51 protein-coding genes, 1 tRNA gene and 2 riboswitches (2 of these 54 running past the window's edge) are annotated in these 55952 nt (G+C 71.0%); of the genes, 20 read left to right on the top strand and 32 right to left on the bottom strand.

From position 1 onward, the window contains the following. From ACWGSR_RS14115 to ACWGSR_RS14125, 3 genes are all read right to left on the bottom strand, one after another. Positions 1 to 330, bottom strand: partial view of a hypothetical protein gene (locus ACWGSR_RS14115; protein ID WP_376231416.1) — the beginning only. It extends 666 nt beyond the left edge of the window; only the first 330 of its 996 coding nucleotides appear in the window; the start codon lies at positions 328 to 330; its stop codon lies off the left edge, out of view. A gap of 3 nt (positions 331 to 333) precedes the next feature. Beyond that, on the bottom strand, positions 334 to 2481 hold the full coding sequence (locus tag ACWGSR_RS14120; RefSeq protein ID WP_453566421.1) for a helix-turn-helix transcriptional regulator: 2148 nt from the start codon (positions 2479 to 2481) through the stop codon (positions 334 to 336). 284 nt (positions 2482 to 2765) lie between these two features. Further along, positions 2766 to 2909, bottom strand: a complete 144-nt coding sequence (locus ACWGSR_RS14125) for a hypothetical protein (protein ID WP_453566423.1) — start codon at positions 2907 to 2909, stop codon at positions 2766 to 2768. 62 nt (positions 2910 to 2971) lie between these two features. On the opposite strand from ACWGSR_RS14125, the gene ACWGSR_RS14130 reads away from it, so the two are divergent. From ACWGSR_RS14130 to ACWGSR_RS14155, 6 genes are all read left to right on the top strand, one after another. Continuing rightward, complete coding sequence (locus ACWGSR_RS14130; protein WP_453566426.1) at positions 2972 to 3193, top strand: hypothetical protein; 222 nt, start codon at positions 2972 to 2974, stop codon at positions 3191 to 3193. 124 nt (positions 3194 to 3317) lie between these two features. Further along, the gene (locus ACWGSR_RS14135; RefSeq protein WP_453566429.1) at positions 3318 to 8075 is read left to right on the top strand and encodes a DEAD/DEAH box helicase; all 4758 of its coding nucleotides are present in this window, start codon (positions 3318 to 3320) and stop codon (positions 8073 to 8075) included. Further along, on the top strand, positions 8072 to 9982 hold the full coding sequence (locus tag ACWGSR_RS14140; RefSeq protein ID WP_376231404.1) for a UvrD-helicase domain-containing protein: 1911 nt from the start codon (positions 8072 to 8074) through the stop codon (positions 9980 to 9982). Before ACWGSR_RS14135 ends, ACWGSR_RS14140 begins: the two co-directional genes overlap by 4 nt. Beyond that, positions 9979 to 13233 (top strand): helicase-related protein, encoded by a 3255-nt coding sequence (locus tag ACWGSR_RS14145; protein ID WP_453566432.1) that lies wholly within the window; start codon positions 9979 to 9981, stop codon positions 13231 to 13233. Before ACWGSR_RS14140 ends, ACWGSR_RS14145 begins: the two co-directional genes overlap by 4 nt. Then, positions 13230 to 15089: a DrmB family protein gene (drmB, locus tag ACWGSR_RS14150; protein ID WP_453566434.1), complete on the top strand. Its 1860-nt coding sequence runs from the start codon at positions 13230 to 13232 to the stop codon at positions 15087 to 15089. The genes ACWGSR_RS14145 and drmB overlap by 4 nt, the downstream gene beginning before the upstream one ends. Positions 15090 to 15233: 144 nt before the next feature. After that, the gene (locus ACWGSR_RS14155; RefSeq protein ID WP_030210142.1) at positions 15234 to 15536 is read left to right on the top strand and encodes a hypothetical protein; all 303 of its coding nucleotides are present in this window, start codon (positions 15234 to 15236) and stop codon (positions 15534 to 15536) included. Between the two features lie 180 nt (positions 15537 to 15716). On the opposite strand, the gene ACWGSR_RS14160 is transcribed toward ACWGSR_RS14155, so the two are convergent. From ACWGSR_RS14160 to ACWGSR_RS14175, 4 genes are read right to left on the bottom strand one after another with little or no spacing between them, the layout of a single operon-like run. Beyond that, positions 15717 to 16985, bottom strand: a complete 1269-nt coding sequence (locus ACWGSR_RS14160) for a DUF445 domain-containing protein (protein WP_453566437.1) — start codon at positions 16983 to 16985, stop codon at positions 15717 to 15719. Between the two features lie 11 nt (positions 16986 to 16996). Then, on the bottom strand, positions 16997 to 17986 hold the full coding sequence (locus tag ACWGSR_RS14165) for an ABC transporter ATP-binding protein (RefSeq protein WP_376231395.1): 990 nt from the start codon (positions 17984 to 17986) through the stop codon (positions 16997 to 16999). A gap of 10 nt (positions 17987 to 17996) precedes the next feature. Next, positions 17997 to 18899: an ABC transporter permease gene (locus ACWGSR_RS14170; RefSeq protein WP_453566439.1), complete on the bottom strand. Its 903-nt coding sequence runs from the start codon at positions 18897 to 18899 to the stop codon at positions 17997 to 17999. Continuing rightward, the gene (locus ACWGSR_RS14175; protein ID WP_453566530.1) at positions 18892 to 19692 is read right to left on the bottom strand and encodes an ABC transporter permease; all 801 of its coding nucleotides are present in this window, start codon (positions 19690 to 19692) and stop codon (positions 18892 to 18894) included. Before ACWGSR_RS14175 ends, ACWGSR_RS14170 begins: the two co-directional genes overlap by 8 nt. Before the next feature lie 172 nt (positions 19693 to 19864). Between ACWGSR_RS14175 and ACWGSR_RS14180 the strand changes: the two genes are divergently transcribed. Then, on the top strand, positions 19865 to 22288 hold the full coding sequence (locus tag ACWGSR_RS14180) for a transglycosylase domain-containing protein (RefSeq protein ID WP_453566442.1): 2424 nt from the start codon (positions 19865 to 19867) through the stop codon (positions 22286 to 22288). On the opposite strand, the gene ACWGSR_RS14185 is transcribed toward ACWGSR_RS14180, so the two are convergent. The 3 genes from ACWGSR_RS14185 to ACWGSR_RS14195 form a co-directional block, all read right to left on the bottom strand. Next, a complete protein-coding gene (locus ACWGSR_RS14185) occupies positions 22282 to 22602 on the bottom strand; it encodes a DMT family transporter (protein WP_376231391.1) in 321 nt (106 codons plus the stop codon). The genes ACWGSR_RS14180 and ACWGSR_RS14185 overlap by 7 nt on opposite strands. Before the next feature lie 33 nt (positions 22603 to 22635). Beyond that, a riboswitch (guanidine-III (ykkC-III) riboswitch) is annotated at positions 22636 to 22696 on the bottom strand. A 117-nt stretch (positions 22697 to 22813) separates the two neighbouring features. Next, positions 22814 to 23152, bottom strand: a complete 339-nt coding sequence (locus tag ACWGSR_RS14190) for a GroES family chaperonin (protein ID WP_030210124.1) — start codon at positions 23150 to 23152, stop codon at positions 22814 to 22816. A gap of 94 nt (positions 23153 to 23246) precedes the next feature. Beyond that, positions 23247 to 23567, bottom strand: a complete 321-nt coding sequence (locus ACWGSR_RS14195) for a DUF3618 domain-containing protein (RefSeq protein WP_376231390.1) — start codon at positions 23565 to 23567, stop codon at positions 23247 to 23249. A gap of 141 nt (positions 23568 to 23708) precedes the next feature. On the opposite strand from ACWGSR_RS14195, the gene bcp reads away from it, so the two are divergent. From bcp to ACWGSR_RS14210, 3 genes are all read left to right on the top strand, one after another. Next, positions 23709 to 24182: a thioredoxin-dependent thiol peroxidase gene (bcp, locus tag ACWGSR_RS14200; protein ID WP_376231388.1), complete on the top strand. Its 474-nt coding sequence runs from the start codon at positions 23709 to 23711 to the stop codon at positions 24180 to 24182. Between the two features lie 114 nt (positions 24183 to 24296). Then, positions 24297 to 25793, top strand: a complete 1497-nt coding sequence (proP, locus tag ACWGSR_RS14205) for a glycine betaine/L-proline transporter ProP (RefSeq protein WP_453566446.1) — start codon at positions 24297 to 24299, stop codon at positions 25791 to 25793. Positions 25794 to 25839: 46 nt separating this feature from the next. Further along, positions 25840 to 25923, top strand: a tRNA-Leu gene (locus ACWGSR_RS14210). 58 nt (positions 25924 to 25981) lie between these two features. On the opposite strand, the gene rdgB is transcribed toward ACWGSR_RS14210, so the two are convergent. The 5 genes from rdgB to ACWGSR_RS14235 all read right to left on the bottom strand — a co-directional run bounded on the left by rdgB (position 25982) and on the right by ACWGSR_RS14235 (position 29204). Beyond that, entirely contained in the window at positions 25982 to 26584 is a 603-nt protein-coding gene (rdgB, locus tag ACWGSR_RS14215) for an RdgB/HAM1 family non-canonical purine NTP pyrophosphatase (RefSeq protein WP_376231384.1), read from the bottom strand. Positions 26585 to 26664: 80 nt separating this feature from the next. Continuing rightward, positions 26665 to 27486: a DUF1963 domain-containing protein gene (locus ACWGSR_RS14220; protein ID WP_453566449.1), complete on the bottom strand. Its 822-nt coding sequence runs from the start codon at positions 27484 to 27486 to the stop codon at positions 26665 to 26667. Between the two features lie 77 nt (positions 27487 to 27563). Then, a complete protein-coding gene (locus ACWGSR_RS14225; RefSeq protein WP_376231383.1) occupies positions 27564 to 27944 on the bottom strand; it encodes a hypothetical protein in 381 nt (126 codons plus the stop codon). Positions 27945 to 28062: 118 nt separating this feature from the next. Further along, positions 28063 to 28794: a ribonuclease PH gene (gene rph, locus ACWGSR_RS14230; protein ID WP_062755292.1), complete on the bottom strand. Its 732-nt coding sequence runs from the start codon at positions 28792 to 28794 to the stop codon at positions 28063 to 28065. A gap of 176 nt (positions 28795 to 28970) precedes the next feature. Continuing rightward, positions 28971 to 29204, bottom strand: a complete 234-nt coding sequence (locus ACWGSR_RS14235) for a glucose PTS transporter subunit EIIB (RefSeq protein WP_030210103.1) — start codon at positions 29202 to 29204, stop codon at positions 28971 to 28973. Between the two features lie 235 nt (positions 29205 to 29439). Between ACWGSR_RS14235 and ACWGSR_RS14240 the strand changes: the two genes are divergently transcribed. Beyond that, complete coding sequence (locus tag ACWGSR_RS14240) at positions 29440 to 30738, top strand: PTS transporter subunit EIIC (protein WP_453566451.1); 1299 nt, start codon at positions 29440 to 29442, stop codon at positions 30736 to 30738. A gap of 265 nt (positions 30739 to 31003) precedes the next feature. After that, positions 31004 to 32281, top strand: a complete 1278-nt coding sequence (locus tag ACWGSR_RS14245; RefSeq protein ID WP_376231377.1) for a PTS transporter subunit EIIC — start codon at positions 31004 to 31006, stop codon at positions 32279 to 32281. A 64-nt stretch (positions 32282 to 32345) separates the two neighbouring features. Here ACWGSR_RS14245 and ACWGSR_RS14250 read toward each other — a convergent pair whose 3' ends face one another. Beyond that, positions 32346 to 33098: an MBL fold metallo-hydrolase gene (locus ACWGSR_RS14250; protein ID WP_376231375.1), complete on the bottom strand. Its 753-nt coding sequence runs from the start codon at positions 33096 to 33098 to the stop codon at positions 32346 to 32348. A 201-nt stretch (positions 33099 to 33299) separates the two neighbouring features. Between ACWGSR_RS14250 and ACWGSR_RS14255 the strand changes: the two genes are divergently transcribed. After that, positions 33300 to 33770 carry a type II toxin-antitoxin system PemK/MazF family toxin gene (locus tag ACWGSR_RS14255; protein WP_453566455.1) on the top strand — a complete coding sequence of 157 codons (471 nt, stop codon included), beginning with the start codon at positions 33300 to 33302 and terminating at the stop codon, positions 33768 to 33770. A 25-nt stretch (positions 33771 to 33795) separates the two neighbouring features. Here the strand turns inward: ACWGSR_RS14255 and ACWGSR_RS14260 are convergent, their stop codons facing one another. The 10 genes from ACWGSR_RS14260 to clpS form a co-directional block, all read right to left on the bottom strand. Continuing rightward, positions 33796 to 34746: a PLP-dependent cysteine synthase family protein gene (locus ACWGSR_RS14260; protein ID WP_376231372.1), complete on the bottom strand. Its 951-nt coding sequence runs from the start codon at positions 34744 to 34746 to the stop codon at positions 33796 to 33798. Position 34747: 1 nt separating this feature from the next. Next, positions 34748 to 35026, bottom strand: a complete 279-nt coding sequence (locus ACWGSR_RS14265) for a MoaD/ThiS family protein (protein ID WP_383314570.1) — start codon at positions 35024 to 35026, stop codon at positions 34748 to 34750. A gap of 104 nt (positions 35027 to 35130) precedes the next feature. Continuing rightward, on the bottom strand, positions 35131 to 35259 hold the full coding sequence (locus ACWGSR_RS14270; protein WP_376231368.1) for a putative leader peptide: 129 nt from the start codon (positions 35257 to 35259) through the stop codon (positions 35131 to 35133). 44 nt (positions 35260 to 35303) lie between these two features. Next, positions 35304 to 36089: an ABC transporter ATP-binding protein gene (locus ACWGSR_RS14275; RefSeq protein WP_376231367.1), complete on the bottom strand. Its 786-nt coding sequence runs from the start codon at positions 36087 to 36089 to the stop codon at positions 35304 to 35306. A gap of 91 nt (positions 36090 to 36180) precedes the next feature. Further along, positions 36181 to 37275, bottom strand: a complete 1095-nt coding sequence (locus ACWGSR_RS14280; protein WP_453566459.1) for a FecCD family ABC transporter permease — start codon at positions 37273 to 37275, stop codon at positions 36181 to 36183. Beyond that, positions 37272 to 38264, bottom strand: a complete 993-nt coding sequence (locus ACWGSR_RS14285; RefSeq protein WP_453566461.1) for an ABC transporter substrate-binding protein — start codon at positions 38262 to 38264, stop codon at positions 37272 to 37274. The genes ACWGSR_RS14280 and ACWGSR_RS14285 overlap by 4 nt, the downstream gene beginning before the upstream one ends. Positions 38265 to 38306: 42 nt before the next feature. Next, a riboswitch (cobalamin riboswitch) is annotated at positions 38307 to 38421 on the bottom strand. A 39-nt stretch (positions 38422 to 38460) separates the two neighbouring features. Further along, entirely contained in the window at positions 38461 to 38886 is a 426-nt protein-coding gene (locus tag ACWGSR_RS14290; RefSeq protein ID WP_376231362.1) for a Mov34/MPN/PAD-1 family protein, read from the bottom strand. Positions 38887 to 38975: 89 nt separating this feature from the next. After that, positions 38976 to 40403 (bottom strand): amino acid permease, encoded by a 1428-nt coding sequence (locus ACWGSR_RS14295; protein WP_376231361.1) that lies wholly within the window; start codon positions 40401 to 40403, stop codon positions 38976 to 38978. 329 nt (positions 40404 to 40732) lie between these two features. Then, the gene (locus ACWGSR_RS14300; protein WP_376231360.1) at positions 40733 to 41320 is read right to left on the bottom strand and encodes a DUF2017 domain-containing protein; all 588 of its coding nucleotides are present in this window, start codon (positions 41318 to 41320) and stop codon (positions 40733 to 40735) included. Beyond that, a complete protein-coding gene (gene clpS / locus ACWGSR_RS14305; RefSeq protein WP_079131186.1) occupies positions 41320 to 41625 on the bottom strand; it encodes an ATP-dependent Clp protease adapter ClpS in 306 nt (101 codons plus the stop codon). The genes ACWGSR_RS14300 and clpS overlap by 1 nt, the downstream gene beginning before the upstream one ends. Positions 41626 to 41748: 123 nt before the next feature. Between clpS and ACWGSR_RS14310 the strand changes: the two genes are divergently transcribed. Further along, the gene (locus tag ACWGSR_RS14310) at positions 41749 to 43077 is read left to right on the top strand and encodes a nicotinate phosphoribosyltransferase (protein WP_453566465.1); all 1329 of its coding nucleotides are present in this window, start codon (positions 41749 to 41751) and stop codon (positions 43075 to 43077) included. A 169-nt stretch (positions 43078 to 43246) separates the two neighbouring features. Next, positions 43247 to 43843 (top strand): isochorismatase family protein, encoded by a 597-nt coding sequence (locus ACWGSR_RS14315; RefSeq protein ID WP_366375080.1) that lies wholly within the window; start codon positions 43247 to 43249, stop codon positions 43841 to 43843. Positions 43844 to 43880: 37 nt separating this feature from the next. On the opposite strand, the gene ACWGSR_RS14320 is transcribed toward ACWGSR_RS14315, so the two are convergent. Together ACWGSR_RS14320 and ACWGSR_RS14325 are read right to left on the bottom strand one after the other, a co-directional pair. Beyond that, on the bottom strand, positions 43881 to 44234 hold the full coding sequence (locus ACWGSR_RS14320; protein WP_376231358.1) for a hypothetical protein: 354 nt from the start codon (positions 44232 to 44234) through the stop codon (positions 43881 to 43883). A gap of 120 nt (positions 44235 to 44354) precedes the next feature. Next, entirely contained in the window at positions 44355 to 46802 is a 2448-nt protein-coding gene (locus tag ACWGSR_RS14325; protein ID WP_453566468.1) for an immune inhibitor A domain-containing protein, read from the bottom strand. Between the two features lie 325 nt (positions 46803 to 47127). Between ACWGSR_RS14325 and ACWGSR_RS14330 the strand changes: the two genes are divergently transcribed. Continuing rightward, complete coding sequence (locus ACWGSR_RS14330; protein WP_453566471.1) at positions 47128 to 47415, top strand: hypothetical protein; 288 nt, start codon at positions 47128 to 47130, stop codon at positions 47413 to 47415. 18 nt (positions 47416 to 47433) lie between these two features. On the opposite strand, the gene ACWGSR_RS14335 is transcribed toward ACWGSR_RS14330, so the two are convergent. Together ACWGSR_RS14335 and ACWGSR_RS14340 are read right to left on the bottom strand one after the other, a co-directional pair. Continuing rightward, positions 47434 to 48189, bottom strand: a complete 756-nt coding sequence (locus tag ACWGSR_RS14335; RefSeq protein ID WP_376231353.1) for an RDD family protein — start codon at positions 48187 to 48189, stop codon at positions 47434 to 47436. An 82-nt stretch (positions 48190 to 48271) separates the two neighbouring features. Beyond that, positions 48272 to 49846 carry an RDD family protein gene (locus ACWGSR_RS14340; protein WP_453566473.1) on the bottom strand — a complete coding sequence of 525 codons (1575 nt, stop codon included), beginning with the start codon at positions 49844 to 49846 and terminating at the stop codon, positions 48272 to 48274. Between the two features lie 344 nt (positions 49847 to 50190). Between ACWGSR_RS14340 and ACWGSR_RS14345 the strand changes: the two genes are divergently transcribed. Continuing rightward, the gene (locus ACWGSR_RS14345) at positions 50191 to 50682 is read left to right on the top strand and encodes an SsgA family sporulation/cell division regulator (RefSeq protein ID WP_376231350.1); all 492 of its coding nucleotides are present in this window, start codon (positions 50191 to 50193) and stop codon (positions 50680 to 50682) included. A 28-nt stretch (positions 50683 to 50710) separates the two neighbouring features. On the opposite strand, the gene ACWGSR_RS14350 is transcribed toward ACWGSR_RS14345, so the two are convergent. After that, entirely contained in the window at positions 50711 to 52114 is a 1404-nt protein-coding gene (locus ACWGSR_RS14350; RefSeq protein WP_453566476.1) for an FAD-binding oxidoreductase, read from the bottom strand. Between the two features lie 98 nt (positions 52115 to 52212). Here ACWGSR_RS14350 and ACWGSR_RS14355 point away from each other — a divergent pair, with 98 nt between their 5' ends. Continuing rightward, complete coding sequence (locus tag ACWGSR_RS14355; protein WP_453566478.1) at positions 52213 to 53667, top strand: hypothetical protein; 1455 nt, start codon at positions 52213 to 52215, stop codon at positions 53665 to 53667. 282 nt (positions 53668 to 53949) lie between these two features. Here ACWGSR_RS14355 and hppD read toward each other — a convergent pair whose 3' ends face one another. Beyond that, entirely contained in the window at positions 53950 to 55095 is a 1146-nt protein-coding gene (gene hppD, locus ACWGSR_RS14360; RefSeq protein ID WP_453566481.1) for a 4-hydroxyphenylpyruvate dioxygenase, read from the bottom strand. Between the two features lie 121 nt (positions 55096 to 55216). Here hppD and ACWGSR_RS14365 point away from each other — a divergent pair, with 121 nt between their 5' ends. After that, positions 55217 to 55696 (top strand): Lrp/AsnC family transcriptional regulator, encoded by a 480-nt coding sequence (locus ACWGSR_RS14365; protein WP_366375096.1) that lies wholly within the window; start codon positions 55217 to 55219, stop codon positions 55694 to 55696. Between the two features lie 102 nt (positions 55697 to 55798). Then, on the top strand, positions 55799 to 55952 hold the beginning of the coding sequence (locus ACWGSR_RS14370) for an ArsR/SmtB family transcription factor (RefSeq protein ID WP_376231346.1). It continues 452 nt past the right edge of the window; 154 of the gene's 606 nt are visible here — the first part of the coding sequence; the start codon lies at positions 55799 to 55801; the stop codon falls past the right edge of the window.

Genomic DNA, 55952 nt, shown 5'->3' on the forward strand with positions numbered 1-55952 from the left:
CCCGGACCACTCCTTGCCCTCCGGGGTGTCCTGCTTGAGGTCGACGGCGGTGCGCACGTTGGTCTCGCCGTCGGTGAGCACCGCCAGGACCCGCAGCTCGCTCCACGGGGAGTCGGGAGCGTTGGCACCGGGAGGCAGCGTGGCGGAGAGACCGATCCTGGCCGACACCCAGTCCTCGTGCTGTGCGACCCCGAGGGCGACGGTCCGCTGCTGCGTGGAGTACGCCGACGTGTCCAGGTGGTCGCGGGTGCCGTCGGGCAGTCTGAGCGAGGCCGAGGTCACCCGAAGGGTGATCGGACGATTGAGCCGCTTGTACGGGTAGAACTTCATGTCTCATTCCCCCTTGCCGATGCGCAGTTCGAGAACGAGCCGGGTGAGCGCGGTACGGACCGGATGACTGGTGACATCGGTGGAGCCGCTGAAGACGGCTCGCCGGGCACCGGGCGAGAAGCGGAGCACGCCGTCCTCGACCTCACAGCCCTCCACCGCGACGAGTTCCGCCCAGTCGAGTCGGGGACGGCCGCCCGACCTCACGTCGAGCAGGACCACCGGCGTCATGGCCGGCAGCTCGTCCGCACGAGGCAGCTTCACCTCTGTGGTGATCCGCCATTCCCCCGCCTCTCCGATCGAGGCGTCCAGCCCGTCCAGCTCCGGCAGGGCCGCCCCGGGGGCGCGCCTGGGCGCGGTCTTGCGGGGGACGGTGAGCGCCTTCCGCAGCTTCGCACCCCCTTCACCGCCGGACCGCTTCGGCTTGGCAACCAGTTCCTTCACGGCCGAGTTGACCTCGGTGGTCAGACGGGCGATGCGGTGGTGCGCGGTGTGCGACCAGCGCAGGGTGAGTTCCTCCGTCTGACCCCAGCGGTCGTGCTCGGGCGGCTCGGCCGCCCGCAGGAACTCCTCGGCCTCCTCCGCGAAGGGAGCCGTCTCCCCGGCCGCGTGCCCCGCGAGGAGAACGGCCTGGAAGGAATTGACGCCCAGGGGAAGACCGGCGACACCGGACTTCTTGATGGTCATCCGGTTGCCGCGCAGCGAGTGGACCTGGTTCGGGGCACCGTCCTTGTCCTCGGCCTCCGTGACGAGGAGGACGGCGGGGTGCGTGCCGAGCGTGCCTCGGCGCCCGCCGGCGAGCGGAAGCCTGAACGGAACGTGACGAAGGGCGACCTGGCCGGCCTCGGTGAGCCGGTCCACGGTCGTTCCTTCGTAGAAGGAGCGCAGAGCCCTGGTGCGGGAGGGCTGGGACCGGGCGGGGTCGACCTTCTCCTCCTCCAGGACCACCTGTCCGTTGCGCAGCGTACGGACCGAGGTCTCCAGGAGCGGAAGCCGGCTTCCGCCTCCGGTCATGGCTGCCCAGAAGTCCCGTTCCAGCGCCTCGACCAGCCGCCGGTGCATGGACTGGATGTCGCGAGTCCCGTCGTCGTCGATTCCGTCTCCGTTCTCGTCGTCGACATCACGGTCGGGAACGCTCTGGTCGAGGCTCGCCACGTCGTGGGCGCCGACGATGAGGAAGGAAGTGCCCGGCTCGTCGCTGTCGCGGGTCAGGTGGAGGTGTTCGACCGTCTCCTCGTCCGCCCACCAGGAACGGGCCACCTGTGCTCCCGGGCTGTCCGGGTCGGGGCGCCCCAGCCAGGCAGGTCCCGCGTACGTCTCGTCACCGACGGAGCGCCACGGCAGCTCCAGTCGCCCGATGAGGCGGCGCTCGGTCCGCCCCTCGTGGGGGACGGAGAGCGTGGAGTTGATGAGGACCATGCCGAGTGCGCTGGTCGCCCAGAGCGTCGCCTTGCCGAGGCCGAAGGAACCGCCTGCTCCACGCCCCGACTTCAGGCTCTCCAACTGACGGCGGACGACGGCCGCGAACTTGCCGTCGCCGTAGTCGTCCCCGGTGAGTCCGGAGGCGTTGTAGTCGTCGATCCGGAGCAGGACCAGCCGGCCCTTCTCGAACATGTCGCGGACCCCCGCGTCCACGACCCGGCCGACCTTCTGGTGGGAGGCCGATCGGGAGACCGCGGCATAGTGGGGGTGAAGGTCGTCCCAGAGGACGGCCTTGCGGAAGGCGTCCAGCACCTCGCCGGTCAGTTCGTGAATGGTGTAGCGCACCCGGACCGGGCGGCCGTTGTCCGTGAGCCGTTCGTCGAGGCTGTTCTGGCAGGTCTCCCGGGCGAGGACCTGGACGTCGGCGTCGAAGGCGAAGGCGGCGGCGTTGCCCCCGTCGCGACCGCCGTCGGGATAGCCGGGCCGGTGGTACCAGGTGACGGGAAGACCCGCCTGTGTATCGGTGGTGCGTGTGTGCACCGTGCCGATGTCCGTGCCGAGCGCCCTGGCAATGTCCTCCATCACGGTCGGCCGCGGGACGGACCGCCTGGTGATCCAGGCCGAGACCGCGGCGCGGGTCAGTCCCAGCTCTTCCGCCAGCTCCGCCTGTGTCTTCCCCGCGAGCCTGAGCTGACGGGCCAGCCAGGGCCCGAACTCCTCACCGGTCTCCATGCGACGACCCCCCACTTTCCACTCTTCCTACAGACCTGGACAGATTAATTTGACACGCCCGACTCGGTCAACTCTTGCTTGACGGTACCCCGCCGGCCTTCCTCTCTGTCGCATCACCCACTTCGCGTTATCCCCCCGTTCGTCCCATTCCGGGGACACTTCGCGCTCTCTGCACATTTTGTCGGAAATCAAAAAGAGGCTTGCCCGCATCAGGAGTTTCCCCTAAAGTGCAGCAGGACGAGAACTCGCCACAAGGGGAGAGCTCTGTCATTGATCAACCCACATCACTCTCCGACCAGTTCTTCCGCGGGATTCAAAAAGGAATCCTTGATTCCGGTGGCGCCGCCGAGGTCGAATCCCCTAACGTTGATCACGGATCGCCCCGAGGCCTCGACCCCGGATAAATGGCGCCGATCGAACGCGCCCACGCACGCAAATTCTGCGTCGTAACGACCGATGCGGATCGAAAGAACAGGACGGTGATCGACCCGTGGAAGAAGACCCGGGGGACACGGAGTCGCACAAGCGTTCCACCTCGCATCCTATTTTTTCCGGACGCGAGCTGAGTGCTCTGTCCTTGGAGTTGGCGAGGGCGCACAACGAAAAAGAAAAGGCGCGGATCATCGAAGAGTGGGAGACGACGCGCGAAGACCTGAAGGAGCTTTACGAGTTCGACGACAACCTCCTTCCCGGAACCGACGAGCACGACTGAACCGTCCCCCTCAACGCAGTTGGGCCGGCTGTGCGGTACACCCCGGACCGATGGGGTGTACCGCACAGCCGGCCCACCACGACCCCGCCTTCTCGCCCGCCGCTTCCTCAGGAGACGCCGACAAATGCCGTCCGCCACCTCTTCCGTGGTTCGTACAGTACTCGAGCAGTCGACTCGTGTGCTGCAAACCTACGAGGTCGACCCCGGCCTCATTCCGGAACACGCCAACAGCGAACGACGCATTACCCAGGGCGGATATGGTGACCGTCAGCTCTTCGAACTCGTGCAGAACGCGGCGGACGAAATAGCCACCAATCCCGGTGGAACCGTTCATGTCGTCCTCACGTCCACGAACCTGTACTGCGCGAACGAAGGTTCCCCCGTTTCCCCCGAAGGGGCGGAAACAATTCTCCGAATGAGCATGTCACGCAAGCGAGGAGGTCAGATCGGTCGTTTCGGCGTGGGCGTCAAATCGGTTCTGGTCGTCACCGACACTCCTCAATTCTTCAGCAGCACCGGTTCCTTCGGGTTCGATCGCGAATGGGCGTACGAGCGCATTCGTACAGTGCCCGGTGTCGCGGAACATCTGGGAAGCAGTTTCGAGGCTCCGGTGCTTCGGATGGCTCGCCCCCTCGACATGGCCGCCGAACGCGCCCAGGATCCCGTCCTCGACGAGCTGCTCGGCTGGGCCACCACCGTCGTACGCCTGCCGTTGCTCGCCGGCGCCGCCGACAAGTTGGCCCAGGACATGCACGGCGGACGGACGAGTGCCGGCTCCTTCCGCGAGGAGTTCCCGGTCGGCTTCCAGCTCCTCTCGCCCCACGTGGCGAAGGTCGTCCTCGAGGACCGTCGGCCGCGCCCCGTAGCCCGTCGAGTGCTCACCACCGAGCTGCAGGGCGATCTGCACACGTTGGTCGAGGAACGAACGGGAAGGCCCACCGCCACCAGCCACTGGCGGGTCTTCTCCGTCACCCACGAGCCCGGACCGGCCGCCCGCGCCGACGCCGGTGAACTGCACGACCGCCTCGCCCTCGACCTCGCCTGGGCCGTACCGGCGCTGGAGAAGGACAGGACGAGCGGGCTGTACGTCTCCCCGAAGTCACGCGGACGAGGCCGCTTCTGGTCCTTCTTCCCGACGAAGTACGAGATGTCCCTGAGCGGCATTCTCAACGGGGCCTGGAAGACCAACGAGGACCGGCAGAACCTGCTCGACTCGTCGGCGTTCAACGAAGAGATGATCAAGGTTTCGGCTTCCCTGGTGGTGGATTCGCTCGCCCGGCTGGCCCCGACCGAGGACCCCGCCGCCTACCTCCCTCTGCTGCCCGGCCGCGTGAAGGAGTCCATCAGTTGGGCGGACGAGTTCCTGACCCAGGAGATCTGGGCGCGGGCCGCCGTACGGCCGTCGCTGCCCGACCAGGACGGCACCCTTCGCGTACCGACCGCGCTGCGTGTCCACCCGCGCCTCGACAAGGACCCGAAGCGCCTCACGGGCTGGTTGCGGATGTGGCACGAATGCCCCGGCCGCCCGGCGGACTGGCTGCACCCCAATGCCGAGACCGATCAACTGCGGTCCGGAAAGGTGGAGCACATCCTCGACGCCGCCGGACACCGGCGGACCGATGTCCGGGAGTGGTTGGAGGCACTCGTCCAGTGCGGCACCGCCGAGGCTTCGGCGGTGGCGATCCGCATCCTCGCGGACATGGTCGGGATCGGTTCTCCCCATGCCGAGGAAGCCCGGAAGGCACGAATCGTGCTCAGCGAGGAACACGGCCTCGTCGCCCCCGTGCACGGGCGGGTCTTCCGTCGTGCCGAAGTGGGCGGCTTGCGCGAGACCCTGGTGTACGTGGTCGACGAGATCGCCCAGGACTCCTCGCTGGTCCACGCTCTCGGTGTCCTCGGCATTCGGGAGGCGGACGCCGAGGGCCGGTTCATCAGCGTCCTCGACCAGGGTTTCGACGGATACGGGGACACCGAGTGGAAGCGCTTCTGGGAGCTGTTCCGGCAGGCCGGAGGCCGCAGCTTGACCCATAAGCTGCTGGAGCGCGTCCCGAATGCGCGCGAGGCGCTGTGCGTGCGAACCGCGGACGGGAGATTCCGCCCGGTGCGCGACTGCATGCTGCCCGGTGTGGTCGTCGACCCGCAGCGCGACCCGAGCATCGCCGTGGACAAGAAGTTCCACTCCGACGACCTCGCCTTCTTTCCCGAGATCGGCCTGCGGGAACGTCCTTCAGCGGCGGTGCGACCGGAGGGAGAGGCCTGGTTCGAGGAATATCGGGAGGCGGTCCACTCGGCCTACCTGCGCACTCTGGACGACCGCGCCCCTCGCCCCGGCCTTGCCCGGATGAAGGTGGAGGGCTCCGCCGTCGGCGGTCCCCTGCACCTGTTCCGCTCGCTGTCGGAGGAGTCCCGTGCCGCCTTCCTGAAGGTGCTGCCCGACGACGCCGTCGTGGACAACTGGACCCGTCAGATCGGTACGCAGACGAGCACGCGCCAGGCCGTCGCCTCGCCCATCCGCTGGTTGCTCAGGAAGTACGGAACCGTCGCCACTTCCCAAGGGGTCAAGCCCCTTCGGGAAGCCGTCGGACCCCAGTTGGCCGCCTACCGCGACGTGTTGCCGGTGGCCGACATCTCCCCGGAGAAGGCCCGCAAGCTTCGTCTGCCGACCACGGTCGACGAGGTCCCGGCCGATCGCTGGCAGAACCTTCTCGTCGAGGTGTCCCGCAGTGAGGACGACTCCTTCGTCGGCACCACCTACGTGATGCTGACCCGGTTCGGCGCGGAGTTCCCCGAGGACACGTTGACCCGATGCCGGATCGGCGACACCTGGGGCGCCCGCCCGGACGACGAGATCACCGTCGCGGTCGGTGCCGCCGAGTACCGGGCGCTGCGTGCAGAACAGCTCCCCGCGCTGCTCGTGACGAGGCCGGAGGACGCCGAACTGATGGTCGAGAAGTGGGGCATGCTCCGCTATGCCGACGTCATCAGCCGGGAGACCCGCGAGGTCCCGGACGGCGACCCGGTGCCCCTCGTCGAGTTGTATCCCGGCCTTCGTCAGCGGTTGAACAACACCAACCGGAACAGCCTGGTGCAGCGATGCGTCGAACTGGAGGAGGTGACCCGTACCCCCAACGGCACGAAGCCCCGTGCTCTGGACGCGGTGCGCCAGGGCGGCACGGTGAAGGTCCACGTTCCGCTCGATCCGGAACCGATGCTGCGGCTGATCGACCGCGAGCTGGAGCTCGGACTCGGGGCGGCCGGTTGCAGGGCCGCCCTGGAGCACCAGGAGCGCATGGCCCGGGACAGCGAGACGAGGGCCGCGATCAAGGCCGTACGCGACGCGGAGGACGTGGTCACGAAGATCGAGCTGCTGATCGGCGCGGAGGCCCTGCGATCCGGGCTGCCCGAGGGGTTGATGGACGCCGAACTCCAGGAGACCGGCGGCGTGGAGCCGACCGGGCACCGGATCGCGCAGATGGCCTTCAACGCACACGGTGACGGAGTGCTTCAGCAGCACGCCCGGGACATCCAGGCCAGGTTCCCGAACGCTCCGGTCGGCTACGCAGGCTCGTCCGCCGCCATCGCCTTCGTCTCCGACCTGAGGCTGCCGGTGGCGTTCGCGGGTTCCCGGACCCCGTCGCCGCCCGCCTTCGAGACGGTGGACGGCCCCCGGGACTTCCCCCGCCTCCACGACTACCAGGAGGACCTGGTCCGGAACATCAGTGTCCTCCTCGACCGGCTGGCCCCGCAGCGGGCCATGCTGTCGCTGCCCACGGGCGCCGGCAAGACCCGGGTCACCGCGGAGGCCGTGATCCGCTGGGTGAAGCAGGTGGGTGACCTGCAGGGGCCGCTGCTGTGGATCGCGCAGACCGAGGAGCTGTGCGAGCAGGCCGTGCAGAGCTGGAAGTTCGTCTGGAGCAAGGTGGGCGCGGAGCGCCCCCTCACGATCAGCCGGCTCTGGAGCACCAACGAGGTGGGGAACGTCGTCGACCACCCGCACCTCGTCGTGGCCACGGACGCCAAGCTGGAACGCTGCCTGGGCACCGAGGCGTACGACTGGCTGCGCCGTGCCTCCCTGGTGATCGTGGACGAGGCCCACACCGCCGTCTCCAAGCGCTACACGGAGATCCTGGGACACCTGGGTCTGACGCAGTTCGAGACCAAGAGGCACCTGCTGGGTCTGACGGCCACCCCGTTCCGGAACACCAACGAGGAGGAGACCCGTCGGTTGGTCAACCGCTTCGGCAACAAGCGCCTCGACGAGGGTGTCTTCCCCTCCGGGGACCCGTACCGGGACCTGCAGGAGTGGGGAATGCTCGCGCAGGTCGAACACCGCACGCTGGAGGGCGGCCGGATCGAGCTGACCCGGGAGGAGAAGGCACAGGCCGACAGAATGGCAACGCTCGCGAGGGCCGCCGAGCAGCGGCTCGCCGACGACCACGCACGCAGTCGCCGCATCGTCGACGAGGTGGTCGGTCTGCCGAAGGACTGGCCGACCCTCCTCTTCGCCACCTCCGTCGACCACGCCAAGTACCTGGCGGCCATGCTGAACGACCGGGGTGTGCCCTCCGCGGCCGTGGACTCGACGACGAATGCCCAGGACCGGCGTCGGCGCATCGAGGACTTCCGGTCGGGCCGCATCCGGGTCCTCACCAACTACGGCGTCCTCACCCAGGGGTTCGACGCGCCCGCGACCCGTGTCGTGGTGGTGGCCCGTCCGGTCTACAGCACCAACGTCTACCAGCAGATGATCGGCCGCGGACTGCGCGGTCCGAGGAACGGCGGCAAGGACACCTGCCTGATCCTCAACGTCAGCGACAACATCGCGAACTTCGACACCCGGCTCGCGTTCACCCAGTTCGAGCACCTCTGGAGCCCCAAGTGACCGACCCCTACCTCGACAGTCCCCCGCTCACCGACGAGCAACGGGCTGTGGTCGAACAGCCCTGGGGGGCGCGAGTCCTGGTCACCGCGGGCGCCGGAGCGGGCAAGACGCACACCTTGGTGCGCCGGCTCGACGCCCTGTGCGGACACGAGGATCCTGAGGAGGCCCTGGAGGCCGCCGAAATCCTGGTGCTCACCTTCTCCCGGGCCGCGGCGCGCGAGCTGCGCGAGCGAATCGCCCGACACGGCGACCGGGCCCGCCGTGTCCGGGCACAGACCTTCGACGCGTGGGCGTACGGGGTGCTCCTGCAGGCGTACCCGGACGGCGAATGGGGTGCGACCGGCTTCGACGAGCGGATCACGGCCGCGGCGCAGGCCGTCGAGAAGGGAGCCCTGGAGGCGGGGGACTCCGTTCCGCCGGCCCATGTCGTGATCGACGAGGTGCAGGACCTGTTGGGCGCACGGCGCGAACTGGTGGAGACGCTTCTCGACCGGTACCAGGACAGCTGCGGCTTCACCGTCGTCGGTGATGCCGCCCAGACCGTCTACGGCTTCCAGATCGAGGACGTGGCCGAACGCTCCGACGAGACCGGCCGCTTCTTCGACTGGCTGCGTTCCTCGTACGCGGACGACCTGGTGGAACTACACCTCACGCGGAACTTCCGGGCCGCCACTCCCGAGGCCCGGGTGGCACTGCCGTACGGTACTGAGCTGCAGCGAATCGCCGACGCGGACCGGGCGGCGACGCTGTACGAGGAGCTGCGCGATCTCCTCCTGGAGCCGATGAACGGATTGGGCGACCTCACCGATCCGCTCGTCCTGGACGGCTTGCGGGACCTCTCCGACACCTGCGCGATCCTCACGCGGGACAACCGTCAGGCCTTGGTGGTCTCCGGTCTCCTCCACGAACACGGGATCGCGCACCGACTGCGGCGCCCTCTCGAAGAACGGCCGGTCCCGTACTGGGTGGCAGAACTGCTGCGCCGCACCGGGGCGAGCGGTCTCACCGAGGAACGGTTCCGCGCACTGCTCGCGGAGATCCCCCTGCCGTACGAGCCGAACGCGACCGTCCTGTGGACGGTGCTGCGCCGCGCCGCACGCGGGGCCGGACGCAACGTTCTGGACCTGGAGCGGCTGCGCCGCTCGGTCGCCGAGGGTGGGTTCCCCGACGAGGCGGCCGATCCGGAGACGTCCCGGCTCGTCGTCTCGACCGTGCACCGCTCCAAGGGGCTCGAGTTCGATCGAGTGATCGTCCTGGCGCCACCGAGCGTCTCCGAGCTCCGCAGGCAGTACAAGAAGAAGGAGGAGCTGGACCTGCCCGCCGAGGCCCGAGCACTCTACGTGGCGATGACACGCACCCGTCAGGATCTCTACTACGTGCCCTGCCCCGAGCTGCCGATCCTGCGACGGGCCGGCAGCAGGAGGAGCGGCCGCAGGTACGTGGGGGGATGGCGGTCGTACGACAGGTACGGAATCGTCTCCGAGGCGGGCGACATCGGCCGGGAGCACCCGCCCGGCCACGAGAGCGACGCCGTGACGACCCAGGCGTACCTTCTGGAACGGGTCGCTCAGGGGCACGAGGTGATGCTGCGCAAGCGCCACGACCTGCCGATGGGGGAGGTTCAGAGCCCGCCGTACGCCCTCGTGCACGACGGGCGGGAGATCGGTGAGGCCTCGGAGCACTTCCGCGAGGAACTCTTCCGGGTGCAGAAGGTCAATCCGGCCTGGGACCCCTGGTGGCCCGACGAGATCCGCGGCCTGAGGATCGACACCCTGGAGACCGTGACGGGCAGCACCGCTGCCGGCGCCAACGCCGGCCTCGGGGAGCGGGGCGTGTGGATCGCGCCCCGGATCACCGGCATCGGTCGGTACCGACGGGCCGACGACAACGAGGAGACGAGCGCATGACACACGTGGAAGGCCGGCACTCCGAGCACTACCGGGTCCGGGACGAGGAGATCCTGGTGGGGCTGCGCCGCGAACTCCTCGGTCCTTCTCCCGACGCCGCACCGGACGACCGGGACGAGGTGCTCACCCAGGACGCTCCGATCGACCGCTACCTCGCGGGCATCCTCTACCCGAGGCCCGCGAACGCGGCCGCGCAGGAGCGCAGAAACGAGGACGAGCAGGAGCAGGAGGGCTTGGACCGGGCTGCGGTGGGTTCCCGTGACACCGGCGAGGAGGCGGCTGCGGCGGACGAGACCGGTGCGGGATCCCGTCGACCCTCGTCGATGGGGCTCACCTTCGCGGTGGACCCGGCCATGGGCGACACGATCGTGATCCGGGCCCGGGCCGCCGTCTACGAAGCGACCGACGCGGACGGCAACCCCGTCCCGGCCCGGCGCGCCGAGGCCCGCACCACCTCCGACCAGCAGGAGCGGTGGCGGCGCAAGGTGCTCGAACTGCGGGAGGCCCCGGTCGACGTGACCGTGCCCGCCCCCAACAAGGTCGAAAAGCTCGGCCACGACGTGGAACTGCGCGTCAACGTCCGACGCCCGGACCCGGTGACCGGCACCGTCACGGTCACCGTCACCCTGGTCAACGCCCGGCGGGTCGGCGAGCACGACCTCCAGGACGCCGCCTCGCTCTTCCAGTGCGGGATCGCCGTTCGCGCGGTCAACGGCTCCAGCGCCTTCGTCGAACGTTCGGCCCCGACCGCTGCCCACGACCCCGAGGTCGCTGTCGGCCGACTGCTCCACCGCCATGCCCCGACCTTCGCCGTCGGCCACGGCTGCGCCGCGGAATGGGACTGGACGCCGCCGCCGATCGGCATGACCGAATCCGTACCGGCTGCGGTGACCGAGGTGCGCAGCGAGTTCGTGCCCACCGTGGAGGTATTGCTCACCGACTCCAATCCGGAGATCGACAGCTCCGCCCTGTCCATGTCGGGCCTCGCCGAGGGGTCGGACACCGAAGTCCTGGACGCTCTGGGGGCACTGGTCGCGGGCTACGCGCACTGGATCGACCGGAAGGAGGCGGAAGCCACGGCTTTGATCGACACGGTGCACGAGAAGCCGGCCCGCGAGCAGGTCGAAGCCTGTCGCGAAGCCCTCGGAAGGATCCGCGAGGGCATCGGGCTCCTCGGCGACAGGCCCGACCTGATGCGGGCGTTCCGACTCGCGAACCGGGCCATGGCCGATCAGCGTGCCCGCAGTGCCTGGGTCAAGGACGGACGGGTCGGCGCCCCGGATCCGAAGGCCGGCCGCTGGCGTCCCTTCCAGATCGCGTTCCTGCTGCTCTGCCTGGCCGGTATCGACGACCCCCGGCACGACGACCGCGACATCGTTGACCTGCTCTGGTTCCCGACCGGTGGTGGCAAGACCGAGGCCTATCTCGGTCTGATCGCGTTCACCTCGTTCCTGCGCCGCATCCGGCGCGGCGCCGAGGGCGGCGGTGTCACCGTGCTCATGCGGTACACGCTGCGGCTTCTCACGCTCCAGCAGTTCGAACGTGCCGCGATCCTGCTCTGCGCCATGGAGCTGATGCGACGCGACCTGCCTGCGGAGCTGGGTACCGAGGAGTTCTCCATCGGCATGTGGGTCGGCCGGTCGGCCACCCCGAACACCCTTCAGGAGGCCGAGGAGAGGCTCGCGGAGCTCCACAGGGATCTGGACAGGCGCCTGGCCACCATGAACCCCGCACAGCTGCACGCCTGCCCGTGGTGCGGCACGCGTCTGGACGCCCGCGACTACGAGGTCGACCAAGACGAGAAGCGGATGCACGTCCGCTGCCCCGGTGAGAGCTGCGAATTCACCGGTGGTCTGCCGGTCCACCTGATCGACGAGGCCGTCTACGACGCCCGCCCGACCCTGGTGATCGCCACCGTCGACAAGTTCGCCTCGATGCCGTGGCGACCGGCCACCTCGGCCCTTTTCAATCTGAACGATCCGAACGACCCCACACCACCCCCCGAGCTGATCGTCCAGGACGAGCTCCACCTCATCTCGGGCCCGCTGGGAACGCTCACCGGCCTCTACGAGACCGCTGTGGACGCACTCGCCGACCACCCCAAGGTGATCGCCTCCACGGCAACCATCCGTCGCGCCGCCCATCAGGGAAACAACCTGTTCGCCCGTGGCGTGCGCCAGTTCCCGCCGGCCGGGCTGGACTCCCGCGACTCGTGGTTCGCGGTGGAGACACCGCGGGAGGAGAAGGCGAGCAGACGCTACGTCGGGCTGTTCGCTCCCGGAACCAGCCAGTCCACGCTCCTCATCCGCACCTACGCCACCCTGATGCACCGTGCCAAGCAGGCCCGGACGAAGGACGAGGTGCGTGACGCGTACTGGAGCCTCGTGGGCTACTTCAACAGTCTCCGGCTGTTGTCGGCCGCCGAACTCCAGGTGCACGACGACGTCGTGGCCTACCTGGAACTGCTCGCCGAGCGGGAGGGAGTGGAAGTCCGGACCGCCGCGAACTACTCGGAGCTGACGAGCCGGGTCGATGCCAGCGAGATTCCCGCCCGCCTCAAGGGCATCGAGAAGAAGCTCCCCGACGAGGGCGCCGTGGACGTCCTCCTCGCCACCAACATGATCGCGGTCGGCGTCGACGTGGACCGACTCGGTCTGATGGCCGTGATGGGGCAGCCCCAGACCACCGCCGAGTACATCCAGGCCACCAGCCGCGTCGGTCGTGCCCACCCCGGCCTGGTCGCCGTCATGCTCAACGCGACCCGCTCCCGAGACCGCTCGCACTACGAGAACTTCCTGCACTTCCACTCCGCCCTGTACCGCGAGGTGGAGTCCACGTCCGTCACCCCCTTCTCCTCCCGCGCCCGCGAGCGCGGCCTGCACGCCGTAATCGTCGCCCTCGCCCGCATCCGGATTACCGAAGCCCGCGCCAACGAAGCAGCCGGACGGGTCGAGTCCTACGAGTCCCGGCTCCGCAAGGAGATCAAGGACGTTCTCGTCAACCGCGTGTGCAAGGTCACCCCGGAGGAGACCGAGGCCGTCTCCCGCGCCTTCGACGAGTTCGTCGACTGGTGGTGCGAGGAGGCGGACATCCACAGCGGTCTCCTGTTCGAACCGAAGAAGGGTGACCGCAGGCCGTCGCTCCTGAAGCCGTACGGCGACGAGTCCGAGAACGACGAAGCATGGGGCACCCTGTGGAGCCTGCGCGACGTCGACGCCGAGTCCGCCCTGTTCATGGAGGCATCCCGATGACCCCGCCCCCCGCGCGACGCCGCCGCACCGAAACGGGCGGTCGTGCGCCTGCCCACAATCTGCCCCGGCGGGGCGCGGTACGCCGCTCCCAGGCAATCACCACATACGGTGTCGGTTCGCTGATCGCCGTCGACCACGAGTCCTTCGTCGTCTCCGGCCTCGACGGAGCCGACACCCACTGGAGACTCGACGAATCGCCCAGGATTCACGAACGTCGGCTCGCCCGCCTTCTGGGCGTCCAGTACTTCCGGCTGCCTCCCGCCTCCGACGAGACCAGCAAGGACGGGGTCCGGGTCCGTCGCTTCCCCGTCATGCACTCCTGCCCCGAATGCGACGAACTGCGTCGGCACCGCGACTTCAACCCACCCCCCGGCAAGAGCGTCTGCGGCACCTGCGAGGTCGATCTGGTCCCCTCCCGCTTCGTGATCGCCTGCGAAGCGGGACATCTCGACGAGTTTCCCTACTGGCACTGGGTCCACCGGGCGGCCGGTGCCGGAACGACCACCGCGGGCCAATGCGGGGGGACTCTCAAGCTGCGTTCCTCCGGGCGCAGTTCGTCCCTCCGTTCCATCGTCGTCTCGTGCACCTGCGGGGTGCCGGAGGTCTCGATGGAGGGCTCCTTCCGCAAGAAGGCCCTGAAGGACCTCGGGCTCCGCTGCCGCGGCACCCGCCCGTGGCTGGGTACGTCCGTCCCCGCCGACTCCTGCGGATTCGCCCCCCGTACTCTCCAGCGCGGTTCCTCCGCGGTGTGGCAGCCGGTGCTGAAGTCGGCGCTCTCCATCCCGCCGTGGAGCGACGGGCGTGCGGACCCGCTTGCCGAGTACTGGGATCGGCTTCGCGAACTGAACGGGCGCGAGCAGATCGAGATGTGCCTCGAGTTCGTCTTCAAGGGCGAATGCCCGGTGTCCGTCGACGAGATCATGGCGCTCCTGGAAGCCGAACACGAGGAGGACCCCGAGGGGGAGGAGGCCCCGAGCTTCGACCACCGGTACCGCGCCCTGCGCCACAAGGAGTACGAGCGCCTCCGTGCCGGCAACGACGAACGCGCCCGTTCCCGCGACGAGCAGTTCGTCTGCGAGTCCCCGCTCGGAGACCCGGCGGAGCTGCGTCCGCTGGGAATCACCGGCCCCATGCTGGTGAAGAAGCTCCGGGAGGTCCGTGCCCTCAAGGCGTTCACCCGGCTCGCAGAGCCCGACATGTCGACCGAGGGCAGGGAAGCCGCGCTCTCCACGTCGGGACTGCCCTGGTTGCCCGCCATGGAGGTCCGCGGCGAGGGCGTCTTCCTCCGCCTCGACGACGCACGACTCGACGAGTGGTCGCACTCGGCCACCGTGGTGGCACGTGCCGAACGAATGCGCACCGCGCACGAGAGGCTCATAAGGCAGCGTGCCGCCGATCCGACCCTGGTGCCGCCGTCCCCGGCTTCCCCTCGCATGGTGCTGCTCCACACCCTGGCCCATGTCCTCATCAACGAATGGAGCCTCGACGCCGGGTATCCCGCCGCCGCACTGCGCGAGCGTCTGTACGCCGACACCGACATGGCGGGAATCCTCGTCTACACGGCGACGAGCGACTCCGCGGGAAGTCTCGGTGGCCTCGTGGCCCAGGGCGAGCCGGACAGCCTCGCCCGCACGGTTCGCGCCGCCGTGCGGCGTGCGGAATGGTGCTCCTCCGACCCGCTCTGCGTCGAGTCAGAGACCTCCGGCACCGGTGGTACCAACCTCGCCGCCTGCCATGCCTGCGTGATGCTCCCGGAGACGAGCTGCGAGCACAACAACATCCTCCTCGACCGTGCGCTGCTCGTGGGCACACCGGAGGATCCGGAGATCGGTTTCTTCGCACACCTGCTGTCCTGACGTGCGGCGACGGGCGGGTGCGCGTCGGGGCCCGGCATCCGTCCACGGCATCGGCCTGCAAGAGGTCCGGGGGGCGACCTCGTCTCTGCGGGGCCCTGGTTAGGCTCGTGCGGAGAGACGTCGATTCGAACAAGAGGTGGCCTCATGCCCCGCATCCCCTCCCCCCTCACCGCCGCCGCCGGACTCGTCGGCGGGTACGCCGTCGCCCGGTGGACCAAGAAGCGGCCGCTCGGTGGGGCCGTGCTCGCCGTGGCCGGTGGGGTGGCCGCCCGGGAGTGGCAGCGGGTGGGCGGGGCGAAGGCCTCCGTGGGGCTGACGTCCGCCTACGTCGCCGCGTTCGCCGGGTCGCACCCGCTCGCGAAGAAGATCGGGGCCTGGCCCGCCGTCTTCTCCGTCGCCGGGGCCGTCGCCGCCGCCTCCTGGGCCGTCACCCGCGACAAGGGCTGAAGAAGCCGCCCGCGACGAGGACTGAAGCCGTCCGCCCTGGCCGTCACCCGCGACAAGGACTGAGCCCGAGGAGACAGGGCCCGAGGAGGCAGGACCCGAGGAGACAGGGCCCGAGGGAACGGGGCCCGAGGCCCCGGTCCACCGGGACCCGAGCCCCGCACCGGTAGGCCCCCGCAGGGGCTAGCCCCCCAGCCCGTGGCTCACCGTATAGATCAGCAGCCCCGCAAGCGCCCCCACCACCGTCCCGTTGATGCGGATGAACTGCAGGTCGCGGCCGATGTTCGCCTCGATCTTCTTCGAGGTCTGGGTGGCGTCCCAGCCCGCGACCGTGTCCGTGATCAGGGACGTGATCTCGTCGCGGTAGGTGGTGACGAGGTACGCCGCCGCGTCCTCCGCCCAGCCGTCGACCTTCGCCTGGAGGCGGGTGTCCGAGGAGAGGCGCCGGCCCAGGGAGATCAGGGAGGCGCGGGCGCGCAGGCGGAGCTGGCTGTGGTCGTCCTCCGCCGCCGCGATGATCAGGGAGCGGACCGACGACCACGCCGAGGCGATGATGTCCTGGACCTCCGGGCGGGCCAGCAGGTCCGACTTCAGGCGCTCGACGCGGACCCGGGTGTCCGTGTCCGACTGGAGCTCGACCGCGAAGTCCGCCAGGAAGCGGTCGATCGCCCCGCGCGCCGGGTGCCCCGGCATGTCCCGCATCTCCGTGACGAAGCGGAGCAGCTCCTTGTAGACGCGCTCGCCGATCCGCTTGTCCACGAAGCGCGGCGTCCAGCCCGGCGCCCCGCCCTGGACCGCGTCCATCACCGAGTCCCCGTGGGTGACCAGCCAGTCGTGGGCCCGGGTGCAGATCAGGTCCACCGCCCGGCGGTGCGCCCCGTCGTCGACCACCTTCTCCAGCGTCTTGCCCAGGGGCGGCGCGATCTCCACCGCCTCCGCCCGCCGGGTGATCGCCTCCCCCACCACCGCCTGCACGTCCGCGTCCCGCAGGACCGTCAGCGCGCCCCGCAGGGCCGTGGACAGCTCCGCGACCACCCGGTCGGCGTGCGTCGGTTCCGCCAGCCAGGCGCCCAGGCGGCGGCCGATGCCCAGGGCGGTCAGCCTGCCCCGTACGACGTCGGCGGAGAGGAAGTTCTCGCCGACGAAGGCGCCGAGGGACGTGCCCAGCTGGTCCTTCTTCTTCGGGATGATCGCCGTGTGCGGGATCGGCAGGCCCAGCGGGTGCCGGAAGAGGGCCGTCACCGCGAACCAGTCCGCGAGCGCGCCCACCATCCCCGCCTCCGCCGCCGCCGCGACGTACCCCGCCCAGGCTCCCGCCCCGGAGTTCCGCGCCCACGTCGCCAGCGCGTAGATCACCGCCACGAGGAGCAGCAGGGACGTCGCCAGCGCCTTCATGCGCCGGACGCCCCTGCTCTTCTCCTCGTCCGCGGCCGTGTACGAGAAACTCACCATGCGTCGACCTCCTACCTCAGGGACTCCCGGCGCTCCTCCCGAGTTCCCCCGTACATCTTCGCGATCACCGCCTCGATGTCCGGTTCCCGCACCGACAGGTCGACGAGCGGATGCGCGGCGGCCACCGCGGCGACCAGCGGGGCCGCCGATTCCGCCGCCGGGAAGGCGAGCCACTGCCGGGGGCCCTCCGCCCGTACGAAGCGGGCCCCGGGCACCTCGATCGGGGGCAGCTCGCGCTCCAGGTCCACCACCAGGAGCCGTTCGCTCTCCCCCACCTCGTGCAGGCCGGACAGTTCGCCGTCGTACATCAGGCGTCCGTGGTCGATGACCATCACCCGGGAGCAGAGCTGCTCGATGTCGGTCAGGTCGTGGGTGGTCAGGAGGACCGTCGTGCCCCGCTCCTCGTTCAGGTCCCTCAGGAACTCCCGCACCTTCGCCTTCGACACCACGTCCAGGCCGATCGTCGGCTCGTCCAGGTACAGCACCTCCGGGTCGTGCAGCAGCGCCGCCGCGATGTCGCCGCGCATCCGCTGCCCGAGCGAGAGCTGCCGCACCGGCACGTCGAGGAGTTCCCCCAGGTCCAGGAGGTCCACGCAGCGGTCCAGGTTCTCGCGGTAGCGGGCGTCCGGAATGCGGTACATGCGGTGCATCAGCGTGTACGAGTCCCTCAGCGGCAGGTCCCACCAGAGCGTGGTCCGCTGCCCGAAGACCACCCCTATCCGCCGGGCGAGGCGGGTGCGCTCGCGGGACGGGTCGATGCCCGCGACCCGCAGCCGGCCGCCGCTGGGGGTGAGGATGCCGGTCAGCATCTTGATGGTGGTGGACTTCCCGGCCCCGTTGGGGCCGATGTAGCCGACCATCTCGCCGCGCTCCACCCCGAACGAGATCCCGTCGACCGCCCGGACCTCCCGCTTCTCGCGGCGGACCAGGCCCGCCCTGCGGCGGACCGTGAAGGTCTTCTCCAGCCCGTCCAGATGGATGAAGGGTTCGGTGGACGACATCCCGGAGTCCTCAGCTTCCTGTCGATCGGTATGAGCGGATCCCCGCCCGCCAGGCGAGGCCCGCAACCCCGCAGCAGACGAGCGCCACCGGGGGCGACGCGAACGCCGCCCAGTCCGGCACCCCCGCCGGGGCCGGCCGGCCGAGCACGTACAGGGCGGGCAGCCAGCTCACGAACGCCAGCGGCACCACGTACACCACGCCCCGGACCAGCTCCTGCGCGAAGATCGACGGCGGGTACTGGAGGAGGGTGTTCCCGCCGTACGTGAAGGCGTTCGTGACCTCGGCCGCGTCCTGGAGCCAGAAGAGCGCGGACGCGCCGATCACCATCACCGCGCCGAAGATCACCGCCCCGCAGACCACCGTCACCGGCAGCAGCACGACCTTCACCGGCGTCCAGTCCACGTCGAGCAGGACCAGGCTCCAGACCAGGACGAGCAGCGCCTGCGCGACCCGGCCGAAGCGGCGCAGCGCGAACTTGTCCGCCGCGACCTGCGCGAGCAGCGGCGCCGGGCGCATCAGGAAGGTGTCGAGCGAGCCGTCCCTGACCCGCCTGCCCATCCGCTGGAGCGAACCCACCGTCAGGTCCGCGGTCCCGAAGGCGGTGCCGGCCGTCCCGTACAGGAAGGCGACCTCCGCGAAGGAGAAGCCGCCGAGCCCCTTCACCTGGCCGAACATCAGGAGGATGACGACGAAGTCGAAGAAGGTGACGCAGAAGCTGTTGAAGAGGGTCAGGGCGAAGGAGAGGCGGTACGCCATCGTGGAGCGGATCCACATGGCCGCCACCATCCGGTAGGTGCGGAGGGCGTCGCCGAGGCCGTCGTAGGTGCGGGACGGGTCGTCCGGTTCGCCCTGCGTACGGGACGGGTCGTCCCCCGTGCCCGTGACGGGGATCGTGGTCGTCGTCTCAGCCACCCTGCACCACCACCTTCCGCGTCGCCATCGCCTGCACCGCCCGGCCCGTGCCGAGCAGCGCCAGGGCCCAGCAGCCCTGGAAGGCGTACGCCCCCGCCAGCTCCCAGCCCTCGTACCTCGCCAGGTAGACGTCGGCCGGGACCTGGAGGAGGGAGGCCCAGGGCAGCATCCGGGCGATCTCGCCCAGGGCGCCCGGGAAGACGTTCAGCGGGAGCAGCATCCCGGAGAAGAACAGGCCGCCCAGCCAGGCCACCTGCATCACGCCCTGGCCGTCGAGCAGCCAGAACGCGCTCATCGCCACCAGGTACCAGAGCGCGAAGCCGACCACCGAGCCCAGGACCACCGCGAGCAGGAACGCCGCCCAGCCGCCGGGCCCGGACGGCAGGGTGAAGCCGAAGACGAGCGCGCCGAGCGTCATCGGGGCGACGCCCCGGCCGAGGAGCTGGAAGGCGGCCCGGCCGGCGTTGGCCGAGAACCACCAGGCCTGGAGGTCGGCGGGGCGGTAGAGGTCGACGGCGATGTCCCCGGTCCTGATCCGCTCGATCAGCTCCTCCTCGAAGCCGCCGCCCATCAGGCCGCAGACGGTGAGCAGGGCCTGCCCGATCCACACGTAGGCGAGGGCGTCGTCCATGGAGTAGCCGCCGAGGTGGGGCCGTTCGTCCCAGAGGGCGATGTACGTGTAGGAGAGGACGAGGCCGAAGACGCTGTTGGTGAAGACGCCCGCCGCCGTCGCCACCCGGTAGGTGGCGTAGCGCCGGAACCCTCCCGCGGCCACCGTCGCGTACAGCCGCAGCATGGGGATCCCTTTCCGAGGGGTGGACTCCGAGGGGGTGGACGGAGGCGAAGCGCACGACCCTAGTGGGCGTGCCATGTCCGACGCGACCCGTTTTCTCGTCACATTCGCGGCGCGTTATCTTCGAGTCGCTTTCATGACTTTTGGTGCATTACGGGCAATATGGGATGCCATGTCCCCTTCCTCGTCCCCTCCCTCCGGTACGAACCCGGGCGCGGGCCCCGGTACGAGCCCCGGCACGGACTCCGGCACAAGTCCCGGCACCGGCTCCGGTACGAGCGACCCGAGCGGCACCCCCCGGACCTCCCCCCCGGGCTGGGAGCCGAGGGATCCCACCCTGCGCCCGCCCGTGCGGGTGGCCGTCTCCGCGCCCGCGCCCCGCCGCCGGCACCGCCGCCGCGGCCCCTTCCGGCGCTTCCTCCGCCGCCTCCTCGGCGCGCTGCTCCTCGGCACCCTGCTCCTCGCCGGCGCCCTCGCCGCCGGATACCTCCTGGTGGAGATCCCGCCCGCCAACGCCGCAGCCGTCGCCCAGTCCAACGTCTACCTCTACCGGGACGGCACCCCGCTCGCCCGCGACGGCGAGGTCAACCGCGAGAGCGTCCGGCTCGACCGGGTCCCGCTCACCCTCCAGCGGGCCGTCCTCGCCGCCGAGGAGCGCGACTTCGCCACCTCCCGGGCCGTCGACCCCAAGGCGATGGTCCGCGCCGCCTGGAACACCGTCACCGGCAAGGGCCGCCAGTCCGGCTCCACCATCACCCAGCAGTACGTCAAGAACTACTACCTGGGCCAGGAGCAGACCCTCAGCCGCAAGGCCAAGGAGTTCTTCATCGCGATCAGGCTCGGCCGCGAGAAGAGCAAGCAGGACATCCTCCAGGGCTACCTGAACACCAGCTACTTCGGACGCAACGCGTACGGCGTGCAGGCCGCCGCCCGCGCCTACTACGGCAAGGACGTCGAGCGGCTCGACACCGCCGAGGGCGCGTACCTCGCCTCCCTGCTCAAGGCCCCCAGCGCCTACGACGTCATCACCCACCCCGAGAACCGCGCCAAGGCCGTCGCCCGCTGGCACTACGTCCTCGACGGCATGGTCACCGAGGGCTGGCTCGACCGGGCCGGCCGCGCCGCCCTCCGCTTCCCCGACCCGCAGACCGCACGCCCCGTCAGCGCCCTGTCCGGACAGCGCGGTTACGTCGTCCAGGCCGTCGAGGAGTACCTGACCGGCCGCGGGATCGTCGACGAGAAGACCCTCGCCGGCGGCGGCTTCCGGATCACCACCACCCTGGAGCCCGACAAGCAGGAGGCCCTCGCCGAGGCCGTCGAGGACCGGGTCGTCTCCCGGCTCGACCCGGACCGCAACCCCGCCGACCGCTTCGTGCGCGTCGGGGCGGCGGCCGTCGACCCGGCGAACGGCCGGGTCCTCGCGATGTACGGCGGGATCGACTACACCCGCCAGTACGTCAACAACGCCACCCGCCGCGACTACCAGGTCGGCTCCACCTTCAAGCCCTTCGTCTTCACCGCCGCCGTCCAGAGCGGCGCCCAGACCCAGCAGGGCCGGCCGATCACCCCGTCCACGCTGTACGACGGGACCAACCGGCGCCCGGTGGAGGGCTGGAGCGGCGGCCCGTACGACCCGGCCAACGAGGACGACGCGAGCTACGGCGTGATCCCCGTCGGCACCGCCACCGACCTGTCGGTGAACGCCGTGTACGCCCAGATGGCCGTCGACGTCGGCCCCGCACACGTGCGCGGGACCGCGATCTCCCTCGGCCTGCCCGGCTCCACCCCCGACCTCACCGCCTCCCCCTCCATCGCACTCGGCGCGGCCACCGCCAGCGTCCTCGACATGGCCACGGCGTACGCGACGCTCGCCGCCCACGGCAGGCTCGGCGCGTACACCCTGGTGGAGGACGTCTCCCGGGGCGGCGAGAGGCTGGCGCTGGCGGCGCCCCGGGCCCGGCAGGCGGTGACCCGCGAGGCCGCCGACACCACCACGTCGATCCTCAGGAGCGTCGTCGAGACGGGCACGGGAACGGCCGCGCAGACCGCCGGACGCCCGGCGGCGGGCAAGACGGGCACGGCGGAGGACGACAAGGCCGCCTGGTTCGCGGGCTACACCCCGGAACTCGCGACGGTCGTCGCGCTGATGGGCCAGGACCCCGAGACGGGCCACCAGAAACCGCTCTACGGGGCGCTCGGCGTGGACCGGGTCGCCGGGGGCGGGGCGCCCGCCGAGATCTGGGGCCGCTTCACCCGCGCGGCCCTGGCCGGAACGCCCCCTCGGGAGTTCGAACTCCGGCTGATGCCGGGGGTGGAGGCCGGAGGACCGGCGTCCGCGTCACCGACGCCGACGCCGAGCGCGGACGGCCTGGAGGAGTACGTGACCGGGGAGGCGGGCCCGGAGGCGGCGCCGGTCCCGGTCCCGGCCCGGGGCCCCGGCCAGGACGGCCGAAACGCCGACCCGGGCGCGCGGGGCGTCGGACCGGGCGCGTGGAGCATCCGCCCGGGGCCCGGCGCGCGTCCCGGCCACGGCACCCCCGCCCTCCCCCGTACCGCCGAACGGGGCACGCCCGGCGACCGGCGGGACGGTCAGTGACCCGAGGTCGCCTTCAGACCCACCACGGCCACGAGCAGCAGACAGACGAAGAAGATCCGGGCGGCGGTCGCCGGCTCCCCCAGGACCACCATGCCGAACACCGCCGCACCGGCCGCGCCGATGCCGACCCACACGCCGTACGCCGTACCGATCGGCAGGGTCTTGGCGGCCTGCGACAGCAGCACCATGGAGACGACGATCCCGGCGCCGGTGAACACGCTCGGCCAGAGACGGGTGAAGCCCTCGGTGTACTTCATCCCGATCGACCAGGCGACTTCCAGCAGACCCGCGACGACGAGCAGGATCCAGGCCATGACGACAGCACCTCCGTGAGACGGAACAACAGGGGTGCGTCGTCTTGTCGTGTGCCCGGTACGGCGCGTCTCGTCGGGGTCCTTCCAGGCTAGCAAAGAAAGGGCGGAGGCCCCGGTGACCATGGTCACCGGGGCCTCGTGGAGGTTCGCCCGCATATGGATAGAGGCCGGTCCTACGAATAGAGCCCGGTCCTACAGATAGAGGCCGGTCCTACAGATAGAGCCCGGTCGAGTCGGACGTCCCCTGGAACCGGTCCGCCGCCACCGCGTGCAGGTCGCGCTCCCGCATCAGGACGTACGCGACGCCCCGCACCTCGACCTCGGCGCGGTCCTCGGGGTCGTACAGGACCCGGTCGCCGGTCTCGACGGTACGGACGTTCTGACCGATCGCGACCACCTCGGCCCAGGCGAGGCGACGGCCGACGGCGGCGGTCGCCGGGATCAGGATGCCGCCGCCCGAACGCCGCTCTCCCTCCGGGGAGTCGGTACGGACCAGGACCCGGTCGTGGAGCATCCGGATGGGCAGCTTGTCGTGGGTGTTCTCGCTCACGGGGTGAACCTACCCGCCCGGGCGTGTCGCCCGCGCCCGGGAGCCGTGATCACCGGCCGCACCGGTGGCGTCCGCACCGCTGACGCCGGGACCGTCACCCCTTGCCCTTGCGGCCGGCCACGGCGATCAGCCCGACGACGGCGACGACCGCGAGCGCCGCCGGGACCACGCGGTCCAGACGGGGCGCGCCGTCCGCGTGGGTCAGGTGGGCCTTCACGTCCGAGACGACCCGGTTGACGGCGACGAAGGCGCGGCCGGCGGTCTGGTCGACCGTCGAGGCCACCTTCGCCCTGGCGTCCCCGATGATCGTCTTCGGGTGCACCCGAATGCCGATCTCGTCGAGAGTGACGGCGAGCTGCTCGCGTCGGCGGACGATGTCCGCCTCGATCTGCGCAGGGGTCCTGGCGTCCGACACCGCACTGCCTCCGTAGTCGTGATCGCCGTGATCGTCGTGATCCGGTCGTTGATGGACAGTCTGTCAGTTCCGCCGCCGAAGGGTCGCCCCAGACCCCCATTAGGCTCTGGACGCGTACGCGAACGTTTCCCGAGGAGAGCCATGAGCGAGCGACTGCAGCCCGGCGACACCGCCCCCGCCTTCACCCTGCCCGACGCGGACGGCAACGAGGTCTCCCTCGCGGACCACCGGGGCCGCAAGGTCATCGTCTACTTCTACCCCGCCGCCCTCACCCCCGGCTGCACCAAGCAGGCCTGCGACTTCACCGACAACCTGGAGCTGCTCGCGGGCGCGGGGTACGACGTCATCGGCGTGTCCCCGGACAAGCCGGAGAAGCTGGCGAAGTTCCGCGAGAAGGAGGACCTGAAGGTCACCCTGGTCGGCGACCCGGAGAAGAAGGTCCTGGAGGCGTACGGCGCCTTCGGCGAGAAGAAGCTGTACGGCAAGACGGTGACGGGCGTGATCCGCTCCACCGTGGTCGTCGACGAGGAGGGCAGGGTCGAGCGCGCCCTCTACAACGTGAAGGCCACCGGCCACGTCGCCAAGATCATCCGGGACCTGGGCGTCGAGGCCTGACACCCGCCCCGGGATGTGACGGGGATCGCACTTGCGGCCGATCCCCGTTTGCGAAAGCCACGACCGCGCAGAAGAGCCTCTTGTGTGTGTTTCCCGCAGAGAGGACTGACGGTCATGCCGGCCACCGACAACGACCCCGCGGCCGACCCCGAGGCCCTGAGACGCCACCCACGGCTCTTCAGGGCCGTCAGCCGGCGCAAGCAGCCCAGGCTGCGGCGGACCGACATCACGGTGACGGACGAGGCGGCGGTCAAGCGGGCCGTGAAGGCGGCCTCGCTCGGCAACGCCATGGAGTGGTTCGACTTCGGCGTCTACGCCTATCTCGCCGTCACCCTCGGGCACGTCTTCTTCCCGTCCGGGAACGACACGGTCCAGCTCCTGTCGTCGTTCGCGACCTTCGCCGTCGCCTTCCTGGTCCGCCCGCTCGGCGGCATGTTCTTCGGCCCGATGGGCGACCGGCTCGGCCGCAAGAAGGTCCTCGCGCTGACCATGATCCTGATGGCGGCCGGCACCTTTGCGATCGGCCTGATCCCGTCGTACGCCTCGATCGGCTTCTGGGCCCCGGCGCTCCTGATCGCCTTCCGGATGCTCCAGGGCTTCTCGACGGGCGGTGAGTACGGCGGGGCCTCGACCTTCATCGCCGAGTACGCGCCCGACCGGCGCCGGGGCTACTTCGGCAGCTTCCTGGAGGTCGGCACCCTGGCGGGGTACGTCGGCGCGGCCGGCCTGGTGACGGCGCTCACCGCGTGGCTCGGCTCCGACACGATGGAGGCGTGGGGCTGGCGCGTGCCGTTCCTGGTGGCGGGGCCGCTGGGCCTGGTCGGCCTCTACCTGCGGATGCGGCTCGACGAGACGCCGGCCTTCCAGCGCCTGGAGTCCGACGCGGCGCACCCGTCGGAGGCGGCGGACGCGGTGGAGACCACGACCAAGGGCGACCTGGCGAAGATCTTCCGGCAGCAGTGGCCGATGCTGCTGCTGTGCGTGGCGCTGGTGGGCGCGTACAACATCACCGACTACATGGTCCTGTCGTACATGCCGACGTACCTCTCGGACGAGCTCGGCTACAGCGAGACGCACGGTCTGCTGATCCTGCTCCTGGTGATGGTGATCCTGATCCTGGTCATCACCCGGGTGGGCAAGCTGAACGACCGCTTCGGCCGCAAGCCGGTCCTGATGGCGGGCATGCTGGGCTTCCTCTTCCTCTCCCTGCCGGCGTTCCTGCTGATCGGCCGGGGCGGGATCCCGGCGATCACGGCGGGCATGCTGATGCTCGGCCTGTCGCTCGTCTGCATGCTCGGCACGATGTCGGCGGCGCTCCCGGCCCTCTTCCCGACGGACGTCCGCTACGGCTCCCTCTCGGTGGGCTACAACCTCTCCACGTCCCTCTTCGGCGGCACGACCCCCCTCGTGATCACGGCCCTGATCGGCGCGACCGGCGACAACCTGATGCCGGCGTACTACGCGATGGGCGCGGCCCTCGTCGGCGTCATCGCCGTGGCCTGCATGAAGGAGACGGCCCGACAGCCCCTGGAGGGCTCGCCCCCGTCGGTGGAGACCCCGGAGGAGGCGGCGGAGATGGTGATGGCCCGGGCGCCGGAACCGAAGTTCTGACGCCCCTGCCACGGGCGCCCCGGCGGCCACTACGATGGTCGCGCGAGCGGCCGTGGTGGAATTGGCAGTCACGCTGGGTTTAGGTCCCAGTGGGGTAACACCCGTGAGGGTTCGAGTCCCTCCGGCCGCACGGTTCCGAAAAAGGACCGCCCTTCGGGGCGGTCCTTTTCCGTGCCTGCGGGGATGCTTCAGCCCAGCAGCTCCTTCACCACCGGCACCAGCGCGCGGAACGCCTTGCCGCGGTGGCTGATCGCGTTCTTCTCGGCCGGGGTCAGTTCCGCGCAGGTGACGGTGTGGCCCTCGGGCTGGAGGATCGGGTCGTAGCCGAAGCCGTTGGTGCCGGCGGGGGTGTGGCGGAGGGTGCCCGGCATGGTGCCCTCGACGACGCGTTCCGTGCCGTCCGGGAGGGCCAGGGCGGCGGCGCAGGCGAAGTGGGCGCCGCGGTGTTCGTCCGCGATGTCGGAGAGCTGGGCCAGGAGCAGGTCCAGGTTGGCGCGGTCGTCTCCGTGGGTGCCGGACCAGCGGGCGGAGAAGATGCCCGGGGCGCCGTTGAGGACGTCGACGCAGAGGCCCGAGTCGTCGGCGACGGCGGGCAGGCCGGTGGCCCGCGCGAGGGCGTGGGCCTTGAGGAGCGCGTTCTCCGCGAAGGTGACGCCGGTCTCCTTGACGTCGGGCACCTCCGGGTACGCGTCCGCGCCGACGAGTTCGAGGTCGAGGCCCGCGTCGGCGAGGATCGCGTGGAGTTCGGTGATCTTGCCCGCGTTGCGGGTGGCGAGGATCAGACGGGTCATGCCCTTGATTATCCCGGGGCAGGTGTCGTGGACCGCATCCGGTGCCCAGGCCCTCACGTCCCCGCGCAGGCCCTCATGCGCTACGGGCAGTCGTAGCGGTACGTGAAGGGGCGTCCGGGGCAGTCATGGCATTCGAACAGGTAGACACCGCCCAGGTCGCCCAGGACCAGGCCGGGCCCTTCGTAGGCCGTGTGCCCGTCTTCGATCGGGGTCCAGGCGCGGCGGGACACGGCGTCGGCTTCCGTGCTCTCCAGTGTCAGCAGGTGTTCCATCCTCCTGCCGCATTCGGAGCACTCCGGCCAGTCCGACTCCTGGCACCAGCCGGGATATCCGACCAGTTTCGTGCCCGGCGCGACGGAGAGGTGGCTCTGGTAGTCCCAGCCCGTCTCCAGGTCCAGGTCCAGGAACCGGAACTCCAACTCGTCCCACATGTCGCCGTGGAGGTCCCAGTAGGGGTACTCCGTCACCAGCTCGGGATGGACCACGCACGGGCGCGGGACGTGGTTCTCCCACCGCTCCGCCGGGCTCGGCGGAGTCTCCAGCACCTTCCCGACCGAGGCCGCCGCCCGCCATCGGACATGCGGAACGACCCAGCGGTGGCCGCTGTGCTTCCGCGGGCACCACAGGACCTGGAGCAGATCGCATCCATCGGGAAACGGGACTACGTCCGGAACGTCGGTGCGGTGGATCTGCACGACCGGCACCATCGGCGAACCCTCGTGCTCGGGGCACAGTGGCCAGTCCTCGTCGGCCGGCCACAGCAGCGGGCCTCCCACCGAACTGTCTCCGCGCGTCGGCTCGCCCACGCGCGGATGGAGCCGGACGGTCTCCTTCCGGAGGGGCGCCACCTCGGGAAACAGCTGCTCGACGTCGACTGGTCGCGGCGGTGTACGGCGGGTCACGCCGACAGGCTACGAGACGACGGTCGTGCCGGAACCGGCCGGTCTCCCCTCGTGGGCCGTCGCCGTCACCAGCACGGTCAGCCCGGCGTGCAGACCTTCGTGACCTCGCCCGCCGCGTTGGTGATGGGGGTGATGTCCGGGGTGGTGTCGCCGTTCTTCACCGCCGTGCGGACGGAGTCGACGCCCTTGGTGAGGTCGTCGACGGCCTTGGAGAGGTCCGCGTTGTCGGTGGTGTTCTTGAGGTTGCCCAGCTCGGTGGAGATCGAGGTCAGGGACTCCTCGATCTGCGTCGGGTCGTTCGAGGCGTTGGACACGGCCTGCTGGAGCTTGTTGACCGAGGTGGCTATCGCGTCGGCGGTCTTGACGCAGTCCATGGCGGTGTCGAGGGCCGCGCAGCCGCTCAGGACGGTGGTGAGCGTGGCGGCCGTGGCCACGGCGAGTGCGATGCGGCGCTTCAAGGTGGGTCCTCCCCCTGGGTGGGACGGGTGGGCGCACGGATCGTATCCGCGCGCCCGTTGTCCGTCAGGACGCCGTGGCGTCCGGGAGGGTTCCTCGGGGGATTCCTCGGCGGGTTCCTCAGAGGGTTCCGTCGAGGGCCTTGCGCTGGATCTCGGCCAGGTCGGCGCAGCCGCCGGAGGCCAGGTCGAGGAGGGCGTTGAGCTCCTTGCGGTCGAAGGGCTCGGCCTCGGCGGTGCCCTGGACCTCGACGAAGCGGCCGTCGCCGGTGCAGACGACGTTCATGTCGGTGTCGGCGCGGACGTCCTCCTCGTAGCAGAGGTCGAGGAGCGGGACGCCGTCGACGATGCCGACGGAGACGGCGGCGACGGTGCCGGTGAGGGGCTTGCGGCCGGCCTTCACCAGCTTCTTGGACTGGGCCCAGGCGACGGCGTCGGCGAGGGCGACGTACGCGCCGGTGATGGCGGCGGTGCGGGTGCCGCCGTCGGCCTGGAGGACGTCGCAGTCGAGGACGATCGTGTTCTCGCCGAGCGCCTTGTAGTCGATGACGGCGCGCAGGGAGCGGCCGATGAGGCGGGAGATCTCGTGGGTGCGGCCGCCGATCTTGCCGCGGACGGACTCGCGGTCGCCGCGGGTGTTGGTGGAGCGGGGCAGCATGGAGTACTCCCCGGTGACCCAGCCCTCACCGCTGCCCTTGCGCCAGCGCGGGACGCCCTCGGTGACGGAGGCGGTGCAGAAGACCTTGGTGTCGCCGAAGGAGATGAGGACGGAGCCCTCGGCGTGCTTGCTCCATCCGCGTTCGATGGTGACGGGGCGGAGCTGTTCGGGGGTACGGCCGTCGATGCGAGACATGGGTCGAGCCTAGCGGGGTGCGGGGAGGGGTCCGTTCCGCGTCGGCGTCCGGGTGGCCGGATACGGCGGGGGCGGGTCCGGCGGACCCGGCCCCGGTCCGCCGGACACGGCGAGGGGCCCGTTCCCCTGCCGGAACGGGCCCCTGCCGATGCGAGTCGGTCGCTCGCATCAGGTCCTCACATCATGTCTTCGATGTCCGCGGCGATCGGGTCCGCGTCGGTGCCGATGACGACCTGGATGGCGGTGCCCATCTTCACGACGCCGTGGGCGCCGGCGGCCTTCAGGGCGGCCTCGTCGACGAGGGCGGGGTCCACGACCTCGGTGCGCAGGCGGGTGATGCAGCCTTCGACCTCTTCGATGTTCTCGATGCCGCCGAGCCCGGCGACGATCTTCTCAGCCTTGGTGGCCATGTGTCTCTCCCTGTCCGTTCCGTTCGCGAGGACGCGAATCTCGGCGCACCTGCGGTCCGCTTTGACACGGTAACCCACGGTTGGCCCAACTTCGCGAGCGAGTGCAGCCGTTCTGCCGAATGATGACGATCACCGGCGGCCTGTCCTCAGCGGGCTCCCGGAGCCTATCGCAACTGGTCTACACCAGTGCGCAACGAGACGCGCACCCGGCTTGTTCCGGGCAGGGAGGACGCCCATGAGTAGCGACAGCGCAGCGGCCGCGCGGAAGAAGTCCTGGGGCAGCGGTCTCTTCCAGGGCCTCCAGAAGATGGGGCGCAGCCTCCAGCTCCCCATCGCCGTCCTGCCGGCCGCCGGCATCATCAACCGGCTCGGGCAGCCGGACGTCTTCGGCGCGGACGGCCTCGGCTGGGACAACGTCGCCAAGGTGATGGCGGGCGCGGGCGGCGCGCTGCTCGACGGCGGCCTCGGTCTGCCGCTGCTGTTCTGCATCGGCGTCGCGATCGGCATGGCGAAGAAGGCGGACGGTTCGACGGCGCTCGCGGCGGTGGTCGGCTTCCTCGTCTACTACACGGTGCTCCAGCAGTTCCCGAAGGACTGCCCGGAGGGGACGCGGGACATCGGCGGCGGCTGCCTGGGCGCGGACGACGCCTTCGCCGAGTACACGTACCAGAACCCCGGCGTCTTCGGCGGCATCGTCATGGGTCTGCTCACCGCGTACCTGTGGCAGCGGTTCCACCGGACGAAGCTGGTCGACTGGCTGGGCTTCTTCAACGGCCGCCGTCTCGTCCCGATCATCATGACGTTCGTGGCGATCGTGTTCGCCGCGCTCTGCCTGTGGGTCTGGCCGCCGATCGGCGACGCCCTGGAGAGCTTCAGCGACTGGCTGGTCGGGCTCGGCGCGTGGGGTTCGGGCATCTTCGGCGTGGCGAACCGGGCGCTGCTCGTCATCGGCCTCCACCAGTTCCTCAACGTGCCGATCTGGTTCCAGTTCGGCACGTACACGAAGCCGGACGGCACGGTGGTGCACGGCGACATCCCCATGTTCCTGGCGGGCGACCCGGAGGCGGGCCAGTTCCTGACGGGCTTCTTCCCGATCATGATGTTCGCGCTTCCGGCCGCCGCGCTGGCGATCACCCACTGCGCCAAGCCGCACCGGCGCAAGGAGGTCGGCGGTCTGATGCTGTCGGTGGCGCTGACCTCGTTCGTCACCGGCATCACGGAGCCGCTGGAGTACTCGTTCCTCTTCATCGCCCCGGTCCTGTACGCGATCCACGCGGTGCTCACCGGCGTCTCGATGGCGCTGACCTGGGCGCTCGGCGTGAAGGACGGCTTCAGCTTCTCGGCCGGCCTGATCGACTACGTGATCAACTGGAACCTCGCGACGAAGCCGTGGCTGATCATTCCGATCGGTCTGGGCTTCGCGGTCGTGTACTACGTGGTCTTCCGGTTCGCGATCACGAAGTTCGACCTGCCGACCCCCGGCCGCGAGCCGGAGGAGGTGGAGGCGGAGATGGAGCGGGACAACGTGAAGTGAGCCCGCGGCAGCCCCGCCGCGCCCGCGCGGCGAGCCCCGCCCAAGGCCCCCGGACCCCGTGGTCCGGGGGCCTTTCCGTGCCCGCTACGGAGCGTGTCCGAGCGGGTGAGAATTCACAGGTTCCTTATCTAAGTCGCGCGTGCTAAAACTGGTCTACACCACTCATTGGTGTAGACCACGCGGTCCAGACCACCGCGTTCCACGAGACGCCGCCGTCACCCCCTTTCACTGTCCTCTGGCGGCGCCTTGCCCACTGGAGGAAGTTGTGTCCACGGCTAGCGCCGCTCCCGCGGCCGAGAAGAAGAAGGGCGCCGGCGCGATGGCTGTCATGCAGCGCATCGGCCGCAGCCTCATGCTGCCGGTCGCCGTGCTGCCCGCCGCCGCGCTCCTGGTCCGGTTCGGCCAGGGAGACATGCTCGGCAGGGAGTCCCTCCCGGACTTCATCAACAAGCTCGCCGGTTACATGGCCGCCGGTGGCGGCGCCCTGCTGGACAACATGGCGCTGCTCTTCTGCGTCGGCATCGCCATCGGCTTCGCGAAGAAGTCGGACGGCTCGACCGCCCTGGCCGCGGTCACCGGCTACCTGGTCTTCCAGAAGGTCCTGGCGACCTTCACCGACAAGAACCTGCCGAAGGTCGCCGCCGTCGTCGACGGCAAGATCGTCATGAACGAGGCCCCCGTCAACGCCGGTGTCCTCGGCGGCGTGGTCATGGGCATAGTCGTCGCCCTGCTGTACCAGAAGTTCTACCGGACCAAGCTGCCCGACTGGGCCGGCTTCTTCGGCGGCCGCCGCCTGGTCCCGATCCTGTCGGCCTTCGCCGGCCTGGTCGTCGGCATCGTCTTCGGTCTGATCTGGCCGGTCCTCGGCACGGGTCTGCACAACCTCAGCGAGTGGCTCGTCGGCTCGGGCGCCGTCGGCGCGGGCATCTTCGGCGTCGCCAACCGCGCGCTGATCCCGATCGGCATGCACCACCTGCTCAACTCCTTCCCCTGGTTCCAGGCCGGCACGTACAACGACGGCGGCGTGGACTACCACGGCGACATCGCCCGCTTCCTGCACGGCGACCCGACCGCGGGCCAGTTCATGACCGGCTTCTTCCCGATCATGATGTTCGCCCTCCCGGCGGCCTGCCTCGCGATCACCCACTGCGCCCGTCCCGAGCGCCGCAAGGTCGTCGGCGGCATGATGTTCTCCCTCGCGGCCACCGCCTTCGTGACCGGTGTGACCGAGCCGATCGAGTTCACCTTCATGTTCATCGCGCCGATCCTGTACGCGATCCACGCGGTCCTCACCGGCGTCTCGATGGCGCTGACCTGGTCCCTCGGCATGAAGGACGGCTTCGGCTTCTCCGCCGGCGCGGTGGACTTCTTCCTGAACCTGGGCATCGCGTCCAACCCGTGGGGCCTGGCCCTGGTCGGCCTCTGCTTCGCGGCGGTCTACTACGTGGTCTTCCGCTTCGCGATCATCAAGTTCAACCTTCCGACGCCGGGCCGCGAGTCCGACGAGGAGCTCGCCGAGCTGCAGAAGGCCGAGGCGAAGTAAGCCGTACGGCACAGCGCAAGGCCCCGGAACCGTCCAGGTTCCGGGGCCTTCCCCGTGTCCGTGCTCAGACCTCGTACACCGCGCCCGATCTCGCCAGCTCCGACGGCCCCGCGTACACCTCGCGCGCGTCCGCCAGGTTCCGTTCGCCGTCCGTCCACGGCGGGATGTGGGTGAGGACGAGGCGGCCCACCCCGGCGCGGGCCGCCTGGGCGCCGGCCTCGCGGCCGTTGAGGTGGAGGTCCGGGATGTCCTCCTTGCCGTGGGTGAAGGAGGCCTCGCAGAGGAAGAGGTCGACGCCCTCGGCCAGCTCGTCCAGCGCCTCGCAGGTGCCGGTGTCCCCGGAGTACGCGAGCGAGCGGCCGCCGTGCTCGACCCGGATGCCGTACGCCTCGACCGGATGGCACACCTTCTCCGTGCGGACGGAGAACGGGCCGAGCTCGAAACCGCCCGACTTCAGCGTGTGGAAGTCGAAGACCTCGCCCATCGCGGTGGGCGACGGCGTGTCCGCGTACGCCGTGGTCAGCCGCTGCTCGGCGCCCTCCGGCGCGAAGACGGGGATCGCGTCGCAGCGCCCGCCCTCGTGCCGGTAGTACCGGGCGACGAAGTACCCGCACATGTCGATGCAGTGATCGGCGTGCAGATGGCTGAGGAAGATCGCGTCGAGGTCGTACAGACCGATGTGGCGCTGCAACTCGCCCAGGGCGCCGTTGCCCATGTCGAGGAGCAGCCGGAAGCCGTCGGCCTCGACGAGGTAGCTCGAACAGGCCGAGTCCGCGGACGGGAACGACCCGGAGCAACCGACGACGGTGAGCTTCATGGAGCGTGAACCTCCGTGGACGGGTGCGGGAATGCGCAGGGGAGGGGGAGGCTGTGCGGTCTGTCGAGCGTAAGGCGCACCGGGGCCCGTCGCTCCTTCGCGGTGGCCGGTTGTGGGCGAACTCACGGGCTCTGTCACCGGTTCGGATGGATGCCGCCCCGCCACGGCGGAGGGAGCCGCGCGCCGGTACCGTCGTGCGGTATGGACACGTCGTGGTGGCCCGTGATGGTCGGGGTCGTGGTGCTCGCGCTCGTGGTGGCGCTCGTCGACGGGTGGAAGCGGTCGCCGCGCCGCCCCTCCTCCCGCCGTCCCCCGGGGCGGACCCGGCCGCCGGCCCGGCCCGCGGAGCCGCGCGGGGGGCGGGGGCCGAAGGCCGGGGAGATCTGGTGGGCCGACGTGCCCTTCGAGGACGGGCCCGGCTCCAAGGACCGGCCCTGTCTGGTGCTCGCGGTGCGCGGGAGCGGCGCGCTCGTCGCCAAGATCACCAGTAGGCACCACGAGGAGCGGCCCGGGGTGATCGCGCTGCCGGCGGGGACGGTGGGCGACGCGCGGGGGCGGTCGAGCTTCCTGGAGACGGACGAGCTGCGGAACGTGCCGGTGACGGATTTCCGGCGGAGGGTGGGAGAGGTGGACCCGGCCCTGTGGGACCGGGTCCGTCATCTCGCGCGCTAGGGGGTGTCTCGCCGAAGGGCGAGGCTCAGGCCCAGAGCTGGCCCTGGACCGTCTCGATGGCCTCTTCCGTCGTCGCGGCCGTGTAGAGGCCGGTCGACAGGTACTTCCAGCCGCCGTCGGCGACGACGAAGGCGATGTCGGCGCTCTCCCCCGCCTTGACGGCCTTGTTGCCGACGCCGATGGCCGCGTGCAGGGCCGCGCCGGTGGAGACGCCTGCGAAGATGCCCTCCTGCTGGAGGAGTTCGCGGGTACGGGTGACCGCGTCGGCGGAGCCGACGGAGAAGCGGGTGGTGAGGACCGAGGCGTCGTACAGCTCCGGTACGAAGCCCTCGTCGAGGTTGCGCAGGCCGTAGACGAGGTCGTCGTAGCGCGGCTCGGCGGCCACGATCTTGACGTCGGGCTTGTGCTCGCGCAGGTAGCGGCCGACGCCCATCAGGGTGCCGGTGGTGCCGAGCCCGGCCACGAAGTGGGTGATCGAGGGCAGGTCGGCGAGGATCTCGGGGCCCGTACCGGCGTAGTGCGCACCGGCGTTGTCGGGGTTCCCGTACTGGTAGAGCATCACCCAGGACGGGTTCTCGGCGGCGAGCTCCTTGGCGACGCGCACCGCCGTGTTGGATCCGCCCGCCGCCGGGGAGGAGACGATCTCGGCTCCCCACATGGCGAGCAGCTGGCGCCGCTCCTCGCTGGTGTTCTCGGGCATGACGCAGACGATGCGGTAGCCCTTGAGCCTGGCGGCCATGGCGAGGGAGATGCCGGTGTTGCCGCTGGTCGGCTCCAGGATGGTGCAGCCGGGGGTGAGCCGGCCGTCCTTCTCCGCCTGCTCGATCATGTGGAGCGCGGGGCGGTCCTTGACCGAGCCGGTGGGGTTGCGGTCCTCCAGCTTCGCCCAGATCCGGACGGAGTCCGAGGGCGAGAGCCGGGGGAGGCGGACCAGCGGCGTGTTGCCGACCGCCGCCAGCGGGGAGTCGTAGCGCATGTCAGACCATGCCGCCGGCCACGGCCGGGAGGATCGTGACGCTGTCGCCGTCGGAGAGCTTGGTCTCGATGCCGTCGAGGAAGCGCACGTCCTCGTCGTTCAGGTAGACGTTGACGAAGCGGCGGAGCTTGTCGCCGTCGACGATGCGGGCCTCGATCCCGGTGTGGCGGGTCTCCAGGTCGGCGAACAGCTCGGCGAGGGTCCCACCGTTGCCCTCGACGGCCTTGGCGCCGTCGGTGTAGGTGCGGAGGATGGTCGGGATGCGGACCTCGATGGCCATGGCGTGGGCTCCTGTCGGAAGTGGCGTGATGGGCGCGCGCTGCGGGGGCCCCGCGCGGAGGGGATCGTACGGTGAGGGAGGCTCGGCCGGTCGCCGCCGGGCGCTCAGAGCGCGGCGCGGGCCGCTGTTCCGCTCGTACAGATCGCGCTGGCGAGGCGGCCCAGGTCGACGTGCAGGCGGGCCACGAGCATGACGGTGCTCGGAGTCTCTTCGCTCACGTCGTGGGAAACCATGGGCTCATCGTATCGATTCCCGGTCCGGGTTCCGGAATGTGATCTCACATGGTGGATGCTTCCTGACCGCCTGCCGGACCGTGCAGGTAGACGACGGTCGGAGTGCCGGTCCTGGGGTGCGGGAGGACCTCCGCGTCCACGCCGTAGACGGCGTCGAGGAGGGCCGGGGTGAGGACCTCGGCGGGGGTGCCGCCGGTGACGACCCGGCCCCGTTCCAGGACGTAGATCCGGTCGCAGTACGCCCCCGCCAGGTTGAGGTCGTGCAGGGCGAGCAGGTTGGTGGTGCCCAGGGTGCGGACGAGGGCGAGGACGTCGAGCTGGTGGCGGATGTCCAGGTGGTTGGTGGGCTCGTCGAGGACGAGCAGGGCCGGATCCTGGACGAGGGCGCGGGCGACCAGGGCGCGCTGGCGCTCGCCGCCGGAGAGGGTGGGGTACGGGCGGTCGGCGAAGCCGGTGAGGCCGACGCGGGCGAGGGCGGCGTCGGCGTGCTCGCGGTCGGGGGCGGTGTCGCCCTCCCAGAAGCGCTTGTGCGGGGAGCGGCCGAGGGCGACCAGTTCGCGGACGGTGAGCTCGAAGTCGGTGCCGGTGTCCTGGGGGACGGTGGCGACGCGGCGGGCGCGGGCCTTGGGGCCGAGGGCGCGCAGGTCGTCGCCGTCGAGGAGGGCGCGTCCGGCGGTGGGGGCGAGGGTGCCGTAGACGCAGCGCAGGAGGGTGGTCTTGCCGCTGCCGTTGGGGCCGATGAGGCCGACGGTCTCGCCGGGGCGGACGGTGAGGTCGACGGAGCGGAGGCGGTCCTCGTACGAGAGGCCCTCCAGGCGCAGTTCGGTCACGAGGGGTCCTCCGGGCGGGGCGGGAGCCCTTCCGGGCGCGGTTCGGTCACGAGGGGTCCTCCGGGCGGGAGCCCTTCCGGGCGCGGTTCGGTCACAGGAGCGCTCCTTCGGGGCGGCGGCGCATCAGCCAGAGGAAGAAGGGGCCGCCGACGAGGGCGGTGAGGACGCCGACGGGGAGGTCCTGGGGCGCGATGAGGGTCCGGGCGCCGAGGTCGGCGAGGACCAGGGCGAGGGCGCCGCCGAGCGCGGCGACGGGCAGGAGGCGGCGGTGCGGGGCGCCGACGGCGAGCCGGGCGGCGTGCGGGGCCATGAGGCCGATGAAGCCGACGGCGCCGCTCGCGGAGACCATGACGGCGGTGACGAGGGAGACGAGGACGAAGACGGCGGCGCGGAAGCGGGCGGTGTCGAGGCCGAGGACGGTGGCGTCCTCCTCGCCGACGAGGAGCAGGTCGAGCGGGCGGGCGAGGGCGAGCAGGACGCCGAGGCCGAGGACCAGGACGGCGGCGGGCAGGACGAGGACGTCCCAGCGGGCGCTGCCGAGGCCGCCGAGGGACCAGTACAGCGCCTCGCGGAAGTGCTCGGGGCGGCCGGCGGCGGCCAGGATCAGGGTGGTGAGGGCGGAGAGGATGTAGGAGACGGCGACGCCGGCGAGGACGAGCCGGGGGCCGGTCATGGTGCCGCCGCGCCGGGCGAGTCCGTAGACGAGGACGAGGGAGACCAGGGCGCCGGCGAAGGCCCCGGCGGGCAGGGCGAGGGTGGTGGTGATCCCGCCGCCGATGCCGATGACGAGGACGAGGACGGCTCCGGCGGAGGCGCCGGAGGAGATCCCGAGGAGGAAGGGGTCGGCGAGCCGGTTGCGGACGAGGGCCTGGAGGACGGCGCCGACGACGGCGAGTCCGGCGCCGACGACGACGCCGAGCAGGAGCCGGGGCAGCCGTACGTCGAGGACGATCGTCCGGTACGGGGAGGGCCCGGCCCGGCCGGTCAGGGCGTCGATCACCTGACCGGGCGGGACGCGGACGGAGCCGAGGGCGAGGGAGGCGAGGCAGGCGGCGGCCAGGGCGAGCAGGAGCCCGGCGACGACGGCCGGGCAGGACAGTCGGCCGGCCGGGGGCCGGGAGCGCGGGACCCGCGCCGGAACGGTCTGCTTCTCCGTGGTGCCGGGGGCGCGGGTCCCGGTGCTCATCGGGCGGCGGCCGGGTGGAGCTGGGCGGCCAGCTTGTCGACGGCGTCGGGGACGCGGACGCCGAGGACCGCGTCGGAGAGGGGCATCACGGCGAACCGGCGGTTCTTGATCGCGGGGACGTCCTTGAGGGCGGGGTCGTCGAGGAGCCGCTTCTTCTTCTGCTCGACGGTGGTGGAGCCGTAGTCGTAGATGACGACGACCTCGGGCTTGCGGGCGACGACCTCCTCCCAGGCGGCGTCGCCGAAGGCCTTGTCGAGGTCGGAGAAGACGTTGCGGCCGCCGGAGCGGGTGATCAGCTCGTTGCCGATGCCCTTGCCGCCGACGGTGAAGGCGGTCTTGTCGCCGCTGTCGTAGACGAAGACGGGGACGGGCGGGACGTCCTTGAGGCGCTTCTCGTTGGCGGCGACGGTGGCGCGGGCCCCGGCGATCCACTTCTCGGCGCGGTCGGGGACGCCGAAGGTGCGGCCGACCTCGGTCACCTCCTGGTAGAGGTCGTCCACGGAGGTCCTGCCGGAGGGGCAGTACTCGCCGTTGAGGCGGGTGGATATGCCCGCCTTCTTCAGGTCGTCGCGGCTGCGGCCGTCCTTGGCGTCGAAGGCGGAGGAGTAACCGCCGTAGACGAAGTCGGGGTTCGCGGCGAGCAGGGCCTCCTTGGAGGGGTACTCCTTCGCGAGGACGGGGACGGAGTCGTACGCCTTCTTGTAGGCGGGCAGGACCGCGTCGTCGAGGTAGGCGGTGCCGACGAGGGACTTCTCCAGGCCGAGGGCGATCATGATCTCGGTGACGTGCTGGTTCATGGTGACCACGCGCTTCGGCGGGGCCTGGAAGGTGCTCTTCACACCGCAGTTGGTGACGGTGTACGGGAATCCGGGGGCGGCCTTCGCGGGCTTGTCCGCGGCGGTGCCGGAGTCGGCCGAGCAGGCGGCGAGGAGCGGGACCAGGACGGCCGCGGAGAGGGCGGCGGGCAGCAGGGGGCGGCGCCAGGACATGACGGGGCGTTCCTCCTCCGGGGATTTCCACGTCCCCGATCGGTGGCGAGCGGACGGCAGGTCAGTTCCTGGCTTCCGCCCCGGAGGGGGCGGTCACAGTGGCGGGACCGTGCCGGATTCGCACCGGCTTCCTGGGTCCTGCCGTCCGTTGGTTTCGCGTCAGTGTCTCATTGGCGCCGGGCCGGTCGTCCGGGTGTCAGACGTAGCTCTCGACGACCTTCACGTCCTCCTCGGTCACCACGCCCTCGACGATGCTGAAGGAGCGGAACTGGAAGGGTCCGGCGCCGTCGGTGTCGGCGGTGGAGACGAGGACGTAGTGGGCGTGCGGCTCGTTGGCGTACGTGATGTCCGTGCGGGACGGGTAGGCCTCGGTCGCGGTGTGCGAGTGGTAGACGATCACGGGGTCCTCGTCCCGGTCGTCCAGCTCGCGGTAGAGCTTGAGCAGGTCCGCGGAGTCGAACTCGTAGAAGGTGGGCGAGCGGGCCGCGTTGAGCATGGGGACGAAGCGCTCGGGGCGGCCGGTGCCGGCCGGGCCCGCGACCACGCCGCAGGCCTCGTCCGGGTGGTCCGCGCGGGCGTGTTCCACGATCTGGTCGTACAGGGCCCGGGTGATGGTCAGCATGGCGACAGGATAAGCAGAGGGGCCCTTCCGTACCGAGGAGTGGTACGGAAGGGCCCGCATGCTGGGACGGGTGCGGTCTTCGTCCGGGATCAGGAGCGCTTGGCGAAGGCCGCGCCCTCGGGGTTGCGGGACTTCAGGACCAGGTAGGAGACGCCCAGGATCAGGCCCCAGACCGGCGCGCAGTAGAGGGAGACGCGGGCGCCCTCGTCGATGCCCATCATCACGATGACCATGCCGATGAAGAGGAGCGCGAACCAGCTGGTGTACGGGGCTCCCGGGGCCTTGAAGGTGGACTCGGGCAGCTCGCCGCGGTTCGCCTTGGCCCGGTAGCGGATCTGGCAGACCAGGATCATGATCCAGGCCCACATGCCGGAGATGGTGGCGAAGGAGACGACGTACTCGAAGGCCTTGCCGGGGGCGACGTAGTTGATCCAGACGCCGACGAGCATCAGCGAGGCCGAGAAGGTCAGGCCGAGCAGCGGGGTGCCGTTCTTGGTGAGCTTCGTGAAGACCTTCGGGCCCTGGCCGTTGAGCGCGAGGTCGCGCAGCATGCGGCCGGTGGAGTACATGCCCGAGTTGCAGGAGGACAGGGCCGCGGTCAGCACCACGAAGTTGACGATGGCGGCGCCGACGCCGAGGCCCATCTTCTCGAAGGCGGCGACGAACGGGGAGACGCCCGGCTGGAACTCGGTCCACGGGACGACCGACAGGATCATGATCAGGGCGCCGACGTAGAAGACGGCGATGCGCCACGGCACGGTGTTGATGGCCTTGGGCAGGACGGTCTTCGGGTCCTTGGACTCGCCGGCGGTGACGCCGACCAGCTCGACGGCGAGGAAGGCGAACATCACGATCTGGAGCGTCATCAGCGTGCTGCCGACGCCGTTCGGGAAGAAGCCGCCCTGGTTCCACAGGTGGGCGACGGTCGCGGTGTCACCGGCGTCGGAGAAGCCCACGGTGAGGATGCCGACGCAGATCAGGATCATGCCGATGATCGCGGTGACCTTGACCATGGAGAACCAGAACTCCAGCTCGCCGAAGAGCTTCACGGAGATCAGGTTGGCGCCGTAGAGGACGAAGGTGAACACCAGGGCGGAGATCCACTGCGGGATGTCCCACCAGTACGTCATGTAGGTGGCCGCGGCGGTGACCTCGGTGATGCCGGTGACGACCCAGAAGAGCCAGTACGTCCAGCCGGTCACGAAGCCCCAGAACGGGCCGAGGAACTCGCGTGCGTACTCCGCGAAGGAGCCGGACACGGGGCGGTACATGAGGAGCTCGCCCAGGGCGCGCATGATGAAGAAGATGACCAGGCCCGCGATCGCGTAGGCCAGGATGAGGCTGGGTCCGGCCTTGTGGATGGCCTTGCCCGCGCCGAGGAAGAGTCCGGTGCCGATGGCACCGCCGATCGCGATCATCTGGATCTGCCGGGCGCCGAGGCCACGCTGGTAGCCCTCGCCGCCGCCCACGGCCCCGTCGGTGCCGTCGTGCTGCTTGTCGACCTGCACAGAGGTCATGGTGGTGCGCCTTTCTCCATGCTGATCCGCGCGACTGCGAGTGCGTCTGCCGCGGACCAGATCCTGATCCCCCCGGATGTGGATGGAGTGCCACCGGCGGTCAGCCGGCCCGAGCGCCCTCGGGAACAGGGGTGGCGTCCCCGAGCGGTCGTGAAGATTTATCACGGGGTGGGCGGTGATCGAGGGAGTTGTGCGTGGCGCGGGTCACATAAAAATACGGACGCACCGGACTCAAGAGGGCCAAGCGGACGCTCGCATAACGCATTCGTTATCCGGATTTGAGCGTCCGCTGAGCGAACAGTCGGTGTCACGGTGCTTTCGGGCAGCCCTCAGGAGGACAGCAGGGTCTCCACCAGGGACTCCTGGAGGGCCCCCAGCCAGAGGTACGCCATCACCATCGGCTTGCGCGGGTCGGAGTCCGGCAGCCGGTAGAGCCGCTCGCTCTCCTCGTCGTCGGAGACGTCCAGGCGGGTCCCGATGGTCAGCCGGAGGTCGTTGAGCGTGCCGAGCCAGGCCCGGGACTCGTCCGGGGAGAGCTTGAGGACCGCGCCGCCCTCCCCCGCCGCCTCGGTGGCGAGGGAGTCCAGGGCGCGCACCACCACGAGGGCGTCCTGGCGCTTGCGGGCCCGCAGGTCGTTCTCGGTGTAGCGGCGGAAGTCGGAGGCCGCCGCCCGCAGCTCCTCGGTGTCGTCCCCGTACGCGTCGGGGAAGAGGCGCCGCAGGGCCGGGTCGGACGGGGGCTCGCTGGGGCCCTCGGCGAAGAGCGCGGCCAGCGGGTCCGCGTCGGCGGCGGGCTCGTCGCCCGGCCCGATCAGCTCCATGAGCTGCACGGAGAGGGAGCGCAGGATGGAGATCTCGACGTCGTCGAGGGCGACGGCCGCGCCGCCGCCGGCCAGGGCCTCGAAGCGGCCGGCCATCAGCCGCGGTCCTGGGTGAGGGTCGCCCAGAGGCCGTAGCCGTGCATCGCCTGCACGTCCCGTTCCATCTCCTCGCGGGTGCCGCTGGAGACCACCGCGCGACCCTTGTGGTGCACGTCGAGCATCAGCTTGTGCGCCTTGTCCTTGGAGTAACCGAAGTACGACTGGAAGACGTAGGTCACATAGCTCATCAGGTTCACCGGGTCGTTGTGCACGAGGGTCACCCAGGGCACATCCGGTTCGACGACCGCGGAGACCTCCTCGGCCGGTTCCGTACGTTCGATCTCGATAGGCGCGACGCTCACTCACCCCATGCTGCCACCCCCGGGGGCCCATCGCACAAACGGGCCGGGGCGCCGACACGCCCCCGGAGAGCCCGTCGCCCTAGAAATCGTCAGAGTGACGATTTCTGCGCTAGCATCGCCGGCATGAACGCTGCGGACCTTGGGCTGCCGGTGGACGTGCCGTCGACCGCGCTCTTCACCGACCAGTACGAACTGACCATGCTCCGGGCGGCCCTCGCGGCCGGCACCGCCGACCGGCGCTCCGTCTTCGAGGTCTTCACCCGGAGGCTGCCCGAGGGGCGGCGCTACGGCGTCCTCGCGGGGGTCGGACGGGTCCTGGACGCCGTCGAGAACTTCCGCTTCGACCCGGCCGTCCTGGAGTTCCTGCGCGAGCGCTCCATCGTCGACGGGCCGACCCTGGAGTGGCTGTCCCGCTACCGCTTCTCCGGCGACGTCTGGGGCTACCCCGAGGGCGAGGTGTACTTCCCCGGCTCCCCCGTCCTGCGGGTCGAGGGCTCCTTCGCGGAGTGCGTGCTCCTGGAGACCGTGATCCTCTCGATCCTCAACCACGACTCGGCCATCGCGGCCGCCGCCTCCCGCATGTCGGCGGTGGCCGGCGGGCGGGGCCTGATCGAGATGGGCGCCCGGCGCACCCACGAGCTGGCGGCCGTCGCCGCCTCCCGCGCCGCCTACGTCGGCGGCTTCGACTCCACGTCGGACCTGGCGGCCGGCTTCCGCTACGGCATCCCGACCGTCGGCACCTCCGCCCACGCCTTCACCCTGCTCCACGACAGCGAGAAGGACGCCTTCCGGGCCCAGGTCGAGACCCTGGGACGCGGCACGACCCTGCTGGTCGACACCTATGACGTGGCCGAGGCCGTCCGGACCGCCGTCGAGGTGGCCGGGCCGGAGCTCGGGGCCGTCCGGATCGACTCCGGCGACCTGCTGCTCGTCGCCCACCGGGTGCGGGCGCAGCTCGACGAGCTGGGCGCCCGGGACACCCGGATCGTGGTCACCTCGGACCTGGACGAGTACGCCATCGCCTCGCTGGCGGCGGCCCCGGTCGACGCGTACGGGGTGGGCACGCAACTGGTCACCGGCAGCGGCCACCCGACCTGCTCCATGGTCTACAAGCTGGTCGCGCGGGCCGCCTCGGCCGACCCGAAGGCGCCGCTCGTGCCGGTGGCCAAGAAGTCCCTGGGCGGCAAGGCCTCGGTCGGCGGGCGCAAGTGGGCGGCCCGCAGGACCGATGCGGCCGGCGTCGCCGAGGCGGAGGTCGTGGGCACCGGGCCCGTCCCGGCGGACCTCGCCGACCGGCAGCTCCTGGTTCGACTGGTCGAGAACGGGCAGGTGGTGGGTCGCGAGCCGCTGGAGGCCGCCAGGGACCGGCACATCGCGGCCCGTGCCGGGCTGCCGATGTCGGCGGTCCAGCTCTCGCGCGGCGAGCCGGTGCTGCCGACCGAGTACGCCTGAGGCGTGCGCCGGCCGGGCCGTACGGCCGACCCGCGGTACGCCCGCGCGGGACGACACGCCTGCGCAGGACGGCGTAGCCGCCGTAGTGGCCCGGGGCGCCCCCTCCCGAAGGGGAGGGGAAGTCTCTAGGCTCGAACCCACCCCCTCCGACGCCCGAAGGACACCCGCCATGCACCGCGCATTGATCGTTGTGGACGTTCAGAACGACTTCTGCGAGGGCGGCAGCCTCGCGGTGAGGGGCGGGGCGGACGTCGCCGCCGCCATCACCGACCTGGTCGGCCAGACGGCGGGCACCTCCTACCGGCACGTCGTCGCCACCCGCGACCACCACGTGGACCCGGGGGCGCACTTCGCCGCGCCCGGCGAGGAGCCGGACTACGTCACCTCCTGGCCCGTGCACTGCGTGGCGGGCACGGAGGGCGTCGGCTTCCACCCCAACTTCGCGCCCGCCGTCGCCAGCGGGGCGATCGACGCCGTCTTCGACAAGGGCGCGTACGACGCCGCGTACAGCGGGTTCGAAGGGCGGGACGAGAACGGTCTGACGCTCGCGCAGTGGCTGCGCGAGCGGGACGTCGCCGAGGTCGACGTGGTGGGCATCGCCACCGACCACTGCGTCCGGGCGACCGCCCTGGACGCGGCCCGGGAGGGCTTCCGGACCCATGTGCTGCTCGACCTGACGGCCGGCGTGGCGGAGGCGACGACGGGACGGGCCCTGGAGGAGCTGCGGGCGGCGGGCGTGGAGCTGACCGGCAAGCCGGTGGTCTGAGACGCCCCCCGGGCGGCGCGGCTCCGGGAGGGGCCTGCTACGCGGCGCGGCCCCGGGGCACGATCGCCGCGGGCGCCTCCCGCACCGCCGGCTCCCTGGGCAGGGAGCGGGCCGGGTGCCAGAGCTCCTGGGCGGCGCCCGGGGTGGACCTCCACAGCAGGCCGTCGGGGTGGTGCAGGACGGCGGTGACCTCGTCCGGCGTGGGCGGCTCGGTGTTCCCCCGGAGGTAGACCGCGCGCAGCCCCAGGTTCCGCAGCCGGGTCAGGGCGCGGGCCCGGTTCGCCGCGTGGACCAGGAAGCGGACCGTGGCGCCGTCGCCGGCCGGGCTGGGCAGCCCTATGGCCACGACCACGCTGCCTCCCGGCAGCTTGCAGAACCCTCCGTTGGGCATGCGGAACCACTCCCCCGTGGTCGGTGTCAATAAGAAAAGCGTCAGACGCACCTAAACACGATCGGCCGCCGCCCGCTAGAGGGCGACGGCCGATCATGCTTTGACCTGCGGTTTTACCGATTACTTCGTGGACGGACCCACGCGGACCGTGATCGTCTCGCCGTTCCTCGGCTCCTTGACGACCTCGATCTTGGTGTTGGTGTCAGTTACCTGGACACCGGCGCGCTGGGTCTCCTTGTACCAGTAGGTGCCCTTCCGGTCGTCGAAGACCGGGTTGCCCTTGAGCGACGGCACGAAGGTCGCGACGTCCGCCTTGTGGAGCTGGAGGGCGTCGGTCCGGTAGGTGCCGAAGGTGGAGTCGTACGCCTGGACGCGGTTGCGCATCAGGGTGCCGTCCTTCCACTTCAGCGGGGACGGGTGGGCGTCGACCGGAAGGATCAGACCCTGGCCCGGGTGGACCGCGGTGTTGTTGTCCTTCTGGGAGAGGTCCCACTTCCAGATGAGCAGACCGTTCTGGTACGGGTAGTGCTCGACCCAGGTCGACTTCTCGCCGGTGAACCCGAAGTTGTACGGGCCGACCTTCAGGGTCTCGTCGTACGAGACGTACTGGCGGTTCTCGGCGATGTAGTACTGCTCGTACGCCTTGGTGAAGCCCTTGCCGACGCGGGAGAAGCCCTTGGCGGCCCAGCCGTTGTCACCGTTCTCGACGTTGTCGGAGAAGACGGCGGCACCGTCGGCGGTCACGGTGACGGCGTCGGCCGTGAAGCCCTTGCCGCCCGCGCCGCCGTCCGTCTGGTAGCGGAAGCGGAGGTCGAACTTCTTGCCCGCGTGGGCGGACAGGTCGTAGACCAGCTTCTTGTGGGCGCCGGAGACGTCGGTCAGCGCCGGGGCGCCGCTGGCGTCGCGCGGGATCTGCTTGCCGTCGGCGGTGCCGTCCAGGGCGGTCCAGTTGGAGCCGCCGTCGGTCGAGACCTCGGCGTACAGGTAGTCGTAGTCGAGCTCGATGTCGTACCAGCCCTGGAGCTCCAGGGAGGCGGACTTCTTGCCGGTGAGGTCGACCGAGCGGGTCAGGGTGTTCTTGAGGTCGTCACCCATGCCGCTCCACCACTGCGTGTTGCCCTCGGCGGGCGCGACGATCTCGGTGGTGACCTGCTTCTTCGGCAGCTCGACGACGAGCGCCTGCGGGTTCTTGGTGTTGTACTCGGCGACGCCCAGCTTGTGGGTGGAGTTCCACTTGCGGGCCTGGTCGGCGACCTTGGTGTAGTTCAGCCAGCCGAGCTGGAGCTTGTCCCAGGCGTTCATGTCGCCGGGCAGGTCGCCGATGGCGTCCTTGCCGCGGCCGAGCCAGGAGCCGGAGGACATGAGCGACCAGAAGCCGGTCGAGTTCTCGGCGCCGGGCAGGCCGGAGGTGTCGTACAGGTCCGGCAGGCCGAGGTCGTGGCCGTACTCGTGCGCGAAGACGCCGAGGCCGCCGTTCTCCGGCTGCATCGTGTAGTCGCCGACCCAGATGCCGGAGTCGCCGATCTGCGTGCCGCCGGCCTTGTTGTTCGCCGGGCCGGTCTTGCCCGCGTTGGTGCCGTAGGCGTACCAGCGGTGGGCCCACAGGGCGTCGCCGCCCTGGGCGCCGCCGCCCGCCGACTCGTCCTCGCCCGCGTGGACGATCTGGAAGTGGTCGATGTAGCCGTCGGCCTCGTTGAAGTTGCCGTCGCCGTCGAAGTCGTACCGGTCCCACTGGTCGTACTGCGCCAGGTCGGCCTTGATCTGGGCGTCGGTGCGCCCCTTGGCCTTCTGGTCGGCGGTCCACGCGGTGACACCGTCGCGGACGGCGTCCCAGACGTTGGCGCAGTTGCTGTTGCCGCAGTAGTTCGAGCCGTAACGGGCCTCGTTGTACTCGACCTTGACCCAGTCGGAGACGCCGCCCTCGACCGAGTAACGGCCGGACGAGGTCTTCTCGTAATAGGTCTTCAGCGACTGCTTGGGCTGTCCCTTGGCGTCCTTGCCGGTGCCGAAGTACAGGTCCTGGAAGTGCGCCTGGTTGTAGTCCTTCTGCCAGGCCGTGGAGTTGTCGTTCTTGCGGTTCGGCTTGGCTATCCGGTTGTGCAGCGGGCCGGGCGTGCCGCCGAACTTCGGCTTCGGCTCGGTCGTGTCGTCGTCGGCGCGGTCGACGAGGGTGGTGTTGTCCACCTTGTCGCCGAACTCGACGAGGATCGTGAAGATCTTGTCGGTCTTCTCGCGGCCCAGCTCGACGTACTTCTTGCTGTCGAGCTTGACGACCTGGGAACCACCGCGGCGCTCGACCTTCTTCTTGCCGCTCAGCACCTGCTCCAGGGCGGCCTTGCGCTGCTGCTCCTGCTGCTCGCTGAAGGGGCCCTCGAGGTCGTGGTCGACCGCCGTCTTGTCGATGCCCGCGCCGGGCGCGCCGGGCGCCGGGTCGTGGCGGACGTCGGCCGGCGTCACGTTGCCGCCGTTGCCGGCCCATGCGGTGCTGAACGTCGAGGCGGTGGCGGCGGTGGCCGCGAGCGCCACGACGACTGCGGACGTTCTGATCGCCCGTCGTCTGTTGGTCACTTGATGTAGTCCTCCCCGGCGCCCGCGCTCACGGACCGAAGGTGGGGTGTCCGCCCGGCGGGTCGCGCGTCACAAGTGACGACATTCGACCGGAGTGAGGCAAGAAAAGACAGATCTTGACTTGCACATACCAACTGCACTATGCAGGAGCCGATTTCCGATAATCGAACACCCGGCGGGCGCACCGTGAAGGATTCTTGACGATCCCATGACCCTGTGCGCCCCCCGTGCACCGAGATCGGGCGGGGTCGCGCTTACCCCTCGTTCCCCCCGGGCATCCACCGTCGTAGAGTCGCACCGATGTCTTGAGGGGCGGGTACTCGTCATGCAGCGTCCGAACGCCGCACAGCTCACCTGTGGTTCGGCCACCGTCGTCCTCGCGACCGTCGCCCTGCTGCTGCTCTCCGGCACGACGGCGGTCCCCGGCATCGCCGCGGCCTGTGCCGCCGGCCTGCTGCTCGGCGTCCTCGTGGCGGTGACGATGCCGGGACGGACGGGGTCCGTCAAGACCTCCGCACCGGTTCGGTCCGCCGACGGGGTTCCCGGGAACGAGGAGATCCGGGTGCCGGCCGCGCGCGTGGGCGGGAGGGCCGGGACCCGGATCGGTTCGTGACGTCCGTGGCGTGAGGTCCTACTGCGGGACGGAGACCACCACCGTCTTCGCCGCCTTGTCGTGCAGACCCTGCTTGTACGGCTTGTCCACCAGGATCAGGATCAGCAGGAGCAGCGGCCACAGGCAGGCGCAGCAGATCAGCGCGGGCAGCCACAGCACGACGGCGCGCAGCAGCGACTGGCTCATCGGGGGCGTCGAGCCGTCGTTGAGCATCGCGACCCGCAGCTTCATCAGCTTCTTGCCGAGGGTCTGGCCTTTCCTGGCCGTCAGGACCGTGTCGTAGGCGACGTACGCGACGATCGTGATGAGCTGGAAGACGAGCTGGCCCCCGCCGTCGAAGCTGGTGACCGCGTCGCCGAAGTCGTCGTCTGACGACACCCGGTCGTAGACCTTGAACGGGATGCCGATGATCGCGAGCGGCACCGCGACGATGATCCAGTCGATGATCCGGGCGAGGATGCGCCGTCCGGAGTCGGCGAGCGGCGGCATGCCGGCGAGCGGATCGGTCCCGCCGTAACCACCGCCGTAGCCGCTTCCGTACGGGGGCGGGGGCGCGTTGTCGTACGGGGAGCCGCCTCCGCCGCCGTACGGGGAGCCGTACGGGTTCCCGGACTGCGGGTCGCCCGGAGGCGGGCCTCCCGGCGGCGGGCCACCGGGGGGCGGGCCGCCGGGGGGCGGCGGCTGGCCGCCGGCGGACGGCGGGGGCTCCTGGGGCCTCTTGCTGAACGGGTCCTCGTCGGGCGGCGGACCGGGCGGCGGCTGGTCGGTGCTCATGGGGGCAGTGCATCCCGGGCGGGACGCCCCCGCAAGGAATCACCGCCCGTTCGGGGGACCCTGCGCCGCCCGGCCCGCCGGCTCAGCGCGCCACGAAGGTGCGGGCGGCCTTGTCGTGCCAGCACTGGCGCCAGGGGCGGTCGAAGACGCACCACAGGACGTTGAGGACGCCGACGGCCAGGAGGCCCAGGACGCCGTACACGAGCCAGCGCTTCAGGGCCCCGCCGAACGTCGGCGGCTCGTGCGCCTCGATGTCCCGCACCTGGATCCCGCAGAGCTTCTTGCCGAGGGTGCGGCCCCACTTGGCGGTCGGCAGCACCTCGTACAGGAGCCCGACGACGACGAGCGCGGCGAGGGCGATGCCGAACTGGACGGAGGTCGTCGAGTCCACCAGCCAGACCTGGACGGTGGTTCCGGACTGCCGGGCCGCCTCGATCTTGCCCTCGATGTGGTCGAGCGCGGCGGTCAGGAAGGGGAAGGCGGCCGCGCCCACGAGGGCGCCCGTGACGAGGGAGTCGACCAGCCGGGCGACCAGGCGCCGGCCGAGCCCGGCGGGGCGCGCGGAGGCCTGCGCGCGGGCCGCCTGGAGGAACGGGTCCTCGACCGGCGGCTTCCAGGGGAGGACCGGCTGCTGCTGTTCCTGGGGCTGCGGGGTCCGGGGCTGTGACGCCTGGGGCTGGGGTTGTGACGCCTGGGGCTGGGGCTGGGGTTGTGCCTGCGGTTGTGCCTGCGGCTGGGGTTGTGCCTGCGGCTGGGCCCAGGAGGGGGCGGGGGCCGGGGCCGCGGGCTCCGGGGCCGGCCGGGGCGCGGGGGCCGGGGTGGGGATCGGGGTGACCGGCATGCCGCCGAGGCGCGCGGCTCCTCCGGTCGGGCGGGGGTCGGCCGGCCGCGCGGGGGCGGGTGCCGGGGACTGTGCCTGGGCCGAGGGCTTCGCCTGGGCCGGGGCCTGGGGTTGTGCCTGGGCCGGGGCCTGGGGTTGTGCCTGGGCCGGGGCCTGGGGTTGTGCCTGGGCCGGGGCCTGGGGTTGTGCCTGGGCCGGGGCCTGCGCCTCGGCCTCTTCGCCCGCGACCGGCCACTCCGCCGGGGTGCGCGGGTCGGCGGTCCGGGGCGCGCCCCAGGAGACCTTCTGGTCGCGGTCGCCGCCGAAACCGGTCTGCCGGGAGGTGTCCGCCTGCCAGGCCGAGGCGGGCTCCGCCGGGGCCGGCTCCTCGTCGAGGAAGACGGGCCCGGTCTCCTCCACGGTCGGTACGGGGGCGGGCTTCCTGGCGGCGGGGGCGGGCGCCGGGGACGCGGCCCGGGGCTGCGCGGCCACGGGCTCCTGGACGGGTGCCTGGGCCTGGGCGGGCACCTGGGCCCGGGGCTGTTCCTGGGCGGGGGACGGCGGGGCCGGGGACCGGGGCTGCTCCTGGGCCTGGGGCTGTGCCTGGGCCGGTACGGACGCGGCGGGACGCTCGGGCGCGGCGGCCGGAGTGGGGGCGGGCGCGGGGGCCGGGATCGGGCCGGCCGGGGCCGCCGCGGCGTCGTCCGAGGGGGCGGGCCGGCTCGTGCCGGGGACCCACGCGCCCCCGTTCCAGTACCGGATGTACCCGGGAATGGACGGGTCCGGGTAGTACCCCGCCTGCGGTACCTCTCCGCCGCCTCCAGGAGGAGTAGCCACTGCCCCGACTCCGTTCAGTCACAACGCCTTTGATCCGCACGGCAGCGCGCCGGGCGTGCCGCGCCCAGGGATGACAGTAACGAAGAACCTCGCCGAGGGAAGAAAGAGCCGACGAGAAAGGCCGCCTTCGGGCGACACGCCCCGGAATCGATCACTCCCCGTGATGTTCGGGCCGATGCATCCGGTTCGCTCGTCCCGAGGAGCATGCCCGGGACGCCTGCGGGCACACGGGCCGGAAAAAACTTCCTGGAAAAAACTTCCCGAAGTCGCGTAATGAGTCGGGGGCACCCCGCTCTCTCCTGGTGAAGGCCCGCCCGGGGCCCTCCGCGAGAAGGAGTACGACCATGCAGAACACGGACGACACCACCGTCGAGCGCGAGCTGGAACTGAAGCTGGTGCTCTCCCCCGAGCGTGCCGTGCCGGTGCCCGCCCGGCTCGCCTACCGGACCGACGACCCGTACGCCGTCCACATCACCTTCCACGTCGGCACGGACCACCCGGTGAACTGGACCTTCGCGCGCGAACTGCTCGTCGAGGGCGTCTTCCGGGCCTGCGGCCACGGGGACGTCCGCATCTGGCCCACCAAGGTCGACGGCCGCGGCGTCGTCCTGATGGCGCTCTCCTCCCCGGACGGCGACGCCCTCCTCGAAGCCCCGTCCGCGCAGGTGTCCGCCTGGCTGGAGCGGACCCTGCGCGCCGTGCCGCCGGGCACCGAGTCGGAGCGGCTCGGCATCGACGACGGGCTCGCCGAGCTGCTCGCGGCCACCGTGGCCGCCGACGACCTGTGGCTGCGCGACCCGTGGCCGTCGGACGAGTCGCAGGACGGCGAGCACTGATCCCGTGCGCAGGCCCTTCCGGGGAGGCTCAGAAGAGCTTTCCGGGGTTGAGGAGCCCGAGGGGGTCGAAGGTCGCCTTGATCCCGCGCTGGAGCTCCAGGCCGACCGGCCCCAGCTCGCGCGCCAGCCACTCCTTCTTGAGGACGCCGACGCCGTGCTCGCCGGTGATCGTGCCGCCGAGGGCGAGCCCGAGCGCCATGATCTCGTCGAAGGACTCGCGCGCCCGCCGCGACTCGTCCTCGTCGGTGTGGTCGAAGCAGACGACGGGGTGGGTGTTGCCGTCGCCCGCGTGCGCGCAGACGCCGATGGTCAGGCCGTACTTCTCCGCTACGGCCGCCGTGCCGTCGAGCATCTCGGCGAGCCGGGTGCGGGGCACGCACACGTCGTCGATCATCGTGGCCGACTTGATGGTCTCCAGGGCGGTGAGGGAGAGCCGGCGGGCCTGGAGGAGGAGTTCGGACTCGGCGGCGTCGGCGGCCGGGACGACCTCGGTGGCGCCCGCCGCCGCGCACAGCTCGCCGACGGCGGCCAGGTCGGCGGCCGGGTCGGGGGTGTCGAAGGCGCACAGGAGGAGCGCCTCGGTGGTGTCGGGCAGCCCCATGCGCGCCGTCCTGTTGACGGCCCGGACCGTCGTGCCGTCCATCAGTTCGAGGAGCGAGGGGGTGTGGCCGCGCTCCATGATCGCGCAGACGGCGGCGCAGGCAGCGGCGGCGGAGGGGAACTCGGCGGCGAGCGCGAGCTGTGCCGGGGGCTGCGGCTTGAGGGCCAGGACCGCCTTCACGACGATGCCGAGGCTGCCCTCGGAGCCGACGAAGAGGCGGGTCAGGTCGTATCCGGCGACGCCCTTGGCGGTGCGGCGGCCGGTGGTCAGGAGCCGTCCGTCGGCGAGGACGACGTCGAGGCCGAGGACGTACTCGGCGGTGACCCCGTACTTGACGCAGCACAGGCCGCCGGAGGCGGTGCCGATGTTGCCGCCGATGGTGCACGTCTCCCAGCTGGACGGGTCCGGCGGGTAGTACAGGCCCCGTTCGGCGACGGCCCGGGACAGGACGGCGTTGACCACGCCCGGTTCGACGACGGCGATCCGGTCGACCGCGTCGATCTCCAGGATGCGGTCCATCCTGACCAGGGAGAGCACGATGCAGTCGTCGGAGGCGTTGGCGCCGCCGGACAGGCCGGTGCGGGCGCCCTGCGGGACGACGGGGACGCGGAGTTCGGTCGCGGTCCGCATGACGTGCTGCACCTGTTCCACGGTGCGCGGGAGCACGACGGCCGCGGGGGTGCCGGCCGTGCAGAAGCTCGCCATGTCGTGGGCGTAGGAGGCCGTCACGTCGGGGTCGGTGAGCAGGGCCTCGGCGGGCAGTCCGGTGAGCAGGCGCGCGTGGAGCCGTGACCGGAGGTCGTCCTTCTGCGGCGTCTGGAGATCGTCCATGCGTCCAGCGTGGCACCCGGGGCCATCGGTGTGAACCCGCCGGAGCGGGCGCTTCGTGTGCTCTTCGTACGGGCGGGGCCGGGCGCACAGTGAGTGCCGTGAAGAGCCAGAACGTGTCGAGGACGGTCCTCGCCGCCGGTGTGGGCGCGGTGCTCGCGGCGACGGCGCTGCTGTACGCCCCGGAGTTCCTCGGCCGGGGGACGCCGCCCCCGCCGGGACCGGCGGAGCGGGCGGTGATCGCGGCCCACGCGGGCGCGCAGGCGGCGCTCCCGGACCTGGCCGCGCTGATCGCGGACCGGGAGAAGTGGCTGTGGGCGCACCCGGACGACGGGGCGTCCTGGGCGGAGCTCGGCGCGGCGTACACGGAGCGCGGGACGCGGCTCGGGGACGTACGGGACTATCCGCGGGCCGAGGAGGCGCTGCGGCGTTCCCTGGCCGAACGGCCCGCCGCGCGCGGCAACACGGCCGCGCAGCTCGGCCTGGGGGCCCTCGCGGGGGCGCGGGGCGACTGGCGGGCCGCCAGGGAGTGGGGCGAGCGGGTGCGGAAGGCGGAGCCGGGGCGCTGGCCGGCGTACCCGGTCCTGATCGACGCGTACAACGGCCTCGGGGACTACGGGGCGGCGCGCGGGGCGATGGAGAAGCTGGAGAAGCTGCACGCGGGCGCGGCGGTGCGCGCGCGGGCCTCCCAGACGTTCCGCGACCGGGGCTGGCGCGAGGACGCGGACGCGGCGGCCCTGGACGCGGCGGCGCTCGCGGAGGCGGACGCGGAGAAGGCGGCGGCCCTCGGGCGGCTCGGGGACCTGGCGTGGGAGCGGGGCGAGCCGGAGGAGGCCCTGGAGCGGCACGGGGCGGCGCTGCGGCTCGTACGGGACCACGGGCCCTCGCTCGCGGGCCGGGCGCGGGCGCTCGCGGCCCTGGGGCGCACGGAGGAGGCCGTACGGGACTGGCGGGCGGCCCTGGCCCGGCTGCCGCTGCCGGAGTACGTCCTGGAGGCGGGCGAGCTGTACGAGTCGCTGGGCCTGGAGGGGGACGCGCGGACCCTGTACGAGCGGCTGCGGACGGGCACCTGGGCACGGGCGGAGGTGCCCCTGGGACTGCTCGACGCGGACCACGGCGATCCGGCGGCGGCGGTGGTCCGGCTGCGGGCGGAGTGGGCGCGCGGGCACCGCTCGGTGGGGACGGCGGACGCGCTGGGCTGGGCGCTGTTCCGGTCGGGGCGGGCGGCGGAGGCGCTGGAGTACGCGAAGCGGGCCACGGAGGAAGGGCTGCGGAGCGCGCTCTTCTCGTACCACCGGGGCGAGATCGAGCGGGCGTTGGAGCTCCGGGGCCCGGCCCGGCGCCATCTGGCGGAGGCCCTGCGGATCAACCCGGCCTTCTCGCCCCTGCACGCCCCGAGGGCGGCGGCGGCGCTCGCGGCGGTCGGGGAGCCGCCGGACGAACTGCCGGAGGGGGTGGTAGGGCCGGAAGGGGTACGGCCGGAGGGGCCTTCGGGTACGGAGGGGCCTTCGGGTACGGAGAAGACGGCGGCTCCGGGGGCCGACACGCGCGCGTAGGCGCGGTGCGGGAGGGCGGGGTCGGTGCCGTGCGGCACGGGCCGGTGCGTGGAAGGCGTGGGGAGCCGGGCACGCGCGCGTGGGGTCAGGTGCGCGCGCGTGCCCGGCCGTCCTCGAAGGGTGGCGTCCCGGGCGAGCCCCGTGTCCCGCCGGAACGCCGGGGCCGTGCGCCGGGGCCGGTGGGTGGCCGGGCCCGGGCCGGCCCGGTCGGTGGCGCGGCGAGGGGGTCCGGGGTGCTGCCCCGGACCCCCTCGCGCGCGTGGGCGGCTCCCAGAGGTTCCTCTAGAGGTTGCCGCGCTTCTCCTGCTCGCGCTCGATCGCCTCGAAGAGGGCCTTGAAGTTGCCCTTGCCGAAGCCCATCGAGCCGTGGCGCTCGATCATCTCGAAGAAGACGGTCGGGCGGTCCTGGACCGGCTTGGTGAAGATCTGGAGCAGGTAGCCGTCCTCGTCGCGGTCGACGAGGATCTTCAGCTCGCGCAGGGTCTCGACCGGCACCCGGGTCTCGCCGGCCCACTCGCCGAGGGTGTCGTAGTACGAGTCGGGGGTGTCGAGGAAGGCGACACCGGCGGCCCGCATCGCGCGCACGGTGGCGACGATGTCGTTGGTGGCGAGCGCGATGTGCTGGACGCCGGCGCCGCCGTAGAACTCCAGGTACTCGTCGATCTGCGACTTCTTCTTCGCGATCGCGGGCTCGTTGATCGGGAACTTCACCTTGAGGGTGCCGTCCGCGACGACCTTCGACATGAGCGCCGAGTACTCGGTCGCGATGTCGTCGCCCACGAACTCCTTCATGTTCGTGAAGCCCATGACCTTGTTGTAGAAGCCGACCCAGTCGTTCATCTTGCCGAACTCGACGTTGCCGACGCAGTGGTCGATGGCCTGGAAGGTGCGCTTGGCCGGGGGCTCGACGATCGGGTTCGCGGAGACGAAGCCCGGCAGGTACGGGCCGCTGTAGCCGGAGCGCTCGACCAGGGTGTGGCGGGTCTTGCCGTAGGTGGCGATGGCGGCGAGGACGACGGTGCCGTGCTCGTCCTTCACCTCGTGCGGCTCGGTGACGCCGGTGGCGCCGTGCTCGACGGCGTACGCGTAGGCGGCGCGGGCGTCCGGGACCTCGATCGCCAGGTCGACGACGCCGTCGCCGTGCTCGGCGACGTGCTCGGCGAGGAAGCGGCCCCGGTCGGTGGAGGCCTTGATGACGGAGGTGAACACGAAGCGCGCGGCGCCGTTGGTGAGGACGTAGCTCGCCGTCTCGCGGCTGCCGTTCTCCGGTCCGGAGTAGGCGACCAGCTTCATGCCGAAGGCGGTGGAGTAGTAGTGGGCGGCCTGCTTGGCGTTGCCGACGGCGAAGACGACCGCGTCCATTCCCTTCACGGGGAAGGGGTCGGCCTGCCGCGCCGTGGAGGGGGTGTGGTGGATGGTCTCAGTCATGGCAGCAATGTCCCGCCGTTCGGCAAGGTGCGCAAGAGTTCGCTGACTCCCTGGTCAATCTGTACAGCGGCACGCCAGGATGGTCGGGCGACTTGTACATCCTGACCACGGAGGGGCCGCTGTGGCGATCGATCATTTGGACGGGCGGCTGATCGCGCTGCTCGCGCGCGAACCGCGCATAGGGGTTCTGGAGGCGTCCCGGCGCCTGGGGGTGGCGCGGGGGACGGTGCAGGCGCGGCTCGACCGGCTCCAGGCGTCGGGGGTGATCAGGGGGTTCGGGCCGGAGGTGGACCCGGCGGCGCTCGGCTATCCGGTGACGGCCTTCGCGACCCTGGAGATCAAGCAGGGGCAGGGCGCGGACGTGCGGGGGCACCTGACGACGGTGCCGGAGGTCCTGGAGCTGCACACGACCACGGGCCACGGGGACATGCTCTGCCGCCTGGTGGCCCGCTCGAACGCGGACCTCCAGCGGGTGATCGACAAGGTGGTGGGGTTCGAGGGGATCGTGCGGGCGTCGACGGCGATCGTGATGGAGAACCCGGTGCCGCTGCGGATCATCCCGCTGGTGGAGCAGGCGGCGAGCGGGGAGCCGCCGGCGTAACGGACCGGCGCGTACGGAGAAGCGCCCACAGCGAATTCCATGCAAAGAAGTACTTGCAAAGAAAGCCTTGCAAGTACTTCTTTGCATGTCTACGCTCAGGGCATGCCCGAGCCCGAGAAGCGCCCCGGGGAGACCCCCGGAGAACACGTCGTCCGCCCCCTCGACCCCCGCTCCCTGCGCGGCCTCGCCCACCCCCTCCGCATCCAGCTCCTCCGCTCCCTGCGCCGCCAGGGATCCGCCACCGCCTCCCAACTGG

The sequence above is a fragment of the Streptomyces sp. NPDC055632 genome (genome assembly GCF_053618675.1).

Excerpts from the sequence above, each read along its gene's own strand:
- ACWGSR_RS14120 (WP_453566421.1), bottom strand. The coding sequence starts at position 2,481 with ATGGAGACCGGTGAGGAGTTCGGGCCCTGGCTGGCCCGTCAGCTCAGG.
- ACWGSR_RS14135 (WP_453566429.1), top strand. The coding sequence starts at position 3,318 with ATGCCGTCCGCCACCTCTTCCGTGGTTCGTACAGTACTCGAGCAGTCG.
- ACWGSR_RS14145 (WP_453566432.1), top strand. The coding sequence starts at position 9,979 with ATGACACACGTGGAAGGCCGGCACTCCGAGCACTACCGGGTCCGGGAC.
- drmB (WP_453566434.1), top strand. The coding sequence starts at position 13,230 with ATGACCCCGCCCCCCGCGCGACGCCGCCGCACCGAAACGGGCGGTCGT.
- ACWGSR_RS14155 (WP_030210142.1), top strand. The coding sequence starts at position 15,234 with ATGCCCCGCATCCCCTCCCCCCTCACCGCCGCCGCCGGACTCGTCGGC.
- ACWGSR_RS14160 (WP_453566437.1), bottom strand. The coding sequence starts at position 16,985 with ATGGTGAGTTTCTCGTACACGGCCGCGGACGAGGAGAAGAGCAGGGGC.
- ACWGSR_RS14165 (WP_376231395.1), bottom strand. The coding sequence starts at position 17,986 with ATGTCGTCCACCGAACCCTTCATCCATCTGGACGGGCTGGAGAAGACC.
- ACWGSR_RS14180 (WP_453566442.1), top strand. The coding sequence starts at position 19,865 with ATGTCCCCTTCCTCGTCCCCTCCCTCCGGTACGAACCCGGGCGCGGGC.
- ACWGSR_RS14185 (WP_376231391.1), bottom strand. The coding sequence starts at position 22,602 with ATGGCCTGGATCCTGCTCGTCGTCGCGGGTCTGCTGGAAGTCGCCTGG.
- bcp (WP_376231388.1), top strand. The coding sequence starts at position 23,709 with ATGAGCGAGCGACTGCAGCCCGGCGACACCGCCCCCGCCTTCACCCTG.
- proP (WP_453566446.1), top strand. The coding sequence starts at position 24,297 with ATGCCGGCCACCGACAACGACCCCGCGGCCGACCCCGAGGCCCTGAGA.
- rdgB (WP_376231384.1), bottom strand. The coding sequence starts at position 26,584 with ATGACCCGTCTGATCCTCGCCACCCGCAACGCGGGCAAGATCACCGAA.
- rph (WP_062755292.1), bottom strand. The coding sequence starts at position 28,794 with ATGTCTCGCATCGACGGCCGTACCCCCGAACAGCTCCGCCCCGTCACC.
- ACWGSR_RS14235 (WP_030210103.1), bottom strand. The coding sequence starts at position 29,204 with ATGGCCACCAAGGCTGAGAAGATCGTCGCCGGGCTCGGCGGCATCGAG.
- ACWGSR_RS14240 (WP_453566451.1), top strand. The coding sequence starts at position 29,440 with ATGAGTAGCGACAGCGCAGCGGCCGCGCGGAAGAAGTCCTGGGGCAGC.
- ACWGSR_RS14250 (WP_376231375.1), bottom strand. The coding sequence starts at position 33,098 with ATGAAGCTCACCGTCGTCGGTTGCTCCGGGTCGTTCCCGTCCGCGGAC.
- ACWGSR_RS14255 (WP_453566455.1), top strand. The coding sequence starts at position 33,300 with ATGGACACGTCGTGGTGGCCCGTGATGGTCGGGGTCGTGGTGCTCGCG.
- ACWGSR_RS14260 (WP_376231372.1), bottom strand. The coding sequence starts at position 34,746 with ATGCGCTACGACTCCCCGCTGGCGGCGGTCGGCAACACGCCGCTGGTC.
- ACWGSR_RS14265 (WP_383314570.1), bottom strand. The coding sequence starts at position 35,026 with ATGGCCATCGAGGTCCGCATCCCGACCATCCTCCGCACCTACACCGAC.
- ACWGSR_RS14270 (WP_376231368.1), bottom strand. The coding sequence starts at position 35,259 with ATGGTTTCCCACGACGTGAGCGAAGAGACTCCGAGCACCGTCATGCTC.
- ACWGSR_RS14280 (WP_453566459.1), bottom strand. The coding sequence starts at position 37,275 with ATGAGCACCGGGACCCGCGCCCCCGGCACCACGGAGAAGCAGACCGTT.
- ACWGSR_RS14285 (WP_453566461.1), bottom strand. The coding sequence starts at position 38,264 with ATGTCCTGGCGCCGCCCCCTGCTGCCCGCCGCCCTCTCCGCGGCCGTC.
- ACWGSR_RS14290 (WP_376231362.1), bottom strand. The coding sequence starts at position 38,886 with ATGCTGACCATCACCCGGGCCCTGTACGACCAGATCGTGGAACACGCC.
- ACWGSR_RS14295 (WP_376231361.1), bottom strand. The coding sequence starts at position 40,403 with ATGACCTCTGTGCAGGTCGACAAGCAGCACGACGGCACCGACGGGGCC.
- ACWGSR_RS14300 (WP_376231360.1), bottom strand. The coding sequence starts at position 41,320 with ATGGCCGGCCGCTTCGAGGCCCTGGCCGGCGGCGGCGCGGCCGTCGCC.
- ACWGSR_RS14310 (WP_453566465.1), top strand. The coding sequence starts at position 41,749 with ATGAACGCTGCGGACCTTGGGCTGCCGGTGGACGTGCCGTCGACCGCG.
- ACWGSR_RS14315 (WP_366375080.1), top strand. The coding sequence starts at position 43,247 with ATGCACCGCGCATTGATCGTTGTGGACGTTCAGAACGACTTCTGCGAG.
- ACWGSR_RS14320 (WP_376231358.1), bottom strand. The coding sequence starts at position 44,234 with ATGCCCAACGGAGGGTTCTGCAAGCTGCCGGGAGGCAGCGTGGTCGTG.
- ACWGSR_RS14330 (WP_453566471.1), top strand. The coding sequence starts at position 47,128 with ATGCAGCGTCCGAACGCCGCACAGCTCACCTGTGGTTCGGCCACCGTC.
- ACWGSR_RS14335 (WP_376231353.1), bottom strand. The coding sequence starts at position 48,189 with ATGAGCACCGACCAGCCGCCGCCCGGTCCGCCGCCCGACGAGGACCCG.
- ACWGSR_RS14345 (WP_376231350.1), top strand. The coding sequence starts at position 50,191 with ATGCAGAACACGGACGACACCACCGTCGAGCGCGAGCTGGAACTGAAG.
- ACWGSR_RS14350 (WP_453566476.1), bottom strand. The coding sequence starts at position 52,114 with ATGGACGATCTCCAGACGCCGCAGAAGGACGACCTCCGGTCACGGCTC.
- hppD (WP_453566481.1), bottom strand. The coding sequence starts at position 55,095 with ATGACTGAGACCATCCACCACACCCCCTCCACGGCGCGGCAGGCCGAC.